At 73.5% G+C, this 56013-nt stretch carries 52 protein-coding genes and 1 pseudogene (1 of these 53 only partly in view); 22 read left to right on the top strand and 31 right to left on the bottom strand.

Translation table 11 applies throughout. The features are described from left to right. Positions 1-128 precede the first annotated feature (128 nt). From ACIGNX_RS26595 to ACIGNX_RS26620, 6 genes are read right to left on the bottom strand one after another with little or no spacing between them, the layout of a single operon-like run. Positions 129-1541: a GH1 family beta-glucosidase gene (locus ACIGNX_RS26595; protein ID WP_396543426.1), complete on the bottom strand. Its 1413-nt coding sequence runs from the start codon at positions 1539-1541 to the stop codon at positions 129-131. A 46-nt stretch (positions 1542-1587) separates the two neighbouring features. Continuing rightward, a complete protein-coding gene (locus tag ACIGNX_RS26600; protein ID WP_396543427.1) occupies positions 1588-2598 on the bottom strand; it encodes an ABC transporter ATP-binding protein in 1011 nt (336 codons plus the stop codon). Next, positions 2595-3587: an ABC transporter permease gene (locus ACIGNX_RS26605; protein WP_396543428.1), complete on the bottom strand. Its 993-nt coding sequence runs from the start codon at positions 3585-3587 to the stop codon at positions 2595-2597. The genes ACIGNX_RS26600 and ACIGNX_RS26605 overlap by 4 nt, the downstream gene beginning before the upstream one ends. A 3-nt stretch (positions 3588-3590) precedes the next feature. Next, entirely contained in the window at positions 3591-4571 is a 981-nt protein-coding gene (locus ACIGNX_RS26610; RefSeq protein ID WP_396543429.1) for an ABC transporter permease, read from the bottom strand. After that, complete coding sequence (locus ACIGNX_RS26615; RefSeq protein WP_396543430.1) at positions 4568-5650, bottom strand: ABC transporter ATP-binding protein; 1083 nt, start codon at positions 5648-5650, stop codon at positions 4568-4570. The genes ACIGNX_RS26610 and ACIGNX_RS26615 overlap by 4 nt, the downstream gene beginning before the upstream one ends. Continuing rightward, on the bottom strand, positions 5647-7305 hold the full coding sequence (locus ACIGNX_RS26620) for an ABC transporter substrate-binding protein (protein WP_396543431.1): 1659 nt from the start codon (positions 7303-7305) through the stop codon (positions 5647-5649). The genes ACIGNX_RS26615 and ACIGNX_RS26620 overlap by 4 nt, the downstream gene beginning before the upstream one ends. Positions 7306-7491: 186 nt before the next feature. Here ACIGNX_RS26620 and ACIGNX_RS26625 point away from each other — a divergent pair, with 186 nt between their 5' ends. From ACIGNX_RS26625 to ACIGNX_RS26640, 4 genes are all read left to right on the top strand, one after another. Beyond that, the gene (locus ACIGNX_RS26625; protein ID WP_396543432.1) at positions 7492-8718 is read left to right on the top strand and encodes an ROK family protein; all 1227 of its coding nucleotides are present in this window, start codon (positions 7492-7494) and stop codon (positions 8716-8718) included. 195 nt (positions 8719-8913) lie between these two features. Then, the gene (locus tag ACIGNX_RS26630; protein ID WP_396543433.1) at positions 8914-11295 is read left to right on the top strand and encodes a glycoside hydrolase family 3 C-terminal domain-containing protein; all 2382 of its coding nucleotides are present in this window, start codon (positions 8914-8916) and stop codon (positions 11293-11295) included. A 4-nt stretch (positions 11296-11299) separates the two neighbouring features. Next, on the top strand, positions 11300-12343 hold the full coding sequence (locus ACIGNX_RS26635) for a LacI family DNA-binding transcriptional regulator (RefSeq protein WP_396543434.1): 1044 nt from the start codon (positions 11300-11302) through the stop codon (positions 12341-12343). A 124-nt stretch (positions 12344-12467) separates the two neighbouring features. Beyond that, positions 12468-14669, top strand: a complete 2202-nt coding sequence (locus ACIGNX_RS26640) for a discoidin domain-containing protein (protein WP_396543435.1) — start codon at positions 12468-12470, stop codon at positions 14667-14669. Between the two features lie 100 nt (positions 14670-14769). Here the strand turns inward: ACIGNX_RS26640 and ACIGNX_RS26645 are convergent, their stop codons facing one another. Next, positions 14770-15639, bottom strand: a complete 870-nt coding sequence (locus ACIGNX_RS26645) for a maleylpyruvate isomerase N-terminal domain-containing protein (protein WP_396543436.1) — start codon at positions 15637-15639, stop codon at positions 14770-14772. A gap of 197 nt (positions 15640-15836) precedes the next feature. Between ACIGNX_RS26645 and urtA the strand changes: the two genes are divergently transcribed. From urtA to urtE, 5 genes are read left to right on the top strand one after another with little or no spacing between them, the layout of a single operon-like run. Beyond that, a complete protein-coding gene (gene urtA / locus ACIGNX_RS26650; RefSeq protein ID WP_396543437.1) occupies positions 15837-17054 on the top strand; it encodes an urea ABC transporter substrate-binding protein in 1218 nt (405 codons plus the stop codon). A 1-nt stretch (position 17055) separates the two neighbouring features. Next, positions 17056-17931, top strand: a complete 876-nt coding sequence (urtB, locus tag ACIGNX_RS26655) for an urea ABC transporter permease subunit UrtB (RefSeq protein WP_396543438.1) — start codon at positions 17056-17058, stop codon at positions 17929-17931. Next, positions 17928-18974 carry an urea ABC transporter permease subunit UrtC gene (urtC, locus tag ACIGNX_RS26660; RefSeq protein WP_396543439.1) on the top strand — a complete coding sequence of 349 codons (1047 nt, stop codon included), beginning with the start codon at positions 17928-17930 and terminating at the stop codon, positions 18972-18974. The genes urtB and urtC overlap by 4 nt, the downstream gene beginning before the upstream one ends. Next, the gene (gene urtD, locus ACIGNX_RS26665) at positions 18971-19720 is read left to right on the top strand and encodes an urea ABC transporter ATP-binding protein UrtD (protein WP_396543440.1); all 750 of its coding nucleotides are present in this window, start codon (positions 18971-18973) and stop codon (positions 19718-19720) included. Before urtC ends, urtD begins: the two co-directional genes overlap by 4 nt. Then, complete coding sequence (urtE, locus tag ACIGNX_RS26670) at positions 19720-20415, top strand: urea ABC transporter ATP-binding subunit UrtE (RefSeq protein ID WP_396543441.1); 696 nt, start codon at positions 19720-19722, stop codon at positions 20413-20415. The genes urtD and urtE overlap by 1 nt, the downstream gene beginning before the upstream one ends. Positions 20416-20542: 127 nt before the next feature. Here urtE and ACIGNX_RS26675 read toward each other — a convergent pair whose 3' ends face one another. From ACIGNX_RS26675 to ACIGNX_RS26690, 4 genes are all read right to left on the bottom strand, one after another. Next, positions 20543-21829 carry a hypothetical protein gene (locus tag ACIGNX_RS26675; RefSeq protein ID WP_396543442.1) on the bottom strand — a complete coding sequence of 429 codons (1287 nt, stop codon included), beginning with the start codon at positions 21827-21829 and terminating at the stop codon, positions 20543-20545. Continuing rightward, positions 21826-22584, bottom strand: coding sequence for a hypothetical protein (locus tag ACIGNX_RS26680; RefSeq protein ID WP_396543443.1), 759 nt, complete (start codon positions 22582-22584; stop codon positions 21826-21828). The genes ACIGNX_RS26675 and ACIGNX_RS26680 overlap by 4 nt, the downstream gene beginning before the upstream one ends. Positions 22585-22883: 299 nt before the next feature. After that, positions 22884-24182, bottom strand: a complete 1299-nt coding sequence (locus tag ACIGNX_RS26685) for an FAD-dependent oxidoreductase (protein ID WP_396543444.1) — start codon at positions 24180-24182, stop codon at positions 22884-22886. Between the two features lie 34 nt (positions 24183-24216). Continuing rightward, entirely contained in the window at positions 24217-24921 is a 705-nt protein-coding gene (locus tag ACIGNX_RS26690) for a TetR/AcrR family transcriptional regulator (protein WP_396543445.1), read from the bottom strand. 135 nt (positions 24922-25056) lie between these two features. Between ACIGNX_RS26690 and ACIGNX_RS26695 the strand changes: the two genes are divergently transcribed. Then, entirely contained in the window at positions 25057-25632 is a 576-nt protein-coding gene (locus ACIGNX_RS26695) for a hypothetical protein (protein ID WP_396543446.1), read from the top strand. Between the two features lie 51 nt (positions 25633-25683). Here ACIGNX_RS26695 and ACIGNX_RS26700 read toward each other — a convergent pair whose 3' ends face one another. From ACIGNX_RS26700 to ACIGNX_RS26710, 3 genes and pseudogenes are all read right to left on the bottom strand, one after another. Continuing rightward, complete coding sequence (locus ACIGNX_RS26700; protein ID WP_396543655.1) at positions 25684-26001, bottom strand: proprotein convertase P-domain-containing protein; 318 nt, start codon at positions 25999-26001, stop codon at positions 25684-25686. Between the two features lie 48 nt (positions 26002-26049). Beyond that, positions 26050-26850 (bottom strand): annotated as a pseudogene (locus ACIGNX_RS26705) (S1 family peptidase); the annotation flags it as partial. A 151-nt stretch (positions 26851-27001) separates the two neighbouring features. Continuing rightward, complete coding sequence (locus ACIGNX_RS26710; RefSeq protein WP_396543447.1) at positions 27002-28165, bottom strand: hypothetical protein; 1164 nt, start codon at positions 28163-28165, stop codon at positions 27002-27004. A 68-nt stretch (positions 28166-28233) separates the two neighbouring features. Between ACIGNX_RS26710 and ACIGNX_RS26715 the strand changes: the two genes are divergently transcribed. Continuing rightward, the gene (locus ACIGNX_RS26715) at positions 28234-28806 is read left to right on the top strand and encodes a TetR/AcrR family transcriptional regulator (protein ID WP_396543448.1); all 573 of its coding nucleotides are present in this window, start codon (positions 28234-28236) and stop codon (positions 28804-28806) included. Positions 28807-28920: 114 nt separating this feature from the next. On the opposite strand, the gene ACIGNX_RS26720 is transcribed toward ACIGNX_RS26715, so the two are convergent. The 9 genes from ACIGNX_RS26720 to ACIGNX_RS26760 all read right to left on the bottom strand — a co-directional run bounded on the left by ACIGNX_RS26720 (position 28921) and on the right by ACIGNX_RS26760 (position 39448). Further along, positions 28921-30390 (bottom strand): hypothetical protein, encoded by a 1470-nt coding sequence (locus ACIGNX_RS26720; protein WP_396543449.1) that lies wholly within the window; start codon positions 30388-30390, stop codon positions 28921-28923. A gap of 84 nt (positions 30391-30474) precedes the next feature. Then, on the bottom strand, positions 30475-31287 hold the full coding sequence (locus ACIGNX_RS26725) for a nitroreductase/quinone reductase family protein (protein ID WP_396543450.1): 813 nt from the start codon (positions 31285-31287) through the stop codon (positions 30475-30477). A 415-nt stretch (positions 31288-31702) separates the two neighbouring features. Continuing rightward, entirely contained in the window at positions 31703-33013 is a 1311-nt protein-coding gene (locus tag ACIGNX_RS26730; RefSeq protein WP_396543451.1) for an ABC transporter permease, read from the bottom strand. Beyond that, positions 33010-33714 carry an ABC transporter ATP-binding protein gene (locus ACIGNX_RS26735; protein ID WP_396543657.1) on the bottom strand — a complete coding sequence of 235 codons (705 nt, stop codon included), beginning with the start codon at positions 33712-33714 and terminating at the stop codon, positions 33010-33012. Before ACIGNX_RS26735 ends, ACIGNX_RS26730 begins: the two co-directional genes overlap by 4 nt. Before the next feature lie 62 nt (positions 33715-33776). Continuing rightward, complete coding sequence (locus ACIGNX_RS26740) at positions 33777-34766, bottom strand: efflux RND transporter periplasmic adaptor subunit (protein WP_396543452.1); 990 nt, start codon at positions 34764-34766, stop codon at positions 33777-33779. 133 nt (positions 34767-34899) lie between these two features. Continuing rightward, positions 34900-35931, bottom strand: a complete 1032-nt coding sequence (locus ACIGNX_RS26745; protein WP_396543453.1) for a GDSL-type esterase/lipase family protein — start codon at positions 35929-35931, stop codon at positions 34900-34902. Between the two features lie 186 nt (positions 35932-36117). Then, positions 36118-37092 carry a sporulation protein gene (locus ACIGNX_RS26750; protein WP_396543454.1) on the bottom strand — a complete coding sequence of 325 codons (975 nt, stop codon included), beginning with the start codon at positions 37090-37092 and terminating at the stop codon, positions 36118-36120. A 26-nt stretch (positions 37093-37118) separates the two neighbouring features. Further along, entirely contained in the window at positions 37119-38156 is a 1038-nt protein-coding gene (locus ACIGNX_RS26755; protein ID WP_396543455.1) for a hemolysin family protein, read from the bottom strand. Next, on the bottom strand, positions 38153-39448 hold the full coding sequence (locus tag ACIGNX_RS26760) for a hemolysin family protein (RefSeq protein WP_396543456.1): 1296 nt from the start codon (positions 39446-39448) through the stop codon (positions 38153-38155). Before ACIGNX_RS26760 ends, ACIGNX_RS26755 begins: the two co-directional genes overlap by 4 nt. Positions 39449-39546: 98 nt before the next feature. Between ACIGNX_RS26760 and ACIGNX_RS26765 the strand changes: the two genes are divergently transcribed. The 4 genes from ACIGNX_RS26765 (at position 39547) to ACIGNX_RS26780 (ending at position 42502) form a co-directional block, all read left to right on the top strand. Beyond that, complete coding sequence (locus tag ACIGNX_RS26765) at positions 39547-39936, top strand: MerR family transcriptional regulator (RefSeq protein ID WP_396543457.1); 390 nt, start codon at positions 39547-39549, stop codon at positions 39934-39936. A gap of 329 nt (positions 39937-40265) precedes the next feature. Continuing rightward, complete coding sequence (locus tag ACIGNX_RS26770; RefSeq protein WP_366202624.1) at positions 40266-40445, top strand: hypothetical protein; 180 nt, start codon at positions 40266-40268, stop codon at positions 40443-40445. Positions 40446-40772: 327 nt separating this feature from the next. Beyond that, entirely contained in the window at positions 40773-41933 is a 1161-nt protein-coding gene (locus tag ACIGNX_RS26775; RefSeq protein WP_396543458.1) for an L-histidine N(alpha)-methyltransferase, read from the top strand. Between the two features lie 5 nt (positions 41934-41938). Then, entirely contained in the window at positions 41939-42502 is a 564-nt protein-coding gene (locus ACIGNX_RS26780) for a hypothetical protein (RefSeq protein WP_396543459.1), read from the top strand. Here the strand turns inward: ACIGNX_RS26780 and ACIGNX_RS26785 are convergent. The 5 genes from ACIGNX_RS26785 to ACIGNX_RS26805 all read right to left on the bottom strand — a co-directional run bounded on the left by ACIGNX_RS26785 (position 42499) and on the right by ACIGNX_RS26805 (position 46723). Next, the gene (locus ACIGNX_RS26785; protein WP_396543460.1) at positions 42499-42855 is read right to left on the bottom strand and encodes a DUF6292 family protein; all 357 of its coding nucleotides are present in this window, start codon (positions 42853-42855) and stop codon (positions 42499-42501) included. The genes ACIGNX_RS26780 and ACIGNX_RS26785 overlap by 4 nt on opposite strands. A 108-nt stretch (positions 42856-42963) precedes the next feature. Next, positions 42964-43494: a hypothetical protein gene (locus ACIGNX_RS26790; RefSeq protein WP_396543461.1), complete on the bottom strand. Its 531-nt coding sequence runs from the start codon at positions 43492-43494 to the stop codon at positions 42964-42966. A gap of 631 nt (positions 43495-44125) precedes the next feature. Next, the gene (locus ACIGNX_RS26795) at positions 44126-44983 is read right to left on the bottom strand and encodes an NAD(P)-dependent oxidoreductase (protein WP_396543462.1); all 858 of its coding nucleotides are present in this window, start codon (positions 44981-44983) and stop codon (positions 44126-44128) included. Positions 44984-45017: 34 nt separating this feature from the next. Then, complete coding sequence (locus ACIGNX_RS26800; RefSeq protein WP_396543463.1) at positions 45018-46517, bottom strand: amidase; 1500 nt, start codon at positions 46515-46517, stop codon at positions 45018-45020. Positions 46518-46573: 56 nt separating this feature from the next. Beyond that, a complete protein-coding gene (locus ACIGNX_RS26805; protein WP_396543464.1) occupies positions 46574-46723 on the bottom strand; it encodes a hypothetical protein in 150 nt (49 codons plus the stop codon). A gap of 17 nt (positions 46724-46740) precedes the next feature. On the opposite strand from ACIGNX_RS26805, the gene ACIGNX_RS26810 reads away from it, so the two are divergent. Then, positions 46741-47373, top strand: a complete 633-nt coding sequence (locus tag ACIGNX_RS26810) for a hypothetical protein (RefSeq protein WP_396543465.1) — start codon at positions 46741-46743, stop codon at positions 47371-47373. Positions 47374-47377: 4 nt separating this feature from the next. Here the strand turns inward: ACIGNX_RS26810 and ACIGNX_RS26815 are convergent, their stop codons facing one another. From ACIGNX_RS26815 to ACIGNX_RS26825, 3 genes are read right to left on the bottom strand one after another with little or no spacing between them, the layout of a single operon-like run. After that, a complete protein-coding gene (locus ACIGNX_RS26815; RefSeq protein WP_396543466.1) occupies positions 47378-48025 on the bottom strand; it encodes a response regulator in 648 nt (215 codons plus the stop codon). After that, positions 48022-49053, bottom strand: a complete 1032-nt coding sequence (locus tag ACIGNX_RS26820; protein WP_396543467.1) for a sensor histidine kinase — start codon at positions 49051-49053, stop codon at positions 48022-48024. The genes ACIGNX_RS26815 and ACIGNX_RS26820 overlap by 4 nt, the downstream gene beginning before the upstream one ends. 26 nt (positions 49054-49079) lie before the next feature. Further along, on the bottom strand, positions 49080-50486 hold the full coding sequence (locus ACIGNX_RS26825; protein WP_396543468.1) for a serine hydrolase domain-containing protein: 1407 nt from the start codon (positions 50484-50486) through the stop codon (positions 49080-49082). A 112-nt stretch (positions 50487-50598) separates the two neighbouring features. On the opposite strand from ACIGNX_RS26825, the gene ACIGNX_RS26830 reads away from it, so the two are divergent. From ACIGNX_RS26830 to ACIGNX_RS26855, 6 genes are all read left to right on the top strand, one after another. Next, on the top strand, positions 50599-51663 hold the full coding sequence (locus tag ACIGNX_RS26830; protein WP_396543469.1) for a sensor histidine kinase: 1065 nt from the start codon (positions 50599-50601) through the stop codon (positions 51661-51663). Further along, positions 51656-52834, top strand: a complete 1179-nt coding sequence (locus ACIGNX_RS26835) for a hypothetical protein (RefSeq protein WP_396543470.1) — start codon at positions 51656-51658, stop codon at positions 52832-52834. Before ACIGNX_RS26830 ends, ACIGNX_RS26835 begins: the two co-directional genes overlap by 8 nt. Then, the gene (locus ACIGNX_RS26840) at positions 52819-53469 is read left to right on the top strand and encodes a response regulator (RefSeq protein WP_396543471.1); all 651 of its coding nucleotides are present in this window, start codon (positions 52819-52821) and stop codon (positions 53467-53469) included. The genes ACIGNX_RS26835 and ACIGNX_RS26840 overlap by 16 nt, the downstream gene beginning before the upstream one ends. A gap of 163 nt (positions 53470-53632) precedes the next feature. Continuing rightward, positions 53633-54145 carry a hypothetical protein gene (locus ACIGNX_RS26845; protein ID WP_396543472.1) on the top strand — a complete coding sequence of 171 codons (513 nt, stop codon included), beginning with the start codon at positions 53633-53635 and terminating at the stop codon, positions 54143-54145. Between the two features lie 52 nt (positions 54146-54197). Further along, positions 54198-54686 (top strand): MarR family winged helix-turn-helix transcriptional regulator, encoded by a 489-nt coding sequence (locus tag ACIGNX_RS26850; protein WP_396543473.1) that lies wholly within the window; start codon positions 54198-54200, stop codon positions 54684-54686. A 73-nt stretch (positions 54687-54759) separates the two neighbouring features. After that, on the top strand, positions 54760-56013 hold the 5' portion of the coding sequence (locus ACIGNX_RS26855) for a DHA2 family efflux MFS transporter permease subunit (protein ID WP_396543474.1). Its footprint extends 174 nt past the window's final position; the window shows 1254 of its 1428 coding nt (coding positions 1-1254); it begins with the start codon at positions 54760-54762; its stop codon lies beyond the right edge, outside the window.

The following is a 56013-nucleotide window of genomic DNA, read 5'->3' on the forward strand; positions in this document are numbered from 1 at the left end:
CCTCCTTCTCGGCGTCCCCCAGCCGAAGCTGATCGTCACACACGTTCCCCAGGGCCGGCGCGGCGGGGGGGGGGGGGGGGGGGGCCCCCCCCCCCCCCCCCCCCCCCCCCCCCCCCTCGCCCCTTTGGTCAGTCGCCGCGAACGCGACGGATCGTGTCCCGGTACCACAGCGCGCTGCTCTTGGGGGTCCGCACCTGCGTGTCGTAGTCGACGTGCACGAGCCCGAACCGCTTGTCGTAGCCGTAGGACCACTCGAAGTTGTCCATCAGGGACCACGCGAAGTACCCGCGCACGTCCGCGCCCGCCGTGCGCGCCTTGGCCACGGCCGCGATGTGCGACTCCAGGTAGGCGGTGCGGTCGTCGTCGCGCACGAACCCGGACTCGTCGGCCTCGTCGTCGAACGCGGCCCCGTTCTCCGTGATGACCATCGGCACGCCGGGGTACTCCTCGCCGATCTGCACGAGCAGGTCGGTGAAGCCCTCGGGCACGATCTCCCAGTCCATCGCGGTCACCGGGCGGCCGTAGCGGACCTCCCGGCACACCGGCACGCCGTCGGCGTCCTCGGTGTTGCCCGCCTCGTCCACGCCGGAGAACTTCGAGCTGGAGTAGTAGTTCACGCCCAGCACGTCGATCGGCTGCCGGATGATCTCCAGGTCGCCCGGCTCCTCGGGGATCTTCACGCCCCGCGCGGCCAGGTCGGCCACCACGTCGGCCGGGTAGTGGCCGCGCACCAGCGGGTCGAGGTAGATCCGGCGCGACAGGCCGTCCGCGCGGCGGGCCGCGTCGTGGTCGGCCGGGCTGTCCGTGGCGGGGCCGGCGTGGCTCATGTTCAGCGTGATGCCGAACTCCGCAGGCGCGGTGGCCGCCTCGCGCATCCGCTGCGTGGCCAGGCCGTGGCCGAGCAGCAGGTGGTGCACGGCGTGGATGGCGGCCTCGAAGTCCTGCCTGCCCGGGGCCTGGCGGCCCTCGTAGTAGCCCAGCATGGCCGAGCACCACGGCTCGTTCAGCGTGGTCCAGTGGCGCACCCGGTCCGACAGCGCGTCGAAGACGAGCATGGAGTAGTCGGCGAACCGGTAGGCGGTGTCGCGGACCGGCCAGCCGCCCGCGTCCTCCAGCTCCTGCGGCAGGTCCCAGTGGTAGAGCGTGACCCACGGGGTGATGCCCTTGCCGAGCAGCTCGTCGACCAGCCGGTCGTAGAACGCGAGGCCGGCCGCGTTGGCCGGGCCCTTGCCGCCGGGCTGCACGCGCGGCCAGGCGACGGAGAACCGGTAGGTGTCCACGCCGAGCGAGCCGATCAGCGCGACGTCCTCGGGCATGCGGTGGTAGTGGTCGCACGCGACGTCGCCGTTGTCGCCGTTGTGCACCATGCCGGGCGTGCGGCAGTAGGTGTCCCAGATGGACGGTCCGCGACCGTCCTCGTCGTGCGCCCCCTCGATCTGGTACGCGGAGGTCGCCACGCCCCAGCGGAACGAGGCGGGCAGGGTGTCGATCGCGGGGTCGAGCCCGACGGTCGGCGCCGTGGTGTCGGTGTAACTCTCCACTTGGGGAAACTCCTCTGGAGGTCGGAACCCGTCGTCGTGGACGGGGTCAGAGCCCGTCGTCGTGAACGGGGTGCAGCCAGCAGGCCACGGTGCGGTCGCCGCGCCCCTCCCGGTCGGAGGGGACGCCGAGCACCGGGACCTCCACACCGCAGCGCTCCATCGCGTGCGGACAGCGTGGGTGGAACGAGCAGCCGGGGGGCATCGACCGCAGGTCCGGCGGGGAGCCGGGGATGCCGGTCAGCTCGCGCTTCGGCCCCCGCAGCGCGGGGAACGAGTTGAGCAGGCCGTGGCTGTAGGGGTGCAGCGGGTCGCGGTAGAGGTCGGCGGAGTCCGCCTGCTCCACGATGCGCCCGCCGTACATGATCGCGATCCGGTCGGAGAACTCGACCAGCAGGGACAGGTCGTGGGTGATGAACACGACCGAGAACCCGAGCCGCTCGCGCAGCTCGACGAGCTGGCGCAGGATCTGCCGCTGCACCACCACGTCCAGCGCGGTGGTCGGCTCGTCCATGATGACGACCTTCGGCTCCAGCGCCAGCGCCATGCCGATCATCACGCGCTGGCGCATGCCGCCGGAGAGCTGGTGCGGGTAGCTGTCGAGCCGGTCGGCGGAGATGCCGACCAGGCGCAGCAGCTCGCGGGCGCGGGCCAGCCGGGAGGCGCCGGAGCCGCGCGGGTCGTGCGCCTTGATCACGTCGGTGAGCTGGGTGGAGATCCGGTGCACCGGGTTGAGCGAGTTCATCGCGCCCTGGAACACGATCGCGGTCTCGGCCCAGCGGAACCGCCGCAGCGCGGCGTGGTCCATCCGGAGCACGTCGACCGGGTCGCCGCCGTCGGGGTGGTAGAGCACCTCGCCGCCCGAGATGACGCCGGGCGGTGGCAGGAGCCTGGTCAGGCCGTAGGCCAGGGTGGACTTGCCGCTGCCGCTCTCCCCGGCGAGGCCGAGCACCTCGCCGCGGTAGAGGGTGAGGTTCACGTCGCGGACGGCGTGCACGGCCTCGTCGCCCAGGCCGTAGTCCACGTTCAGGCCGCGGATCTCCAGCACCGCGTCGGTCACGGCCTCTCCCTTCCCTCGGGCCCGGTCCCCGCCGCGAGCACCGGCGTGAAGCCGACGCGCATCCGGACGGTGTGGCCGTCGGCGGTCTTGACGTTGGTCTTGCCGCCGCCGCGCAGCCGCGGGCTGACGAACTCGTCGATGCCGAAGTTCACCAGCGACAGCGCGGTGCCCAGCAGGGCGATGGCCAGGCCCGCGGGCACGAACCACCACCAGGCGCCCTGGGCGAGGGCCTGCTGGCTCTGCGCCCAGTACAGGACCGTGCCCCAGTTCCAGTCGCCGCCCGCGCCGATGCCGATGAACGCCAGCGTGATCTCCAGCGTCACCGCGAAGATGACCGTGCCGACGAAGCCGGAGGCGATGACGGCGGTGAGGTTGGGCAGGATCTCGAACAGGATGATCCGCCAGGTCTTCTCGCCGGTCGCCCGCGCGGCCTCCACGTAGTCCCGCCCGCGCAGCGAAAGCGTTTGCGCGCGCAGCACCCGCGCGCCCCACGCCCACGACGTGAGGCCGATGACCAGGGCGATGGTGAGCGTGCCGGTCTCGGGCAGGGTCGAGGTGATGATGATCATCAGCGGCAACGCCGGGAGCACCAGGAACACGTTGGACAGCGCGGACAGCACCTCGCTGCCCGCGCCCGCCAGGTAGCCGGACGTGACGCCGACCAGGATCGACAGGATCGTCGCCACGACGCCCGCGACGAACCCGACGACGATCACGCTGCGGGTGCCGACCACCACCTGGCTGAAGATGTCCTGGCCGAGGTGGGTGGTGCCGAACCAGTGCGCCGCCGACGGCGCCTGGAGCAGGTCGTTGCCGCGCCCGGACGGGTCGTACGGCGCGATCCACGGCCCGACGACCGCGAGCAGGGCGAAGAAGCCGAGGACGACCAGGCCGGTGGTGGCCTTGGGGTTGGCCACGAACCGCAGCCTGCGGCGCTTCACGGGCGCCGCGGCGGGTGTCGCTGCGGCGGTGGTGGGTACGACGGTCACTGCTCAGCCCTCCCGTCGGGTGCGCGGGTCGAGCGCGAGGTAGGCCACGTCGGCGAGGAAGTTCGCCAGCAGCACGGACAGCGTGATGATGAGGAAGATGCCCTGCATGAGCGGGTAGTCCTTGGCGCCGACGGCCTGGAACAGCTGCAGGCCCAGGCCCGGGTAGGAGAACACGATCTCCACCAGCAGCGTGCCGCCGACGATGAAGCCCAGCGACAGCGCGAACCCGGAGACGTTGGGCAGCAGCGCGTTGCGGGCCGCGTAGGACACCATCACGCGCCGGTCGGACAGGCCCTTGGCGTGCGCGACCGTCACGTAGTCCTCGGAGGCCACCGTCACCATCATGTTGCGCATGGACAGGACCCAGCCCGCCATGGACGAGATCAGGATGGTGAACGCGGGCAGGATGCCGTGCCGCAGCACGCTGCCGATGAACTCCAGGTCCGGGTTGGGCACCAGGCCGTTGTCGTACGCGCCGGAGGCCGGGAAGAAGCTGTCCGGCCCGGTCAGCAGCGCGATCGCGATCAGGCCCAGCCAGAAGTACGGGATGGACGACACGAACGTGGTCACCGGGATCAGCGCGTCGGCCCACGAGCCGCGCCGCCAGCCGATGCCCGTGCCCAGCGCCGTGCCGACGAGGAAGCCGAGCACGGTCGTGATGCCGACCAGGCCCAGCGTCCACGGCAGGCCGTCGGCGAGCACCTGCGACACCGGTGACGGGAAGTAGGTGAACGACAGGCCGAGGTCGCCGCGCAGCAGTTGGCCGAGGTAGGTGAAGTACTGCTCGACGAGGCTCGCGTCCTTGTCCAGCCCGAACAGCACGTACAGCGACTGCACGGCGTCGGTGGTCATCTGGCCGCGCGACCGGGTGATCAGCGCCTGCACCGGGTCGCCGGGGATGGCGCGGGGGATGAAGAAGTTGATGGTGATCGCGGCCCACGCGGTGAACACGTAGAACGCGATCCGCTTGAGGAGGTAGCTCACGTCGCCTCCTCGGCCCGCAGCTTCACCCGGTCGTCGTCGCCCAGGTCCTCGCCGTAGAGCCAGCACGCGGCGAAGTGGGCGGGGCCGTCGCCGATGGCGAACCGCGGCGGCACCTCCTCGGCGCACACCCGCATCGCGTGCGGGCAGCGCGGGTTGAAGCGGCAGCCCCGCGGCGGGTTGATCAGCGACGGGGGCTCGCCCGTCCCGCCGTCCTTCTCCTGCGCGGCGGGCCGGTCCGGGTCCGGCGCGGAGTCGATCAGCAGCTGGGTGTACGGGTGCGCGGGCCGCTGCGTCACGGTCTCGCTGTCGCCGCCCTCGACCACGCCACCCGCGTACATCACGAACGTCTCGTCGGCGAAGTAGCGGGCCGAGGCGATGTCGTGGGTGATGTAGAGGATCGCCAGGTGCAGCCGCTCCTTGAGGTCGCGCAGCAGGTTCAGCACGCCCAGGCGGATCGAGACGTCCAGCATGGACACCGGCTCGTCGGCCAGCAGCACCTCCGGGTCGGCGCCGAGCGCGCGGGCGATGGCCACGCGCTGGCGCTGACCGCCCGACAGCTCGTGCGGGAACTTGTCCACGTACCGCTCGGGCGGGGTGAGCTGGACCCGGGTGAGCAGGTTGGCCAGGGCCTCCTCCAGCTCCTGCGGCGTGCGGCCCGCGTTGCCGTGGATCTTCAGCGCCCGGGTCAGGTGGTAGCGCACGGTGTGCACGGGGTTCAGCGAGGCGAACGGGTCCTGGAAGATCATCTGGACCCGCTTGCTGTAGGCCCGGAACAGCTTGCCGCCCCTGGTCCGCACGGGCTCGCCGTGCAGCCGGATCGAGCCGGAGGTCTGGGGGTACAGCTGCGCCAGGAGCCGGGCCACCGTCGACTTGCCCGAACCGGACTCGCCGACCAGCGCGGTGACCCGCCCGCGGTGCAGCCGGAGCGTCACGTCCTCGACCGCGCGCACCGAGCGCGTGGCCCTGGACAGCAGCTCTCGCCCGCGCTTGCGGACCGGGAAGTGCTTGGTCAGGCCGTCGGCCTCCAGGACCACCACTTCGGTGGTCCCGGAGGCCGACGGTGCGGTGCTCGTCGTCATGCGGCCGGCTTCAGGTGCATGACGACGTCGAGCGCGTTCTCCAGCGTGGGCTGGACGGGCGCGTACGGGTTGGCCTGGTCCGGCCAGCCCACCCAGTTCTTCGTGCTGTACTGGCCGCCCGCGTTGGCCGCGGAGGTGATGGCGACCGGCATGTCCCGCACGTGGATCTGCTGGAGCTTGTGCAGGGCGGCGTTGCGGGCCGCATCGTCGGCGGCGTTGGCGTACTCGTTGAGCAGCGCGGTCGCCTCGGGGTTCTCGTAACGGCCGTAGTTGCCGTTGATGCCGCCCTCGCCGATCGGCTTGTACAGCGCGCCGTTCATGATGTTCTCGTAGATGTCGTACGGCGTCGGGCCGTTGTTGGTCCAGTGCAGCGCGGCCTGGAAGTCACCGGTGTCCAGCGCCTTGCTCCACGCGTCGGCGTTGGGCAGGTCGACGGTGGCGTCGATGCCGATCTTGGACACGTTGTCCTTGATGATCTCCAGGTTCGTCACGTAGTCCGACCAGCCGGACGGCACGGTCATCTTCAGCGTGACGGGCTGGCCCGACGGGTCCTTCAGCTTGTCGCCGTCGAAGGTGAAGCCGGCGGCGGTCAGCTCCCGCTTCGCGCCCTCGACGTCGACCTTGACGACCTTGTCCTTGAACTCGGGCGCGATGTAGGAGTCACCGGCGGGGGTCGGGATGCCGGTGATGTTGTCGACCTTCGGGTAGAAGTAGCCCGCCTCGCCCTGGGTGAAGATGTCGTCGCGGTTGATCACCGTGTTGACCGCGCGGCGCAGGGCGGGGTTGTCCCACGGCTTGACCTTGGTGTTGAACCACAGGCCGTGGATGCCGAGCACCGGCGGGAAGTACAGCTTGTAGTGCTCGGGGTCCTTCGAGGTGTAGACGGCCTCGTAGTTCGGGATGAACACGAAGCTCCACTCGGCCGCGCCGGTCGCCAGGGCCGTGGTCTGCGCGTTGTTGTCGCTGTAGGAGGTGTAGCGGACCTCCTTGACCTTCGGCAGCTCCTGCCAGTACGAGTCGCGCACGGTCAGCGTCACGGTCTGGGGCGTGAACGACTTGAGCGTGTACGGCCCGCTGCCGACCGGGGTCTTGGCCGTCTCCGTGTTCGGGTCGGTGACCGCGGACCAGATGTGCTTGGGGACGATCAGCTGCTCGAGGATCTTCTTCTGGTTGACGAACTGCGACCTGGGGAAGCCGACGTCCACCTTGTTGCCCGACGACGAGATCACGTCGTAGGGCACGGAGTCGACGTTCAGGCCGGGGTTCTTCTTCAGCAGCTCGAAGGTGAACGCCACGTCCTCGGCGGTCAGCGGCTTGCCGTCCGACCACGTCGCGCCGTCGCGGATGGTCAGGCTCAGCTTGCTGTAGTTGTCCGACCACTCCCACTCCGTGGCCAGCCACGGCTTGGGCTTCTCCGTGGGGTTGGTCTCGTTGACCATCGCCAGCGGCTCGAAGATCAGCCGGCGGTAGCCGAGCGAGCTGGCCGCGGACGTGTTCAGGAACGGGTTGTTGTTCTCGGTCTGCGGGCCGTTGGGCATGCCGACGTTCAGCACGCCCTCGTTCGTCTTGTTCGCACCGGGGTTCGAGGTGGAGCAGGCGGCCGAGAACAGCAGTGCTGCCGCGACGGCGAGTGCGGACGTTCGCCTGAGTCGCATGGGTTCTCCTTGTCGGGCGGGGGAAGGGCGAGCGCTCGTTGGTGCGGGCCGCGTGTGCCATCGCGGCTGGGACGCCGGGGGCGTCCTCGTGTCGTTGCAGACTCAACCCCGGTGAGCCAAGTCACGTCAATAACGAACAGGTTACAAACTTAGTCTAATTTTAAGTCGCAAACTAAGGTCCGTGGCGTGGCCCCGAAGCGCACCACCGTCCGCGACCTGCGTCGGCAGAACCGGTCGACGCTGCTGTCGACGCTGTTCTTCGACGGGCCGCTGAGCAGGTACGAGCTGTCCCGGTTGTCCGGGCTGTCGGCCGCGACGGTGTCCAACGTGACCGGGGAGCTGGTCGACGACGGGCTCGTGGTCGAGGCGGGCTCCGTGGACTCCGACGGCGGTCGGCCGCGCGTGCTGCTGCGCGTCAACCCCGCGTTCGGGCACGTCGTCGGGGTGGACGTGGGCGAGACCGGGATCAAGGTCGAGCTGTTCGACCTGGCGCTCACCCAGTTGGCCGCGTCGGACCACCCGCTGTCGCCCTCCTCCCCCGCCGCCGTGGCGTCGTTGATCGCCTCGGCGGTCCGGGACGTCGTCGCCTCGGCGGGCGTCCCGGCGTCGACCGTGCTCGGCGTCGGCATCGGCGTCCCCGGGACGGTGGAGCAGGGCGCGACCGCCGTCGTGCACGCGCCGACCATCGGGTGGGACGGCGTGCGGCTGGAGGAGCTGGTCGCCTCGGCTTCGGAGTCGGCGTGGCCGCTGTACGTGGAGAACGGGGCGAAGACGCAGGGCCAGGCCGAGATGTGGTTCGGCGCGGGGCGCGGGGCGCGGCACGTCGTCATAGCCCTCATCGGCTCCGGTGTCGGCGCGGCGGTCGTGACCGACGGCGGGGTGTACCGGGGCGCGACCAGCTCGGCCGGCGAGTGGGGGCACACGACGATCGTGTACGGCGGGCGTCCGTGCCGGTGCGGGGCGCTGGGGTGCCTGGAGGCGTACGTCGGCGCGGAGGGCATCGTCGACCGCTACCGCAAGGCGCGGGGGCGCGACCTGCCGTCCGGCGACGAGCAGTCCACCGTGGCCGCGTTGATCGACGCGGCGGCCACGTCCAGGACGGCGGCGCGCGTGCTGGAGGAGACGGCCGGGTTCCTCGGCGCGGGCATCGCGAACCTGGTGAACCTGTTCAACCCGGAGCGGATCGTGCTCGGCGGGTGGGCCGGGCTCGCGCTGGGCGCGCACCAGCTCGACCGGATCGAGGCGGCCACCCGGGCGCACGCGTTGCGGCACCCGTACGAGCAGATCTCGATCGAGCTGGGCCGGCTGGGCCCGGACGCCGTCGCCGTGGGCGCGGCCACCCTCCCCGTCGCCGCCCTGCTCGACCGGGCCGCCGACCCGCGCAAACCGGCCCCGCGCGCCGACATCGCCTGACCCGAACGTTCAACTCACCGACTCCGAACGTAGGACTCTCGCGCGTTGGACGTAGGACTCTCGCGAGAGTCCTACGTCCAGGGCCCGAGAGTCCTACGTTCGGGTACCCCGAGTTCAACGTTCGGGTGGTTGACAGCGGGGGTGGTGGGGGCTGAGGCTGGGTCGGAGAGCGCTCTCCGAGGCAAGGGGTGTGGTGTGGGCGAGCCGGAGTTCGGGTTGCTGGTCGGCAAGTTGGACGTGACGCGCAAGGTTCGGCTGCTGACCGGCGCCACGGGGTGGCGCACGCACGGCGAACCGGACATCGGGCTGCGGTCCATCGTGGTGTCGGACGGGCCGATCGGCGTACGCGGCCAGGGCTGGGACGAGCGCAGCACGTCGCTCGCCCTGCCCTCCCCGACCGCCCTGGCCGCCACCTGGGACGTCGACCTGGTGCGCCGGCTGGGCGTGCTGCTGGCCGCCGAGGCCCGCCGCAAGGGCGTCGACGTGCTGCTCGCGCCCACGCTCAACCTGCACCGGTCGCCGCTGGCCGGGCGGCACTTCGAGTGCTACTCCGAGGACCCCGTGCTCACCGCCCGCATCGGCGCGGCCTACATCACGGGCGTCCAGAGCGGCGGGGTCGCCGCGACCGCCAAGCACTACGTCGCCAACGACTCCGAGACCGAGCGCATGACCCTGGACGCCGACGTCGACGACCGCACGCTGCACGAGGTCTACCTGGTCCCCTTCGAGGCCGCCGTCGAAGCCGGCGTGTGGGTGGTGATGTCGGCCTACAACGGCGTCAACGGCACCACCATGTCCGAGAGCCCCCTGCTGGACGAGCCGCTCAAGGGCTCCTGGGGCTTCGACGGCCTGGTCGTCTCCGACTGGGGCGCGGTCCGCTCCACCGCGCCGTCCGCGAACGCCGCCCAGGACCTCGCCATGCCCGGCCCGGACAGCCCGTGGAACGACCTGGCCGCCGCCGTCGACCGGGGCGAGGTGCCGGAGAGCGCCCTGGACCTCAAGCTCGAACGGCTCCTGCGCCTGGCCGCACGGGTCGGCGCGCTCAACGACGCGACGCCCGCGAAGCCCGAGGTCGCCGCACCGCACGAGCTGCTGCGCGAGGCCGTCGCCGCGAGCACCGTGCTGCTGCGCAACGACGGCACCCTCCCGCTGCCCCCCGGCGCGAAGGTCGCCGTCCTCGGCCCGAACGCCGCCACCGCCCGCATCCAGGGCGGCGGCAGCGCGGGCGTCTACCCGGAGTCCGTGGTGTCCTTCGTGGACGGTCTGGCCGAGGTCGCGGAGGTCGTGCACACCGAGGGCGTCCGGCTGCACCACCGGCCCACGCCCCTGGGCACGGCCAACACCCGCGACCCGCGCGACGGCGAGCCGGGCGTGCTGGTCCGGGTGCTCGACGCCGGCGGCGCGGAGCTGTCCGCCGAGCACCGGCTGCTCGGCCGCGTCCTGGAGGTGCCGCTGCCCGAGGGGGCGCGCGCGATCGAGGTCAGCGGCACGCTCACGCCCGACGTCACGGGCGACTGGACGCTGTCGGTCTCCGGCTTCGGCCGCCTCACGCTCGACGTGGCCGGCGAGCGCCTGGTGGACGAGGACGTGCCGCTGGACACCGACGACCCGGCCGTCATCCACCTGACCCCACCGCACCGGCGGGCCACCGCACGCCTCGAAGCGGGCACGCCGGTGCACGTCGTCGCCCGCCGGGAGCTGCCGGAGCACACCGGCACGGCCACGGTCCTGGCCGCCGACCCGCCGCGCCGCGGCGAGGCCGAGGAGCTGGCCCTGGCCGTCGAGCTGGCCCGCACGAGCGACGTCGCCGTGGTCGTCGTCGGCACCACCGACGAGATCGAGAGCGAGGGCTTCGACCGCACGTCGCTGGCCCTGCCCGGGCGGCAGGACGAGCTGGTGCGCGCGGTCCGGGCGGTGAACCCGCGCACGGTGGTCGTGGTCAACTCCGGCGGTCCGGTCGAGCTGCCGTGGCGCGACGAGGTGGCCGCGGTGCTGCTGACCTGGTTCCCGGGCCAGGAGGCCGGGCACGGGCTGGCCGACGTGCTGTTCGGCGTGCGCGAGCCGGGCGGCAGGCTGCCCACGACCTGGGCCGCCGACCAGCGCGACCTGCCGGTGTCGAACGTCGCGCCCGAGCACGGGAAGCTGCGCTACGACGAGGGCCTGCACCTCGGCTACCGCGCCTGGCACCGGGTCGACGCCTCGCCCGCCTACTGGTTCGGCCACGGCCTGGGTTACACGTCGTGGGCGTACGAGGAGGTCACCGCCACCGCGGCGGGAGTCCGGGTGCGGGTGCGCAACACCGGCGAGCGGGCCGGGCGCGAGGTGGTGCAGGTGTACGTGACGCGGCCGGACAGCGCCGTCGAGCGGCCGGAGCGCTGGTTGGGCGGCTGGGCCGTGGCCACCGCCGCACCCGGCGAGGCCGTCGAGGTGGACGTCGACCTGCCCGAACGGGCCTACCGCCACTGGACGCCGGACGGCTGGGCGGTCGAGCCGGGCGCGTTCACGCTGCTGGTCGGCCGTTCGGCGGGCGACACCCCGCTGAGCCTGGGAGAGCGCTCTCCAAGCGTGGCAGAATAGGCGCATGAGCAGACCGCCGACGGCCCCGCCGACGTTGGAGGACGTGGCGCGGGTCGCCGGCGTGTCCCGCGCGACCGTCTCGCGGGTCATCAACGGCACGCGCAACGTCGACCGCCGCATCCAGGAGGTCGTGCGCGCCGCCATCGACCAGACCGGGTACGCGCCCAACCGCGCGGCCCGCTCGCTGGTGACCAAGCGGGCCGGGACGATCGCGCTGGTCGTGTCCGGCGCGGGCGACCCGGGCGAGGAGGACGCGTTCGCCACGCGGGTGTTCTCGGACCCGTTCTTCGGCCGGGTGGCCAGCGGGGTGCTGGGCTTCCTGCGCACGCGGGGCGTGCACCCGGTGCTGATGGTGGCCGACACGGAGGCCGCGCGGGACGACGTGCTGGCGTTCCTGCGGCAGGGCAGCGCGGACGGCGCGCTGCTGGTCTCGACGCACGCGGAGGACCCGCTGCCCTCCCGCCTCGTGGAGGCGGAGCTGCCCGCCGTGCTGTTCGCGCGCCCCGCGCGGCCGGTGCCGATCAGCTACGTCGACCTCGACCACCAGGCCGGGGCGAAGCTCGCCGCCGACCACCTCGTGCGGCGCGGCTGCGCGCAGGTCGCCACGATCGCCGGCCCGCTGGACGTGCCCGCGTCGCAGGACCGGCTCACCGGGTTCCGCGACGCCATGGCGCGGCACGGCTTCCCGTACGTGCCGATCGCCGAGGGCGGGTTCACCTCCGGCAGCGGCGAGGCGGCGATGGAGCGGCTGCTGGCCGAGCACCCGGGGCTGGACGGCGTGTTCGCGGCCAACGACCTGATGGCGCAGGGCGCGTTGCTGGTGCTGCAGAAGCACGGCCGCCGGGTGCCGGAGGACGTGGCGCTGGTCGGGTTCGACGACAGCAGCCCGGCGCTGTCCTGCCGGCCCCGGCTGACCACGGTGCGGCAGCCGGTGGAGGACATGGCGGCCGGGATGTCCCGGTTGCTGCTGGAGCACGTCGAGGAACCGGGACTGCGCCCGAGATCGGTCATCTTCGAGCCGTCGCTGGTCGTGCGGGACTCCGCCTGAACCGTCGTTGACGTGTTCGCAACATCGGCGTTACGCTCCCGAGAGAGCGCTCTCTCAGCGCCTCCGGTGCCACGGAGGCACAGCTCCGGGCCTTCTCGCGCCCCTTACCTCGTCAGGTAGGACCATGAGCTCTCCCCGTTCCCTGTCACGGGTCCTGACCGCCGCGCTGGCACTCGGCGTCGCCGCGGTGCTCAGCCCCGTGACCACCCAGTCCGCGCAGGCCGCCGAGTGCGGCACGACCAACGCCGCGCTGAACCGGCCGGCGACCGCCTCGTCCGTCGAGAACGGCGGCACCCCTGCCACCGCCGCGGTCGACGGCAACACCGGCACGCGCTGGTCCAGCGCGTTCTCCGACCCCCAGTGGTTGCAGGTCGACCTCGGCTCCACGCAGCAGGTGTGCCGCGTGACGCTGACCTGGGAGGCCGCGTACGGCCGGGCGTTCCAGGTGCAGCTGTCCGACAACGCGTCCACTTGGAACACCGTCTACTCGACCACCACGGGCACCGGCGGCACGCAGGCCCTCACCGTCACGGGCTCCGGCCGGTACGTGCGGGTCTACGGCACCGCCCGCTCGACGGGCTACGGCTACTCGTTGTGGGAGCTCGCCGTCAACACCGAGACCACCGGCGGGGTCGTCATCCCTCCGACCGACCCGCGCAACCCGGACTTCGGCCCGAACGTGCTCGTCTACGGCCCCGGCTACGACCGGGCCGCGATGCAGTCGCGGTTGGACCAGATCTCCGCGCAGATGAAGACCAACCAGTTCGGCCCCGAGCGGTACGCGGTGCTGTACAAGCCGGGCGTGTACGACGCGGACGTCAACCTCCGCTTCTACACCCAGGTCGCGGGCCTCGGCCTGCGCCCGGACGACGTGCGGCTCAACGGCCACGTGCGCGTCGAGGCGGACTGGTTGCAGCAGGGCGACAACCCGAACAACCTGGGCAACGCCACGCAGAACTTCTGGCGCCAGGCGGAGAACCTGTTCGTCAACCTGCCCGCCGGCCAGATCGAGCGGTGGGCGGTGTCGCAGGCCGCGTCGTACCGGCGCATGCACCTCAGCGGCCAGGTCCAGCTGTGGAACGGCGGCGACGGCTGGGCGTCCGGCGGCCTGATCGTCGACAGCAAGATCGACGGCGTGACGGTGTCCGGCTCGCAGCAGCAGTTCCTCACCCGCAACAGCAACCTCGCGGGCGGCTGGAACGGCTCGGTGTGGAACATGGTGTTCGTCGGCTCGCCCGGCTCGCCCGCGCAGCACTTCCCGAACCCGTCGCACACCACCGTCGACACCACGCCGGTCGTGCGCGAGAAGCCGTTCCTGTACTTCGAGAACGGCGAGTACAAGGTGTTCGTCCCGGCGCTGCGGCAGAACTCGCGCGGCACGAGCTGGGAGGCGGGCGCGCCCGCCGGCCAGTCGATCTCGCTGGCCGACTTCTTCATCGTCAAGCCCGGCACCCCGGTGGCGACGACGAACGCGGCGCTGGCGCAGGGCAAGCACCTGCTGCTGACGCCGGGTGTGCACCACCTCAACGACACGATCAACGTGACGCGGCCGAACACGGTGGTGCTGGGCCTGGGCCTGGCGACCCTCTCGCCCGACACGGGCAAGGCGGCGCTGGCGGTGTCCGACGTGGACGGCGTGAAGCTGGCCGGGTTCCTGGTGGACGCGGGCGTCACGAGCTCCCCGGTGCTGCTCCAGGTCGGCCCGACCGGCTCGTCGGCCTCGCACGCGACCAACCCGACCTCGCTGCACGACGTGTACCTGCGCGTCGGCGGGTCGCAGGCGGGCAAGGCCACGGTGTCGCTGGAGGTCAACAGCGACGACGTGATCGTGGACCACACGTGGGTGTGGCGCGCCGACCACGGCGCGGGCGTCGGCTGGAACGTCAACACCGGGCGCAACGGCGTGGTCGTCAACGGCGACAACGTGACGGCGTACGGGTTGTTCGTCGAGCACTACCAGCAGTACAACGTGCTGTGGAACGGCAACGGCGGCCGCACGTACTTCTTCCAGAACGAACTGCCCTACGACCCGCCGAACCAGGCCGCGTGGATGAACGGCTCCCAGCTCGGCTGGGCCGGGTACAAGGTGGCGGACAGCGTCACCACGCACGAGGGCTGGGGCCTGGGCGTGTACTCGTTCAACCAGGCCGACCCGAGCATCCACACGGCCAACGGCTTCGAGGTGCCGAACCGGTCGGGCGTGCGGCTGCACGACCTCGTGACGGTCTCGTTGGGCGGCGTCGGCACGATCGACAACGTCGTGAACGGCACCGGGGGCGCGGCGAACACTGCCACGCAGCAGCGGTACGTCGTCAACTACCCGTGACGGCGGTGTCGGGCACGTGATCGCTTGACGAGCCGCCCCGCCCGGACCCCCGTCCGGGCGGGGCGGCTCCCTTCGGTCGGAGCCAGGCGGGCCGGCGGGGTCAGTTGCCCGACAGCGGCTTGGCGTTCGTCGGCAGCCGCACGGTCCGCAGGAACTCCGGCAGCAGCCACGGCCGGGGGCCGCCGACCCGCAGCTTGCCCGTCAGCACCGCCCGCACCCGGCTCACCCGGCCGAACAGGACCAGGTTCAGCACGGCCGGGTCGAAGGACAGGCGCACGTCGACCGGCCCGCCCGGCTCCTCCACCGACACCCGGCCGCGGTGCAGGACCAGCGTCACCGGGGTGGTGTGGCGGGAGCGGAAGGCGACGGCGACGCGCCGGTCACCCGGCGGTCGCCCGCCGTCGAGCACCACGCCGGTGTCGTTGCGCATCATGCCGACGATGAACAGCTCGAAGAACAGCGCGGCTTCCCGCGGCGGGGTCGACCACGGCGCACCGACCCCGAGGGCGATGTCCCGCCCGTGCACGAGCAGTTCGTTGACCAGGTGCGCGAGCACGCCCGCGACGGGCACGCGGGACGCGCCCAACCAGGGCACCGTCCGCTCCGGGTCGGTCCCCTCCGTCACGTCGAGCACCGTCGCCACCAGCGACCGCAGCATCGCGGCCAGCCTGACCGGGTCGCGCTCGGTGAAGTGCCGCAGCGCCAGGTCGTTCAGGTCGGCCACGGTGTCGACGGTGACGGTCGGGATCACCGCGGCCAGGGCCGGGTTGGTCACGCCGCCGCCGTCGGGCGCGAGCAGCGTGGTGTAGATCGAGGCGATGGCGACGACGTGCGCCGCCGTGTCCGCCACCGTCCAGTCGGGCGTGGCGAGCGCGCTCGCGTCGGACGCGGCCACCAGGTCCGCGAACCGCCCGGTCACGTCGGACAGCACGGCCCGCACCACGGGCCACTGCTCGGAAACGTCCCTCACGGCCACCCCCAGGTCCCCGGTCGACGGTACCAGCGACCGCCCGGGCGTCGACCCGTCGCGGTGCGGTCCCGAAGCGGACCGGCAAGGTCACAACTCCGTACCGTGAGCACTTGGCCACAGGAACGTAACCGGGCGCGTCCGGCACGCAACACGCGGTTCATAGCTTCTCGGTTCCACCTGCTCGAGAGGAGCCGCCGGTGCGTCCCAGAACCCTCAGCCGCGGTCTGACCGCCCTGCTGCTGCCCGCCCTGCTCGCGACGGCCTGCGTCGACGAGCCGGGCGGCGGCGCGGGCGCGTCCGGAGACGAGATCAAGGTCGGCGTCCTGCACTCGTTGAGCGGCACGATGGCCATCAGCGAGGTGACCGTGCGCGACGCGGAGCTGCTGGCCGTCGAGGAGATCAACGCCAAGGGCGGGGTGCTGGGCAAGAAGCTCGTCCCGGTCACCGAGGACGGCGCGTCCGACTGGCCCACGTTCGCCGAGAAGGCCCAGAAGCTGATCTCGCAGGACAAGGTGGCGGCGGTGTTCGGCGGCTGGACCTCCGCCAGCCGCAAGGCGATGCTGCCGGTGTTCGAGCGCAACAAGGCGCTGCTGTGGTACCCCGTGCAGTACGAGGGCCTGGAGAGCTCGCCGTACATCTTCTACACCGGCGCGACGACGAACCAGCAGATCGTGCCCGCGCTGGACTACCTGGTCGGGCAGGGCCGGAAGCGGCTGTTCCTGGTGGGCAGCGACTACGTGTTCCCGCGCACCGCCAACAAGATCATCAAGGCGTACGCCGCCGCGAAGGGCGTCGAGGTGCTCGGCGAGGAGTACACCCCGCTGGGCCACACCGAGTACAGCACGCTGGTGAACAAGATCGCCGAGGCGAAGCCCGACGCGGTGTTCAACACCCTCAACGGCGACAGCAACGTGGCCTTCTTCAAGCAGCTGCGCGGTTCCGGCGTCACGCCGCAGAGCACGCCGGTGGTGTCGGTGAGCGTGGCCGAGGAGGAGGTCAGGGGCATCGGGCCGGAGAACGTCGCCGGGCACCTGGTGGCGTGGAACTACTACCAGACCACCACCACGGCCGCGAACGACTCGTTCGTCAAGGCGTTCAAGGACAGGTACGGCGCGGACAAGGTGACGTCCGACCCGATGGAGGCCGGCTACAACGCGGTGCACCTGTGGGCCGAGGCGGTCCGGAAGGCGGGCACGACGGAGGTCGAGGCCGTGCGCAAGGCCGCCGGCGGGATCACCACCGAGGCGCCCGAGGGCACCACCACCATCGACGGCGACAACCAGCACGTGGCCAAGACCGCGCGCATCGGCCTGGTGCAGCCGGACGGCCAGATCAAGGAGGTGTGGTCCTCCCCCGGTCCGATCAAGCCGGACCCCTACCTCAAGTCCTACGACTGGGCGGGCGGGTTGAGCTGACGTGGGCGCACTGGCCAACCAACTGCCCATCGGGCTGAGCATCGCCGCCGTGCTGCTGCTCATCGCCCTCGGCCTGACGTTCACGTTCGGGCAGATGGGCGTGATCAACATGGCGCACGGCGAGTTCATCATGGCCGGCGCGTACACCGCGTACCTGGTGCAGGGGTTCACCGGCCAGTCGTTCCTCATCGCGCTGCCGGTGGCGTTCGCCGTGGCGGGTGCCATGGGGCTGCTGCTGGAGTGGGCGTTGATCCGGCGGTTCTACGGGCGGCCGCTGGACACGCTGCTGCTGACCTGGGGCGTGAGCCTGGTGCTGCAACAACTGGCGCGCGACGTCTTCGGCGCGCCCAACGTGCAGGTGACCGCCCCCGGCTGGTTGGTGGGCGGTGTCGACCTGCTCGGCGTCCGCCTGCCCCACAACCGGGCCTTCATCATCGCCTTGGCGGCGGTGTGCGTGGTCGGGGTGTGGCTGTACCTGACCAGGCTGCCCGCCGGCCGCCGGGTGCGGGCGGTGGTGCAGAACCGGGAGCTGGCCGCGATCAGCGGCATCGCGACCGGTCGGGTGGACCGGGTCACGTTCCTGCTCGGCTCGGGGCTGGCCGGGGTGGCGGGCGTCGCGCTGACGCTCGTCGGCCCGGTCGGCCCGGGCCTGGGCACCTTCTACATCGTGGACGCGTTCCTGGTCGTGGTCGCGGGCGGGCTCGGCCAGTTGCGCGGCGCGGTGCTGGCGGCGGTCGCCCTCGGGTTCCTCAACGGCTACCTGGAGTTCTGGACGGACGCGAGCCTGGCGAAGGTGCTGGTGTTCGTGGCGATCATCGCGTTCCTCCAGGTCCGGCCGCAGGGCATGTTCGTGCTGAAGGGCAGGGCGCTGGTATGACCGCGGGTCGGGTCTCCCTGGTGGTGTGCGTGGTGCTGCTGGCGGTGGCGCCGCTGGTGCTGTCGCCGTTCCGCCTCGGGCTGCTGGCGAAGTACCTGTGCTTCGCGATCGTGGCGGTCGGCATCGCGCTGGCGTGGGGTCGGGGCGGGATGCTGACGCTCGGGCAGGGCGTGTTCTTCGGCCTGGGCGGCTACGCGATGGCGATGCACCTGAAGCTGGCCGAGGCCGGGTCGGCCGGGTTGCCGGACTTCATGGTGTGGAGCGGCGTCGAGGAGCTGCCCACGCTGTGGCGGCCGTTCGGCAACCCGGTGTTCGCGCTGGCGGCGGTGGTGCTGCTGCCCGGCCTGGTGGCGTTCGCGCTCGGGTTGCTGGTGTTCCGGCAACGGGTGCGCGGCGCGTACTTCGCGATCCTGTCCCAGGCGTTGGCGGCGGCGTTCGCGATCCTGCTCGTCGGGCAGCAGGGGCTCACCGGCGGCACCAACGGGATGACGAACTTCACCCGGTTTTTCGGGATCGACCTCACCGACCCGAACGGGCAGCGGGCCGTGTACGCGATCACCGCCGCGGTGCTCGGGCTGGTGTTCCTGGTGGCGAAGCTGCTGGTGCGCAGCCGGTTCGGGCGGCTGCTGGTGGCCGTGCGCGACGGCGAGGACCGGGTGCGGTTCCTCGGCTACGACCCGGCGGTGGTGAAGACGATCGCGTTCACCGCCTCGGCGGTGATGGCGGGGTTGGCGGGCGCGCTGTTCGTGCCCGTCGTCGGCATCATCTCCCCCGCGCTGCTCGGCATCGTGCCGTCGTTGGAACTGCTCGTCGGCGTGGCGGTCGGCGGCCGGTTCGCCCTGGCGGGCGCGATCGCCGGCGCGATCGCGGTCAACTACGCCAAGACGCTGTTCAGCGAGGACTTCGCCGAGGGCTGGCTGTACCTGCAGGGAGGGCTGTTCGTGCTCGTGCTGGTGTTCGCGCCGAAGGGCCTGGCGGGCGTGGTGGAGTCGGCGCGCGAGCGGTGGGCGGCGCGGCGGCGTCCGGCGGGGGTGCCGGCGTGAGCGCGCTGCTGGAGGTGCGCGGGCTGCGCGTGGTGTTCGACGGGTTCGCGGCGGTCGACGGGCTGGACCTCACCGTCGAGGAGGGCGAGCTGCGGTTCCTGATCGGGCCCAACGGCGCGGGCAAGACCACGTTGATCGACGTGGTGACGGGCCTGACCAGGCCGGCGGCGGGCAGCGTGCGGTTCGCCGGCCGGGAGCTGGTCGGGCGGCGGGAGCACCAGGTCGTGCGGCTGGGCGTCGGCCGGACGTTCCAGAACGCCACCGTGTTCGAGGAGCTGACCGTGGTCGAGAACCTCGACCTGGCGGAGGGCTTCCGGTCGCCGCTGCGGTCGTTGCTGCGGCGGCGGCGCGGGGTGTCCGACGCGGTGGCCTCGGCGTTGGAGGCGGCGGAGCTGACGGCGGTGGCGGACCGGCCGGCCGGGGTGCTCTCGCACGGGCAGCGGCAGTGGTTGGAGATCGGGATGCTGCTGGTGCAGCGGCCGAAGCTGCTGCTGCTGGACGAGCCGGTGGCGGGGATGAGCCGGGCGGAGCGGGAGCGCACCGGCGAGCTGCTGCACCGGATCGCCTCCACCCACACGGTGGTCGTGGTGGAGCACGACATGGAGTTCCTGCGCCGGTACGCGCGCACGGTCACCGTGCTGCACCAGGGCCGCGTGCTGCGCGAGGGCTCGGTGGCCGAGGTGCAGGACGACCCGCGGGTGCGCGAGGTGTACCTGGGGCGTGCCAGGGGGAAGGCGGTGACGTGATGCTGTCGGTGTCCGGTCTGGACGTGGCCTACGGGCGGGCGCGGGTGCTGTTCGGCGTGGGGTTGGAGGTGCCGGCCGGGTCGTTGGTGTGCGTGATGGGGCGCAACGGGGTGGGCAAGACGACGTTGCTCAGGGCCCTGATGGGCGTGCTCACGCCGACGGCCGGTCGGGTCGTGTTCGACGGGGAGGACGTCACGCGGCTGCCGACCCACCTGCGGGTGCGCGCGGGCATGGCGTACGTGCCGCAGGGCCACGTCTCGTTCCCGCAGTTGACGGCGTGGGAGAACCTGCGCGTGACGCTGGAGGCGACCACCCACCGCGACCCGGTGGCGGTGGACGAGGCGCTCGACGTGTTCCCCGCGCTGCGGGGGCTGCTCAAGCGGCCGGCGGGGTTCCTGTCCGGTGGGCAGCGGCAGCAGTTGGCGATCGCCCGGGCGCTGGTCGCGCGGCCCCGGTTGCTGCTGCTGGACGAGCCGACGGAGGGCGTCCAGCCGTCGGTGATCGACGAGATCGAGGCGGCGGTGGAGCGGCTGCACCGGGAGGTCGGGTTGACCGTGCTGCTGGTCGAGCAGTACCTGGACTTCGCGCTGCGGCTGGCGGACCGGTACGTGGTGGTGGACGCGGGTGAGGTCGTGCGGGCGGGTGCGGCGGAGGAGCTGCACGACGAGGAGGTGCGCCGCCTGCTGGCGGTCTGACGCACCGCGGGTCCCGCCACCGCCGAGGGCCACGGGCCGGGTGACCCGACTCGTGGGCGGGCACCGGTCGGGGTGGTGCGGCACCGGTCGGGGCGGCACCGCTCGGGGCGGTGCGGCACCGCTCGGGCTACCTGCGCCTGCTCGCGGCCTGGCGGGCCAGGGCTCCCGCGCCCACGATCAGCAGCAGGGCGACCAGGCCCCAGCGGCGCTGGTCGCGGATCGCGTTGTTGGTCGGTGCCAGCGTCTGCACCTCGCGGTCCGGGATCTTCAGGTCCGCCCGCGGCGGGGGTGGCAGCGCCGGTGGCGGGAGCGGGGACTCCTGCGGCGGGTTGTCCGGCTCCGGCTCCGGCTGCGGCTCCGGCTGCGGTGGCGGTTCGAACGGTGGCGGTTCGAACGGTGGTGGGGGCGGTTCGACCGGCGGCGGTGGCGGGGGGTTCGGGCGCGGTGGGACCGCGGGTGCCGGGCCGATCGTGGTGACGACCGGCGGCGGGGTGGTCGTCGTCGTCGTGCGCGGGACCGTGGTGGTGGTCGTCGGCTGCGGCGGGGCGGTGGTCGTGGTGGTGGGTGGGGTGGTCGTGGTGGTGGGTGGGGTCGTGGTCGGAGTGGTCGTTGTCGTTGTGGTCGTTGTCGTTGTCGGGGTGGTCGTTGTCGTGGTGGTGGTGGTCGTGGTCGGGGTGGTCGTCGGCGGCGGAGCGGGCAGGCAGCCCGTCGCGTCGATCGTGTGCCGCGGCGGCCCCGAGCTGATCTCCGTGACCACGCCCGAGCCGTCCAGCGCCACCCGCCACAACGAGCTGCGGCCGTCCCGCTGCCGGTTGTTCGTCGCGTACAGCGAGCCGTCCCGGGCCACGGTCACCGCGCCGTAGCTCGTCCCGCCGGGCAGCTGCCCGACCCCCGGCACGGCCCTCGTCCGACCGGTCCGCGGGTCGATGCTGACCACGATGCCGTTGTGCTGGTGGGTGGCGACCCCGTACAGCAGGCCGTCGGCCGGGTTGAGGTCGAAGTCGTCGACCGTCATCCCCTCCAGCGGCGACAGCCACGTCTCCTGCACGACCTGCCCGAACGTCGGGCTCGCCGGGTCGATGTCGATCGACTCCAGCCGCGGCCCGGCCCGCACGACCAGCCGCTCGCCCACCACCGCGCCCGCCGTCGCCTGCCGCAGCAGGTGCGAGGGCCGCGTCGGCTGCCCGACCACCCGGCCCCGGCGGTCGAGGGCCACCAGCCTGCCGTCGTCGTCCAGGCCGTAGACGAGGTCCTGCCGGGCCGAGTACCCGATGGCGTTCAGCCGCACGTCCAGCGCGTTCACCGAGGTCGCCTCACCGGAGGGCAACCGCACCTCGAAGACCGTCGACGGGCCGTGCGCCCCGGCCTCCACCTGGATGACGGTGCACACGACCTGCGCGAACGCTTCGATCATCCGAACCGCTCCACCGCGGCCTGGAACGCGTCCGGCTGCACCCCGGCACCGCCGCCGAACGGGTTCTGGAGCTGGTAGGTCGCGTACAGCAGCAGCGTGATGGTCGCGGCGAGGGTCGCCACGATGAGCACGTGCGTGCGGATGCGCGGACCGCCGAACAGCAGGGGCAGGCAGACGGCCAGCACGCTGCCCGCGATGAGCACGAACCACATGACCGACGTGACACCGCCGCCGGCGGCCTCCAGCCGCTCCTGCCGGGCCTGGTACACCTGCCAGAGCTGGTTCGCGGCCTCGGTCTTGCGGTCGATCTGCCAGTCGTCGTTCGCGGGCGTGTCGGACACGACCTTGCGGAGCTGGTCGAGCTGCGCCCAGCCGCTCGACGTGAACGACGTGCCGGCGGCCATGCCGGGCCACTCGTCGTCGATGACGGTCCTGGCGTACTGCCGGGCCAGCCCGCGCACCTGGTCCCCGACCTCCGGGGACAGCGCGTCGCTCGCCCACGTGGCGGCGACGAGCCCGTCCGCCTCGCGGTAGGAGGCGTCGCTCGCCTGGTTCACGGCGTCGAACAGGGCGATGAGCACGAACGCCACCAGGACCGCGTGCAGGCCGCCCACGATCGTGAACACCTGGCCCGCGGCCTCGTTGTTCGCCGAACGGCCTTCCAGCTCGCCGTACTTGCGGATCAAGTACGCCATGACGGCGGCCACGACGGCTGCTCCGGCGACCCACAGCAGACCTGTGAGGTAAATGCCCATCGACGTCCTTTCGCCTCTCGGGATGAATTCCACAGATCCGCCGATTCACTCCCACGAAAACTAGTGATCGACCCGATCCGGTGAGAAGAACGTTCATCCGTGTGCCGAGGAACGCCAGGCTGTCAGGTGACCGGCCGACCCGGTACCAACGTCAGGACCAGTCACAGCCCGCCGGAATGCGGGCAAATGAAGCCTATCGAGCTAATTGACTAGCCCGATCGAGCAGTTTGCCTCATAACCGAACGTGCTCAACGGTGACAAATGCGAAGTTCCTCCCGCGAACAACCGGAGGGTGGGGCTCAGCCGCAGCGGACGCCGCCCACCACCACCCGGGCCAGCACGTCCGGGCGCAGGATGGACGTCGGCGGTTGCAGCAGGCCGATCGTGCGGATGAACGCGCGCGCCGCCACCGGGTCGTGCGTCGCCACGCGCTGCAGCCGGGCGACGTAGCGGTTGAGCGCCTTGGTGGACGGCGACCGGTGGCCGGGGATCTCCGGCAGGGCCAGGTCGCCCAGGGCGTTCAGCTGCCACACCGGGTCGATGATCCGGCCCGCGGCGCGGAAGAAGCGCCGGGCCAGGTCGGCCCCGCCGTCCTCCAGGCACCGGCGCAGCGCTTCGGACTCCAGCGCGGCGACCGTCATGCCCTGGCCGTAGATGGGGTTGAAGCTGCACATCGCGTCACCGAAGACCAGCAGGCCCGGCGGGAACCCCCGCAGCCGCTCGTACCGGCGGCGCAGGCTGGCCGGGAACCGGTGCGTCCGGATCGCGGTGAGGGGTTCGGCCGCGGCCACGGCGTCCTGCACGTCCGGCGGCGCGGACCGCTTGAGGAACGCGAGGAACTCCGCCTCGTCGGTCGGCGGGTGGTCGCCCGCCATGCCGACCTGCGTGACCATCCACAGCCCGTCCTCCTGCGCGGCGAACGCGAACCCGGTCGGCCGGCCCGGCACCGGGCCCACGAGCACGAGCTTGTCGGGGAACGGCTCGGCCGGCCGCACCAACCGGCTCGCGTAGACCATGTTGACGTCGATGCGCTCCTCGGCGGGCGTCGGCAACCCCCACGACGCCAGCCACGACCGCGCCCGCCCGGACCGGCCCATCGCGTCGATCACGAGGTCCGCGGCCAGCTCCTCCTCGACGCCGCCGCGCACGACCCGCACCCCGGTCACCCGACCGTTCGACAGCACGGGCCCGACCACGTCGCACTCCGGCAGGAGCCGCACCCCGGGCTGGTCGGCGACCCGCGCCCGGACCGCGCCCTCCAGCACCGGCCGGGTCACCTGGACGTCGGCCGCGCCGGTGTCCACCCGCACCATGGGGTGGCCCGCGAGCACGAACCGCGCGTCGACGTTGAAGCCGACCGGGAGCGCGCCCTTGGCCAGCAGCTCCTCGGTGAAGCCCGGGAACATCCCGTTCAACGCCTGCTCGCCGCGCAGCAGGATGGTGTGGAAGTGCCGGGCCTGCGGCACACCGCGCCGGTGCCCGGCATCCTCGGGCAGCGGGTCGCGGTCGACCACCGTGATCCGGTCGTAGAAGCCCACCAGCGCGCGTGCCGCCAGCAGACCGCCCATGCTCGCGCCCAACACCACCGCATGCGTCATCCGGCGACTGTGGCAGCTACCGGGGGGCGGGCGCTTATCCGGATTTGCGGACCTTCCCCGACCGCAGGCCGAGGAGGTCGGCCAACGTCCCGAGCTGGTGCTCGAAGTGGGCGGCGCGGTCGGTGACGCTGCCCCGGTACTGGCCGAACAGCTCGAAGCTGATCAGGCCGAACAGCGCGGTGAACGCCAGGAACCCGCGCGCCAGCAGGTCGTCGCCGATGGCGAGCCCCAGGTCGTCGCGCAGCGCGGCGAGGTCCGCGCCGAGCGGCCCGCCCAGCGCCGGCCGCTCCTCCTGCTCGCGCTGCGCCTCCACCAGGAGCGCCAGCAACAGGAACGACACCCGGGAGCCCGGGGCGCCGGTCCGCTCCGGCGGCGCCTGGTAGCCGGGCACCGGGCTGCCGTAGACCAGGGCGTACTCGGCGGGCCGCTCGACGGCCCACGCCCGGGCCGCCCTGCCGATCGCGAGCCACCGGCCGCGCAGGTCGTCGCGGGCGCACGCGCGCTCGGCCGCCTCGACGGCCTCGCCGAGCGAGTCGTAGGCGTCCACGATCAGCGTGGTCAGCAGCTCGTCGCGGCTGGGCACGTACCGGTACACCGCGGACGACACGATGCCCAGTTCGCGCGCGATCGCCCGCAGCGACAGCGCGGCGCCGCCCTCGCGGGCCAGCTGCTCGCGGGCGATGCGCTTGATGTCCTCGATCGCCTGGGCCCGTGCCCGCTGCCTCGGTGTGCCGGTCATGGCGGTGATGATCGCGCATCACGAGAGCGGGAGCAACAAAAGAGAGCAGTGCTCTTGACAGCGCCCGCGCACTGCCGCAGGATTCCGACTGCGAGAGCAGTGCTCTCTAAAACGACTAGCGCTCACGGAGACGTCATGGACAAGCACGGGACAGCCGCCGCCGCGTTCGGCCTCGCCGGCGCGTCCTTCCTGCTCTACCCGGTGCTGCGGCCGTACTCGGACGAGGCGGTGGTCGAGGGCCTGCGCGTCATGGGCACGTCCGCGTGGGTCGTCGCGCACCTCTTCGCCGTGGGCGGCTTCCTGCTGGTGGGCCTCGGCCTGCTGGCGGTGGCGAGATCACGGGCCGCCGCGGTGACGCTCACGGGGGCGCTCCTGACGTCCGTCTACTACGGCGCGGAGACGTTCGGCCTGCACGCGATCGGTTCGCGCGCGGCCGACGACCCCGACCCGGCGCTGCTCGACCTGGTGGACGCGATCCGCTACCAGCCCGCCGCGATCACGATCTTCGCCGTCGGCCTGCTCGCGCTCGCCGCGGGCGCGGTGCTGGCCGCCGCGCAGCTGCGCAGCCGGGCCGCGATCCCGTACGCGCTGGGCTTCGCCCTCTTCCTGCCGCAGTTCTTCACCGCGCCGCCGGTGCGGGTGGCGCACGGCGCGCTGCTGCTCGTGGGCTGCTGGCTCGTCGCCCGCGAGCTGTGGCGGCGACGGGGTTGAGCGCACGGTGGACGGACCGCGCGCCGGGTCCCCGGCGCGCGGTCCACCGCGTCAGAACGTGAGGCGCCAGGCGTCCACGTAGCCGGTGTCCTGGCTGTAGACGTCCTGCACCTTGAGCCGCCACGTGCCGTTGGCGACCTCGGAGGAGGCGTTGACGGTGTAGGTGGTGACCAGGTTGGGGGTGCTGGAGCTGCTGGAGTTCTTCAGCCGGTAGGCGGAACCGTCCGGCGCGACCAGGTCCACGACCAGGTCACCGCTCCACGTGTGCTTGATGTCCACGCCGACCTGCAGGGTGGACGGCGCGTTGCCCGTCACGCCGGAGACGGTCACGTTGCTGTAGACGGCCGCGCCCGCGTCGGGGATGGCCACGTCGGTCAGGTTCTCGAAGACCTTGCCGGGCGGCTGCGGCGTGCCGCCGAGGTTGGCCGCCGCCTGGTTGATGGCCGCGGCGAACGTGCTGACCTCCGTGTAGACACCGGGGTTGCTCGCCCGCGCGCACCCGTTGCCGTGGCTGACGATGCCGACCTGGACCCACGCGCCGTTGTTGTCGCGGCGGAACATCGGGCCGCCCGAGTCGCCCTGGCAGGTGTCCACACCGCCCGCGAGCTTGCCCGCGCACAGCTCCGCGGCCGGGATCAGGTCCGCGTAGTACGGGTCGGAGTTCTTGCACGTGGTGTCGTCGATGTAGTCGACGTTCGCCTTGAGCAGGTAGCGGGACTGCGCGCCGTTCTCGCGCGTGGCGCCCCAACCGGCCACGGTGAACACACCGGTGTTGTAGGCCGCCGTGGTGGCGATGGGCAGCAGCGCCGCACCGGTGATCGGGCTCGCCAGCTTGATGATCGCCCAGTCGCCGCCGGTGGCGGTGTCGTAGGTCGCCGACCGGTGCACGTAGGTGGACGTGCGCGTGGTGCGCGAGGTGTCCTGGAGGTCCGCCACGCCGTAGGTGGCGGTGATGGAGGTGTTGTTGCCGGTGCGGGTGACGCAGTGCGCCGCCGTCAGCACCAACTGGTCGGTCAGCATCGAGCCGCCGCAGCCCATGGACAGGCGGACCATCCAGGGGAACTCGCCTTTCGCGGCCTGGGTGCCGCCGACGACCATCGGCGTCGGGTTGCCGGTGTCCGGCGCCGGCGGGGCGGCGACCGCCTGGCCCGCGAAGGCGGCCAGGACGGCGACGATGCCCGCCCCGAGGGCGAGCGTCTTTCTCACGGTGTCGCGCACGGTTTTCCTTCCCGCGCCCGGCCGGGGTCGTGCTCGCAGGGTGGCCGGACGTCGAGATCGCAGGGAACTGCCCAGCCGGCCCCTCTGCCGGCGACTCATCGTCTGCGGTCGGGAAGCCGCTCACAATCCTTCGATCGACGGGAGTTCGGTACTAGCGGATCGTCGATGCGGTGACGGTCGGCGGCGCCGCGCCGAGGAAGAAGATGCCCTTGAAGCCGGGCGTCTCGAAGCCGGCGCTCGGGTTGCGGCGCAGGGTGGACGACTCCACGACCATCGTGCCGGTGCGGTCGTTGCTGACGAAGAACACCGCGCCGCCGCCCTCGTTCGCCTTGTTGTCCTCCAGGAGGCTGCCGGCGATGCGGACCGTGAACGCGTTGCCGTCGGCGTAGATCGCGCCGCCGCTGCCGCCGCCCGGGGTGCCCGCGCGGGCCGGGTTCGCGCCGCTGCCGATCGCGGAGTTGTTGCGCAGCACGCTGTTCAGCACGACCCACGACACGCCGATGCCGCTCAACGCACCGCCGTTGGCGCACGCGCCGCCGTCGAACGTGCTGCCGACCACGAACACCGGCCGCCCCGCCGACTGGCTGAGCACCCGCATCGCCGCGCCGCCGAGGTCCGGTCCCGTCGCGCCGCACCGGTTGCGCAGGAACGTCGAGTTCACCACCTTGACCCGACCGCCCCGCACGAACACCGCGCCGCCGCCCTCGGCCGCGCCCGCCGCGTTGCCGTCCGCCAGCGTGAGGTTCTGGATGGTCAGCCGCGGGTGGTCCTGGTCCTGGCAGTGGGACGTGGTGATGCCCAGCGCCTCGTCGCACGTGTTCTGGTAGAGGATGCGGCGCTGGCCCGCGCCGCTGAGGGTGACCAGTCCCCCGCCGTCGAGCACGACGTCCGGCGCGCCGTCGTTGCGGACCTGGGCGGTCACCGTCATGGTGATCGTGACCGGGTCCGGGCCGCAGTCGAACGTGGTGGTCCCGCCCGCCGCGACCGCCGCGACGACGGCCTGGGCCGTGCAGCCGGCCGGCGTGCCGTCGCCGATCACCCTGGTCGGGTGGGACGTGTCCGCGGCGGCGGCCTCCGGTGGCACGCGCGCCGCGCCGTCCGGGTTGCCCGCCGGCCGGGGCGAGGGTCGGGTGGTCGGCGGTGACGCGCTCGTGGCGGCGGTCGTCGGCACGCCGGTGGTCGACGCGCCGGTGGTCGGCGCAATCGTCGTCGGTGTGGTCGTCGACGTGGCCGGGGTGCTCGGCCCGGTGGCGAACGGCGGCGCCGGCGTGCACGCGGCCAGCAGCAGGAGGAGCACCAGCGCACCACGGGACATGGCGGCGACCTTATCGCCCGGTCGTGGGCCGGCTTGACTTCCGAGGGTGTGAGTGGTTGCTTACACCCGTGTCCGCCGCATCGAGCGACCGCCGGCTGTCGACCGCCGAGGAACGTCGCGGGACGGTCCTGCGCACCGCGCTCGGCGCGTTCGCCGCCCGCGGCTACTACGGCACCACCACGGGCGAGGTCGCGAAGTCGGCCGGCATCTCGCAGGCGTACGTGTACCGGCTGTTCCCCGACAAGGAAACCCTGTTCCTGGCCGTGGTGGAGCACTGCTTCGCGCGGATCAGGGAGAGCCTGGCCGACGGGGTGGCGCGGGCCCGCGGCAGCACGCCGGAGGCGGTGCTGGACGCGATGGGCGAGGCCTACGCCCGGTTGATCGCCGAGGAGGACGTGCTGCTCCTGGTCCAGATGCACGCCCAGTGCGCGGCGATCTCCGAACCGGCCGTGCGCGAGGTCGTCCGGGACGGCTACGCCAGGACGGTCGAGTACGTGCGGGGCGTGTCCGGCGGCGACGAGGACCAGGTGCAGGGCTTCTTCGCCAGGGGCATGCTGTGCCACCTGGTCACGGCGGTGGGCGCGGACGCGGTCGACGCGCCGTGGGCGCGCACGCTGGCGAAGGGCATCCGCCACTACTGACCCGCCCGGCGGGCCACGCGGCCGTCGCTTCGGTCGCCCGAGGTGAGTGACCGACCAGTCATCGGGTCCGGCACGACCGCCCTCGCGCGAGAGGCGGTCGTGCCGGCGTCCCCGTCAGCCGTTCGGCGTGGTGATCACCGAGAACGTCGACCGCAGGCTCGCGTAGCGGGTGTGGATGTCGTTCAGGATGGTGTCGATCGGCACGTAGTTGTTCAGCTCACCGGCGAAGCAAGGGCCCCGCCGGTCCTGCTGGCTGCCCTCCAGGATGCCGAGCGCGGTGTGGTCGACCTGGCTGAACAGCGGGCCGCCGCTGTCGCCCCGGCGGGCGCAGAGGTCGGTGTTGATGCCGACGTCCGTGGACAGCACGCGACCGCAGCGGGTGCCCACGAGGTACCCCGCGCCGGCTCCCGTGTCGATCGCACCCGGGTAGTCCGCGGTGTTCGACCCGGACCCGGAGGCGCACACCACCCAGCCCGCCTTGACCTCGGCCAGGCCGTGCACGCCGGTGATGTACTCGTCCACCGACGTGGCCTGCTGGCCGCACGGGGTGTCGGCGTTGCTGTCCGCGCCGCCGTTGCGGCAGTACTTGAGCACCCGGTTGCGGCCCGGCTGGCTCTCCAGCCACGTCTGCCGGGTCGGGGTGTCGACGTACAGCAGCGCCGCGTAGTCGTACGGGTAGGAGTTCTTCTCGATGCCGTGCTGCTGCAGCACGGGCACGCCGTTGTGCCGCGTCGGCGTGTTGTTGGTCTTGCCCGCCATGCAGTGCCCGGCGGTCAGCACCCAGCCCTTGCCGGGGTGGCCGCCACCGGTCGAGCGCAGGTTGAACCCGGCCGTGCAGCCGCCCCACGTGCCGTCGTCCCGCTGCAGGTCCAGCCGCAGCCCGCCGCGCATCGGGCCGCGGCCCGCGCACGACAGCGGGTGGCAGAAACCCTGGTCGGGGTAGGTGGCCGCCTTCGGCCGCGGCTGGGCCAGGACCCTGGCCCGCACGGTCAGCCCGGGTTCCTCGGCGACGGCCCGACGTGCCGCGTCGGCCTCGCGCGCCGGCTCGCCACCCCGGGCCGCCTTCTCGTCCGCGACCCACGAGCGCTCCCACAGGACCACCTCGTTGTCGCGCTCGCTGACCGCCGGCAGGTACACCGCGTCGGCGCCCGCCCCGACCTTGGCGGCGATCCGGTCCCTGACCGCGGTCAGGTCGGCCAACGAGGTCCGCACCGCCCGCGTGCGGACCCGCGCCCGGTCGGGCAGGTCCCGCAGGCGCGGTTCGGCGGCGGCCGGGTCGGTCATGGCCACCACCAGCTCGCCGGCGTCCTGGTCCAGCCACATGCCGCCGTACTCGCCCGGGTTCTCGGCGCGCAGCACGCGGTCCAGGCGCACGGCGTCGTCCTGCAGTTGGAGCCGGCGCAGCGCCTCCCGCTCGCTGACGCCGTAGTTCTCCACGAGGTACCGCACGGACTCCGCGACCGCCGCCGGGTTCAGCGAGGTGCGGGTCGGTGGCGCCGCGGCGGCTCCCCCGGTCGCGCTCAGCACGGTCGCCGTGACGACCAGCGAGACGGCCAGGGCCCCCAAGCCCCTTGCTCTGCCCACTGACATCTCCTTGTTCGGTGATTCCGGAACACGGGCATTCAACCCGGCGCGCCCCGGTGCCGGGGGCGTTGCGCCGAAGAAGGCTCACACGTCGAGGAACGGGATCAGCTGCTCCTCCTCGTAGGTCAGGTGCGCCTCCAGCTCGCCGACCAGCTCGTCGACGTCGGCGAGCAGGGTCGCCGCGTCACCGCGTTCGAGCGTCCGCCGGAGCCGCTCCAGCAGTTCCGCGAGCCGCTGGTGCTCCCGGTCGAGGCGGTCGACGGTCGGCGCGAGTTCCGGGAACCGCTCGCGCAGCGCCGGGAACACGCCGCCGTCCTCGGCCGTGTGGTGGAACCGCAGGCCCTGGCACGCGGTCAGGCAGTTGACCTTGAGCTGCGCGCCGAGGGTGGGCTTGGACTCGGCGACCTCGCGGCGGATGGTCGCCAGCTCGCGGCGGAACGCGTCGTGCACGAGCTTGAGCGCCGCGCCCGGGCTGGAGGCGTTCGGCGGGCCGGGGGCGATGCGCGTCAGCGCCACCACGGGGATGCGCCGCGACGTCTTGGCCTGGTACGCCGCCCAGCCGGGCTCGGCTTCGACGGCCCGCTCCCAGAGCCCGTCGCGCTCCGGTCCGGTGAGGACGGTGGCCCGGGCGTCGTAGGTGAAGACCCCGTCCTCGACCTGGACGACCGGGTTGGCCACCAGGTTGTGGTACCAGTCGGGGTGCCGGGGCGCGCCGCCCGCGGAGGCGAGCACGACGATCCGGTCGCCGTCGGGCAGGTAGCCGAGGGGGTTGGTGTGCCGGGCGCCGGTCCGGGCGCCGGTGGTCGTCAGCAGGATGAGCCTGCCCCCTTCGAACGGCCCGCCGACGCGGCCCGCGTTGGCGCGGAACTCGTCGATGACCTGTCGGTTGAAATCCACGTGCGGTTCTCTTCCTATTTTGGGCATGACCGGTCGACCACGGGCGAATTCGGCCGTGGTTTTTCGGTGAAGGTTTTGTGGAGGCGCGCGGGCGCGGTTCGACCGCGTCCCGCGGCGGGACGTGCCGGTGGCAACGCGTGGTGGTGGTGCTCGCGGGCGCATCGCGCGGACGTGCGCGGAAACCCGGGATCGAGGCGGGCCCCTGGCCCACCCGGCGGTCAAACCCCGGCCGGGTGACTCTCTCGCTCGTGGCCCACGTGGGCCGACCCGGCAGTCACGGGCGGAGCCTATCCCGGGAATGCGCGGCGGCACAACTCCCGAATTGCGCGCGACGATCGGGAGGTGCGCCCGTCACCATTCCGCCGTTGTTCGCGGTGTTGTCCGCCGCGACCGCCGCGGACCGCCGTCGCGACCGTCAGGCGCGCATGACCGCGGCGATCGGGATGCGGGCCGCACGCAGCGCGGGGACGAGGCCGCCGAGCACCCCGGCCACCAGTCCCGCGACCACCCCGGCCACGCCCGCCTGCCACGGGAACGCCGTGCCCTCCAGCGCCGGGTACCGGGAGCCGAACGCCGCGAGCGCGAGCTGGAGCCCCACCACGCCGACGCCGATCGCCAGGGCCGCCGTCAGCAGGCCGGTCAGCAGCGTCTCCGCCAGCACGATGCCGGCCAGCAGCAGCCGCGGCGTGCCGACGGCGCGGCGCAGCGCGAACTCCTCGACGCGCTCGCCGACGGTGGCCAGGCCGACGTTGAGGATGCCCGCCACGCCGATCAGCAGCACGAGCGCGGCCATGCCGAGGAAGATCCAGCGCAGCAGGGCCAGCTCGGTGGACCGGCGCTCCACCGTGGAGACGGTGTTGACGTGGATGCTGTCCGCGGGCGTGCCGGCCGCGACGAGCCTGGCCCGCAGGGTGTGCTCGACCTCGTCGGCCGTCGGCGCCAGGAGCACCTGCAGGCCCGGGCCCGAGGCGTCGCCGCCGACGCGGGCGACGGGCACCCAGTTCATCAGCTCGTCGGCGCGCACGTAAGCGGTGGGCTGGTAGCCCCCGTCGTCCACCACGCCGACGAACCGCGGCGTCGGGTTGGCGGTCGCGCCGTCCACCCGCATCTCGGCGGGCACGTGGTAGCGGGTGAACGCCTCGGCGGCGTGCTGGTTCAGCACGAGCCGCGGCGCGAGCGACGGCTCGCCGGTGAAGTCGAGCCACCCGCCCCGCGCCGGGCGGAACGGCCGGAACGGTCGGATGTCGCCGGTCAGCCCCACGAGCTGCAGCTCGATCGCCTGGCCCGGCGGCGCGCCCGCGGTGCCGTCGTCGACCTCGTGACAGCCGCTCCGGTCGCACGTCATGCGCGGCCCGCTGTAGCCGCCCACCTCGTCCACCGGGCCGCCGCCCTCGTTGACCGGCTTCACGCCCGGCTCGCCGATCACGGCCCGCACGCTGGTCACGGCGACCGCGTCGGCGCGGCCTCCCACCACGTCCAGCGCCACGGGCACGTTGCGCCCCTCGGGCGACAGGTAGATCTGCCGGGTGCCGTCCTTGCCCTGGGACAGCTCGACGTCGGCGAGCACGGCCCGGTTCGCGACCTCCGCGCCCGCCTGCACGACGACCACCGCCAGCACGCCGAGGAACAGGCTGACCATCGACAGGAACGTGCGCAGCTTGCGGGCCCTGATGCCCTGGCCGCCGATGACCAGCGCCGCCCGGAGCCTGCCCGACAGCCCGATCACGCGACCACCCGCGGCCCGGCCGGGCGCAGCACGCCGTCGGACAGGTGCAGCACCCGGTCCATCTTCGCCGCGTGGTCGTGGTCGTGGGTGACCAGCACCAGCCCGCACCCCTGCTCGGTGGCCCGGCGCAGGACCTCGACCACGAGGGTGCCGGTCTCGGTGTCCAGCGCGCCGGTCGGCTCGTCGGCCAGCAGCACGCGCGGTTCGCGCACGAGGGCGCGGGCGATCGCGACGCGTTGCTGCTCACCGCCCGACAGGCGGGGCGGCTTGTGCTTGGCCAGGTGGCCCACGCCGACGCGGTCCAGCGCGGCCAGCACCTTCGCCCGGCGCTTGCGGCGCGGCAGCCAGCCCTGGCCGTTGACCAGCGCCATGGCCACGTTCTGCGCCGCGGTGAGGTGCTTGAGCAGGAAGAAGCGCTGGAACACGAACCCGAACTCGGCGCTGCGCAGGGCGGCGGCGCGGCGCTCGGGCACGCGGGTGATGTCCCGGTCGCCCAGCAGGTACTGCCCCCCGTCGGGCCGGTCGAACAGGCCGATCAGGCTGAGCAGCGTGCTCTTGCCCGAGCCGGAGCGGCCGAGGATGGCGACGCTGTCGCCGGGGTGCACGGTCAGGTCGACGCCCGCGAGGATGGCGCGGGGCTCGTCCTGGCCCTTCAGGGTCTTGGTGATGCCGGTGAGCCGGAGCAGCGGCTGCGGCGGCACGGCGAGCGGCGGCGCGGCGAGCGGCGGTGTGGTCAGGGGCGGTGTGGTCAGGGGTGGCGTGGTCACTTGCCCGCTCCCGGCTCGCCCTGGCCGGTGGGCGCGGCCGGTGGCAGGTCCGGTCCGGGCACGGCGAGCGTCTCCTCGCCCGTCAGGCCGGACCTGACCTCCACGACCTTGCCGTCGGTGAGGCCGAGCTCCACGTCGACGGTCCGCTTCGCGCCGTCGGCGGCGACCACGTCGACCTTGCCCCGGCCCTGGCCGCCGGCGACCGCCTCGACCGGCACGACCAGCGCGTCCCGCACCGACGCGGTGACCAGTTCGAGGGTGGCGGCGGCACCGTTGACCATCTTGACGTCGGCGGGCGCGGTGCACACCAGGCGCAGGCCGGTCGGCTCGGAGGAGGTGTCGGGCTGCTGCCGCCGGTTCGGCGCCCGGTCACCGTCGGCCGGGGTGTCGTCGGGCTCCTGGGCGGGCGGCGCCGCGGGCGCGGTGCCCGCGGGCAGCGCGGCGATCGTGCCGAGCAGCGCGCACGGGAACGGGCCGGGTCCGTTCTTGATCTGCGCCCGCACGGTGCCCTGCACCGCGTCGGCGACCTGGTAGGCCTGGGCGCCGTCGAGCTCGGCGACGATGCCGTAGCCCGCGAGCTTCGCCGAGACGACGGGCATGCCCGCGGTCACCCGGGCCCGGTCGTCGACCAGGCGACCGCCGAACGTGGCACCGGCGGGGATGTCGACGTTGTTGGGCTTGCCGTCCTGCCACACCGTGGCGACCCGGGTGGGCTTGGTCGGCGTGCCGGTCTGCTCGGTGGTGGTCCAGTAGCGGACCTCGCCGTCGACCGGGGCCGCGACGCCGAACACCGGGTTCATCGTGACCTCGCCCGTGAGCGAGACCTTGTTCGACAGGTCCTGCCTGGTCGGCTTGGCCGTGGTCTGCACGGTGCCGCGCGGCGCCAGCCCCGGGTCGAGCGGTTCGGCTCCCGTCGACGTGCACGCGGCCGCGGTCAGCGCCACTGCGGCCAGTCCGCACGCGCGGACGAAGGCGTTCTTCGACACCGGTCCCCCCACAGCCGTTCCCCGATCCGGTCGCCAACCTACCGATATGACGCCGCTGGGCCGAGCGGGGTTGCCCGCCCGCGCGCAACCGCCCCCACCCGGTCCGGGTGGGGGCGGTTGCGACTGCTCGGGATTACGCGACCGCGTGCAGGTTGCCGTCCGCGCCGGCGAGGCAGCGGGCCGAGGACGCGCCGCCGTTGACGAACTCGGTGATGCACCGGCCGAGCTGCGCGTGGGCGGCGGCGTTCGGGTGGAACGACTGCTGGGCCAGGTGGATGCCGATGGCGTCCAGGCCGCCGGTCACCAGCGCGTACGGGTCGACGGTCAGCCGGCGCTGCCACTCGCCCGTCGAGCTCTCGCCCTGGCTGCACGCCTCGCGGTTCTCCGTGGCGCGGGAGAAGTCGAGGAACTTCACGCCGGCCCGGGAGGCGACGCCGCGCAGCGCCTCGGACAGCTGCGGCACGGCGACCGTGCGGCCGTAGGCGGCGTCGGGCAGGCGCAAGGGGCAGCCCTGCGGGCCGTGCAGCAGGCGGTCCATCTTCTCGGTCACCGGGGAGGCGTACGAGGTGAGGACCAGGTTGTAGGAGGAGGCGGCGTAGCCGGCCTGGCTCATCGCCGAGCGCACGTCGCGCAGGGCGTTCTCGACCTTCGGTGCCATCGCGGCGAGCCTGCCCGGCCACTCGCGCTCCAGCGTGGAGCGGCAGCTCGGGCCGAACGGGTTCACCCACGCGGCGACGCAGTCGACCATCGTGTCGGCGAAGCGCACGTCGTCGTTCGCGCCGACCTGCACGACGACGGTCGTGACGCGGTACTGGCGGGCGACGTCGATCAGCCGCCGGGCCTGGGAGCCCTCGGTGTAGTGCACGGTGTCGGCCAGCGACACGTTGGCCGAGTCCGCGCCCGAGCAGGCCAGGTTGACCGTGCGGTCGGCCAGCTGGGTGCGGTGGACCATGGCCTGGGTGGAGCGGTGGCACCAGTTGCCGTTCTCCCCCTCGGTGCCCGCCTCGTAGGACCCGGCGCCCTCACCCGAGATCGCGCTGTCGCCCAGCGACACGACGGCGGTGGGCCGGTCGTCCGCCGCGCCGGCCGCGCCGGGCGCGACGAGGAAGGCGGAGCCGGTGAGCAAGAGCGCGCCGACGACGGCGCCAACCTGTTTGCGCGACACCACAGCCTCCAAGGGTGGGCCGTCGATCGGACGTGATCCGACCGTAGGGTGCGCGTAACGCGCGGGCAACGTCCGATCGGCTGCTTCGCCGGGACCTTCGGCTGTCCGCAGGCTGTCCACAGTGGAGCGCCCGAGCCGAGGGCGCGGCGCGGTGGGGCGGGTACCGCCCCACCGCGCCGGGTGGGACTACTCCTCGTCGAAACCGCCGAAGTCGTCGCCACCGAAGTCGTCGCCCTCGTCGAACACCTCGTCCACGACCTCGCCCAGCACCATGCCGCCGACCACGCCCGCCGCGACGCCACCGACGACCGCGCCCATGCCCGGCCCGCGGTGGTCGCCGTAGTGCCCGTGCTCGCCGTAGTGCCCGTGGTCGCCGTACGCCGCGTGGCCGCCGCGCTGGGCGACCTGCGCCAGCCACTGGTTGATCGCGCCCGCCCAGTCGGTGCGCAGCGCGTCGGCGTGCGAGGCGTGGAACCGGCCGAAGGCGTCGGAGCCCGACGAGAACAACCCGCCCCGCTTGTCGGCCTCCAGCACGACGACCAGCTCGTGCGGGCTGGTCACGAAGGTCAGCTCCACCTGGTTGACCGCTCCCGCGAACTGCGCCGGCGGGTAGAACTCGATCTCCTGGTAGAAACCCAGCTCCTGGTGGACGCCGTGGATGCGGCCCGCTTCGACGTCGGTCGAGCGGAACTGGAAGCCGAGCCGGCCGAACGCCTCCAGCACCTGGTCCTGCGCCGGCAGCGGCCCGACGAGCACCGGGTCCAGGTCGCCCTTGTCGGGCGCGCCGGAGATCACCAGCTCGGTCCGCACGCCCACCGTCACCCCGGGCAGCGGCTGACCGCCGACGGCCGTGATCGGCGTTTCCCAGGGCAGCGGCAGCTGGAACGGCACGGTCACCGGCTGACCGGCCGCGACCCGCACGTCCCGCGCCACGTCCAGGCGCAGGAACTCGGCCGTGCCGCCGAACTCGTGGTCGCCGTGCTCCACCTCGACCCTGGTGACCAGCGAGAGCACGATCCGGTCGAGGTGGGCGTCGGCGCTGCCGCCCTGGATGCGGACCTGCCCGGTGATCACCTGGCCGGGCTGGGCGTGCGGCGTGTCGAGGACGGTGTCGACGGACGGTCCGCCGACGCCGAAGGCGCTGAGCATCCGCTTGAACATGGGGTGGGGTCCCTCCGGGGGATCTGCTATCTCGGTTGGTCGGTCTCGTCCTCGAAGTCGCCGATCAGCTCTTCGAGGAGGTCTTCGAGCGCGGCGATGCCGACCACGCGGCCGCCCGCGTCCGCCACCAGGGCCAGCTGCGCCCGTTCGGCGCGCATCCGGGTCACCGCGCCCGCCACCGGCAGGTCGGCGGCCAGCGTCACCGGCGTCGTCATCAGGTCGCGGGCCGGGGTGTCGGCGCCGGCGGCGGTCGCCCGCACCGCCTCGCGGACGTGCACCAGGCCGACGAACCGCCCGTCGGCGCCGGTCACCGGGAACCGGGAGCGCCCGCTCTCGCGGCTGCGGCCCTCGATCGCCCGCGCGCCGGTGTGCTCGGCGACGGCCACGGCGTCCTCGACCGGCACCATCACCTGCGCGAGGGTGGTCTGCTGGAGCTGGAGCATCCTGGTCAGCAGCCGGCGCTGGCCCTCGGGGATCAGGCCGTGCTCGGCGGACTGCCGCACGAGCATCCGCACGTCGTCCGGGTGGTGCTCGCGGGTCAGCTCGTCCTTCGGCTGGACCTTGACCAGGAGCAGCAGCGCGTTCGTGGTCGCGTTGAGCGCGCCGAGCAGCCCGCGCACGGCGCGCGCGAACGCCCGGAACGGCAGGGCGAGCAGCAGCGCCGACCGCTCGGGGTGGGTGATCGCCCACGACTTCGGCGCCATCTCGCCGACCACCATGTGCAGGAACACCACCAGCACCAGGCTGATCGCGAACGCGATCGCGTACGACAGCCCGGACGGCAGGCCGACCGCGAGGAGCAGCGGGTCGAGCAGGTCGGCCACCGCGGGCTTGGCCAGCGCGCCGAGGCCGAGCGTGCACAGCGTGATGCCGAGCTGCGCGCCCGCGAGCATCAGCGACAGCTCGCGCACGCCCGCCAGCGCGGCCCGCGCCGCCCGGCTCCCCTCGGCCGCCTCCTCCAGGCGGTGCCGCTTCGCGGCCATCAGGGCGAACTCCGCGGCGACGAAGAACGCGTTGGCCGCCAACAGGAACAGGGACAGCAGCAACGACCAGGTGGTGCTCATCGCCGCACCCCCGTGGTGAGCAGCACGCGGCTGGGCACGTGCCGGGCCACGGCCGTCACCCGCACGCGGACCGAGCCGGTGTCGACCTCGTCGCCGACGTCGGGCGTGCGGCCCAGCCGGTGCAGCACCAGGCCGGACACGGTGTCGTAGCTGTCGTGCGCGGGCAGCTCGACGCCGGTGGCGTCGGCGATCTCGTCGATCCGCAGCCGGCCGGGCACCTCCCACCCGTCGGCGCGCCGCTCCACGGTGTCGCGCACCACGTCGTCCTCGTCGTGGATCTCGCCGACCAGCTCCTCGGCCAGGTCCTCCAGCGACACCACGCCCGCGAAGCCGCCGAACTCGTCCACGACGCAGGCGAGCTGGCGGCGTTCCGCGCGCAGCCGTTCGAGCACCGCGGGCAGCGGCAGCGTGGCGGGGACCACGAGGGCCGGGGACGCCACGTCGCCGACCGGGGTCGTGGCCCGGTCCTCGGGCGGCACGGTCAGCGCCTCGGCCAGCCCGACGACGCCCCGCAGGTCGTCCAGGCCGTCGCCGACGACGGGGAAGCGGGAGTGGCCGGTGTCCAGCAGGTCGACCACGCGCAGGACGGGTTCGTCGGCGCGGACGACGTGCACGGACACGCGCGGCGTCATGGCCTGCTCGGCGACGAGGCCGCGGAAGTCCAGGCCGCGGTCGAGCAGGCGGGACAGCTCGGGGTCGAGGTGGCCCCGCTCGTGCGCCTCGCCGATGATCCGGCGCAGGTCGTCGGGCGTCGCGCCCTGCGGCAGCTCCTCGACGGGCTCGATGCCGACCGCGCGCAGCAGCCGGTTCGCCGCCGCGTCGAACAGGCGGATCACCGGGCCCGCGAGCTTGAGGTAGACGAGGGTGGACGCGCTCAGCGCCTTCGCCAGGCGTTCCGGTTCGGCGATGGCGAGGTTCTTCGGGAACAGCTCGCCGAGCACCATCTGCACGGCCGTGGCGAACGTCAGCGCGAGCGCCATGGACAGCGTCACGGTCACCGTCCGGGACAGGCCGGTGTGCCCGAGCAGGGCGGCCGTGCCCTCGCCCAGGAGGGGTTCGGCGACGTACCCGGCGAGCAGCGCGGTCACCGTGATGCCGAACTGGGCGCCGGAGAGCATGAAGGAGAGGCGCTGCGTGACGCGGTAGGCGCGGTCGGCGGCCTTGTCGCCGTGCTCGGCCTGGGCGCGCAGGCGGCCCCGGTCCACGGCCAGGTAGGCGAACTCCTGGGCCACGAAGTAGCCGGTGGCGGTGGTGAGCAGCACGATCGCGAGCGTGCCGGTGAGGATCAACATGGTGCGGTGCCGGTGCGCCGGGCCTGGCCCGGCCGGCTACTGCCGTCTTCTGCCATACTTCACACTAGCACGTGGCACTGTACGGTTGAGGAGGTCCGGTGGCGGAGGCGCTGCTCAAGATCGGCGAGCTGGCCGCGCGGGCCGGCGTCAGCATCCGCACCGTCGACTACTACACGAGCCTGGGGCTGATCGCGCCGGCGCAGCGCACGGCGGGCGGCTACCGGCTCTACGCGCACGGCGACGTCGAGCGCATCCACCTCGTGCAGCGGCTGGAGGTGCAGGGCGTGTCGCTGGACGAGATCACCGCGGCGTTCCGCACGCGGCAGGCCGACGTCGGCCCGATCCTGGACCGGATCGACGAAGGGCTGCGGGCGTTGCAGGCGGCGGCGGAGTCGGCGTCGCCGGAAGCGCACGGCGTGCTGGCGGCGATCGCGAACCGGGTGCACTCGCTGATCACGCTGGCGCTGGAGATGCCGACCCTGCCGTGACCCGTCAGGCCGGTTCGACGCCCCGGTCGCCTGCTTGGCCGAACGCGAAGCGCGCCGGCAGCGGTGAGTCAGCGCCCGGCCGAGCTCCGCCTCGCCGACGGAAGCACGAATTCCCTTGCGCCACAGGCACTTCCGCCGTCGATCACGCCCGCTCGGCCTCCCGGCCGCGGGCAACGCGCCGCACACACGGGCACTGAGCGCATTTCACCCTTACGTAGCAGCGCGACGGGCATATCAGTGCAGCTCATCGGGTATTCGAAGGTCCCCACCCGGTTCGACGAGGAGCGGATCATGGGCACCTCAACCTCTTACCCCGTCGGGAGGTCGTGATGGCACAGTCGAAGGACCTGATCGACATCCGCAGCGGGGACCTCTTCCACCAACCCGTCCCCTACGGCCTGGTGTACCCGACCTGCACGGCCGACGGCGAAGCGCCGCCGAGCCAGCGCGGCCGCACCTGGGAACACCTGACCGCCTCCGGTCGCGTCCTGCAACCGGTATCGCGGTGAAGCGCGGTAGTTATCCCCCAACGGGGTCGCGGGCACTCGCCTGCGACCCCGTTCCCTTCCGCGGACGAGGAACCCCGGCGACAGCGGTGTGATCGACGACGGGCACGACGGCACACTCGCTCCACAGTGGACAGTGCGAGGCCCGCGCGACGACGAGGTCGCCGGCTCGACCGGGGTGGTGCCGCCGGCGCTCGGCCCGCCGGGCGACGCGTCGGGGTTCGCCGCCCGCCCGGCCCGGCGACCGCCTCACCCACCGTGGCGAAAAGCACGCTCCGCGTCAGCGTGATCGGTAGGCTGCGCGGTGGGGACGCAGCGGAGGAGGCCCGAGTGACGGCGAGCGACGGGCGGTTGGTCGGCGACCTGGCCAGGGCCATCGACGAGTCGGACTTCGCCTGGTCGCTCGTGCTCGTCGGCGAGGACCAGCGGGACAAGCTGGCCGCCCTGACCGGCGACCTGCTGGGCAAGCCGTCGGCCGACGGCGACGGCAAGCAGATCACCTCCGGTTACGCCTACTGGGGCATCGGCCCGACGATCGCCTGGGCGCACGCCTGCGCCGACCCGTTCTACCTGGTGATGAAGCAGAGCCTGGACTCGTTCACCCGCCGCTGGGGCCGGGTGCGCGGCCGGATCGGCGAGGGCTTCCACCACGTCAGCTTCGGCGTCGGCACCGGCCACAAGGACCGGCTCATCCTGGAGCACCTGCTGGAGCGCAACCCCGGCCTGCTCTACGTGCCGGTGGACATGAGCTCGGAGATGCTGCGGCTGGGCACGCAGGAGGCCACGCACCGGGTCGGCCTGCGCGGCCACCGGGTGGTCCCGGTGCAGCTCGACTTCGCCATCAAGGACAACCTGACCGAGCTGCGCGAGCTGGTCCACCGGCTGGTGGGCGACGAACCGGTGCTGTACTCGCTGCTGGGCAACACGCTGGCGAACTTCGACCAGGACGACGAGCTGCTGGCCAACCTGACCGCGCTGGCCCGGCCGCAGGACCTGTTCCTGCTGGAGGTCGCCACCACGGAGGCGTTGAGCGAGGACCTGGCGCACGACGCCGTCGAGGAGTACGCGCGCAGCCGCGCCTACCGCGAGTTCGTGACCAGCGCCCTGCTGCACAACACGGACCTGACGATCAACGTGGACGCGGTGCAGTTCCGCGGCTCGGTCGAGGGTGACCGGGCGCTGCGGGTCAAGGTGGTCTACCAGAACCAGACCGGCGAGGACATCCTGATGATGCTGCCCGACCGGACCAGGGTGGCGTTCCCCGATCGGGACACCATCCGCCTCTACCTGACCCGCAAGTACGCGCGCAAGGCGTTGGACCCGATCGTGCGGGCGGCCGGGATGCGCAAGGTCACCGGCACGCACTCCGACTTCGCGGTGCCGCGCTCGGCGCAGGGCTTCGGCATGGACCTGCTGCTGCTCGCGCCCGGCGAGCCGGTGCCCGCGCCCCGGCCGGACGACGACGTGGCCCGCGTCATCTGGGAGAACTGACGCCGATGACCCGCGTCGTGATCACGGTGCTCACGTTCGGCGCGCTCGCGGTCGCCACGGTGCTGGGCGTGGCGTGGTTCTTCGTCTCGCCGCCCGGCGACCGGTGGGAACCGGCGGTGAACTCGCTGGCGCTGCTCGCGGGCATCACCGGCATCTTCGCCGAGCGGTGGGCGGCGCAGCGCGAGCAGCGCGACCAGGCGCTCGACTCGATCCGGCTGGAGCTGGCCCGCAACGGGGAGACCCTGGACGGCGAGGCGTTCCGCGCGTCCGGCTCGCGCGGCAGGCGGGTGTACCCGCGGCTGGTGCAGTCGGCGGTGGACGCCGCGCTGTCCACGGGCGCGCTCAGCCCGCACCGGGACGCGGAGCTGATCGACCTGCTGCACCGGTGGCGCACGGCGGTCGCGTCGGTCAACCGCCGGCTGGAGCTGACCGAGATGCTGCTGTTCACCAGCGCCTCGGAGGAGAAGGCCGAGCAGTTCCACGCGGCCCTGCACAGCGCGAGCAGCTTCTTCCAGGGCGTCCGCGCGCTCCTGGACGAGGCGCGGGCCTACGTCGACCGGCGGCGTTAGCTCGCGGCCAGCAGTTCCCGCTCGTCCGGGACGAGCCGCAGCCGCTCCACCCAGCGGGCCACGACCGCGGGCTCCGGGCGCACCGGGCCGCGCAGCCTGGCCAGCACGAACGGCGGCTCGGAGCTGTCGCTCTCCACCGCGATCGACCAGCCGCGACCCTCGTCCCACAGCAGCGCCACGTCGCGGTCGGCGAAGCCCGGCAGGTGTCCGTCCAACGCCAGGTAGGCGCCCAACCCCGCTCCCCCGGACTGCGCGTACGAGCACTCGCCGCTCAACCCGAGCGCCCGCGTCACGTCCGAGACGTACGCGAGCAGCGCGCGTACGGCGCTTTCGTCATCGATCTCCCAGTCCATCACGCACCACCGTTCCCCGCCCCCGAGCACACGGTCCGCGCCGACCACTCGACGCGATCCGGGGTAGCCCGCCGGAGGGTTTCCAAAACCCGGCCGTTCCGACTTTTGTCACGGACGGGGCGTGCGCACGGCCACAGCGGCGATGTCGTCCAGGTACTCGGCGGTGAACCCGCCGGCGACGTTCTCCGCCTCGGCGATCACCACGGTCACCCCGTCGACCACGTCCGAGTCGTAGTTGAGCGCCGTGAACGGCACGTCCGCGACCTGCAACAACGAGCCGGACAGGGGCACGACGTCGCCCGTGCCGTGCACGTCCTCGAGCCGCTTGAACTCCCGTGCCCGGTCGGGGTCGGCGAACTCGACCCACGCGACGAACACGACGGCGGTGCCGCCCTTGTCGTCGGTCACGGTGAACAGCATCCGGTCGAGCCCGACGCAGGGTGAGGTCCGCAGCAGCTCCTGCACCTGGCCGAACGAGTGGGGCACGCAGTCGCCGTCGGCCCGGGCCGCCCGGTCCACCACGCGCAGCCCGCTGTCGCGCCACATCTCGTCCACGTCCGCGGGCGCGGCCAGGCCACTGGCCCCGGCGGCGACCACGCCGACCACCGCCGCGGCCGCGATCACACCACCCGACCCCACCCCGCCACCTCCCGCACCCGGTACCCGACCCACTGGTACCCGGTTCGACGGTAGCTCCCACCTGCCGCCGCCGAACAGGGCGACGCCGCCGGGCCGGGAAGGTCCCCACCGGGTGATCCGCGGCGGCGCGCGGGTCGTCGTGCCCCGGCGCCCGCCGCCTCCCCGGTGGGTTCGGCGGTCGTGGTCGCTGATCGCGCAACCGGACGCGGCTCGCGGCGACGGGCCGCGGCCGGGCGGCCGTGAGCACGCCCCGACGACCGCGGGACCGGCGCGGCCCGGGCCGGGACTGGTGGGTGGGTCCGCGCGAGCGGGCGTCGCCGGAGCCGTCGCCGGGCGGCGCGCGGCAGGCCGTGGAGTTCGCCCCGGCGCCGGGGCACCGGATGCCGCAGGTCGGCTTCGGGACCCCCGCCGTGGAGCCGCTCGTCCTCGCCGGGTCACCGAAGATCCGGGTGCCGGCCACCGCGGTCCTGATCACCGGCATCACCGGTGGGCGATCTCGTGGCGTGCGGTGCCGGTGGGCGTCACCGCGCCCGTCACCGGCCCTGCCGCACGACCGGTCGACCCGGCAGGGCGGGCTCCGTCCACTCGCGACCGATGACGGTGGTCGCCGGTCGCCGACCACCCGATCCGGTCAACGGGGGTCGAACGCGACCACCACCGACGCCATGTCCGCCTTCTCGCCGACCCGCTCCGCGGCGGCCCGGTAGTGCTCGCGCAGCACCCGCATCAACCGGTCGTCGGTGCCCGCCGCCGCCATCGCGGCCACGATCAGCTCGGCGTCCTTGACCGCGCCGTCGACCCCGAACGACGGCGGGAACTCGCCGTCGATCATCGTGCGCCCCTTGACCTGCGCGTAGGTGCTGTCGACCGGTCCGCCCGCGATGACTTCGAGGAACGCGTCGGGGTCCAGCCCGAGGCCCCGGGTCAGCGCCACCGCCTGTGCGGTCGCGGCCGTGATCGACAGGACCCACGAGTTGGCGGCCAGCTTCAACCGCTGCCCGTCACCGGCCCGCTCCCCCGCCCACACCGTGCGCAGGGCGACGGCGTCGAACACCGGCGCGACCACCTCGCGCAGCTCGACCGGCGCGGCGGCGAGCACCGTGAGCTTGCCCTGCTCCGCGGGCGCACGGGTGCCCAGCACCGGCGCGTCGACGAACGGCACGCCGTGCTTCGCGGCCAGTTCCGCCAGGTGCGCCACGCCGTCCAGGCCCACGGTGCCGCACTGGACCCACACCCCGCCGTCCTTGACCGCCGGCAGCGCCTCGGCCATCACCGCCGCGGTCGACTCGGCGTCGAACAGCATCGTGATCACGACGTCCGCGCCGACGACCGCGCTCTTCGGGTCGTCGGCGACCACCGCGCCGTCGTCGGCCAGCGGACGCGCCTTGGCCGCGCTGCGGTTCCACACGACCACGTCGAGCTTGGCCCGCAGCAGGCTCCGCGCCATCCCGGCGCCCATCAGACCGGTTCCCAACACCACCACGCGCATGGGCCAAGATTCCCCCACGGGCCGCGAACCCGCATCACGAGGGCAGCGCGGGCAGGTACGCCGGGGCGCGGCGGGCGTGGGCGGCCCGCTCGAACGCGGCGGCGAACCGCAGCACGGTCGCGTCCGCCCGGTTGCCCGCCATGAAGGACACCCCGATGGGCAGCGGCCCGGCGAACCCCGCCGGGACCGAGGCGTTCGGGTAGCCCGAGACGGCCGCCGGCGTCGAGGACCCCAGCACGTAGGCGTCACCGCTGCCGTAGGTGGTGCGCCACGCCGGCGCATTCGTGGGCGCCATGATCACGTCCAGCCGGTGCGCGGCCAGCACCTCGTCGATCGAGCGGCGCGCCAGCGTCGTCGCGGTGCGGCGCTGCTCGACGTACGCCGGGTCGGTAAGCGGGGGCGCCCCGGCCGCCTCGGCGAACAGCTCCTGGCCGAACCGGCTCAGCTCCACCGGGTCCGCCTCGTTGAACGCGATCAGCTCCCGCAGCGTGCGCGGCGCGCCCGGCCGCGTCGCCAGGTACCGCTCCAGGTCGTGCTTGAACTCCGCGATCAGCGCCGGGAACTCGGCCGCCTCGACCTGCGGCTGGTAGGGCAGCTCGACGTCGACCACCTCCGCGCCGGACCGCCGCAGCACGTCCACCGCCTCCCTCACGACCCGGTCCACCCCGGCGTCGCGGCCGGCGAGCCGCCACACGCCGACCCGCTTGCCGCGCAACGTCGCCGAACCCAGCCCGGCCGCGTAGTCGAACCGACCGCCCTCCAGCGCGGACATCAGGATCGCCGCGTCGACCACGTGCCGCGCCATCGGCCCCGCGGTGTCCTGCCGCGAGGAGATCGGCACGACGCCGTCGCCGCTGACCCGGCCGAGCGTGGGCTTGAGGCCCACCACGCCGTTCTGCCCGGAGGGGCACACGATCGACCCGTCGGTCTCCGTGCCGACGGCGACCTGCGCCAACGACGCCGCCACCGCCGCGCCCGACCCGGACGACGAGCCGCACGGGTTGTGGTCGAGCACGTGGGGGTTGTTGGTCTGGCCGCCCACCCCGGACCACCCGGACGTGGCGGAGGTGGAGCGGAAGTTCGCCCACTCGGACAGGTTCGTCTTGCCCAGCACCACCGCGCCCGCGTCACGCAGGCGGCGCACCAGCTCGGCGTCGTCGCGCGGCGGCACGCGCAGGGCGCGGGAACCGGCCGTGCTGCCCAGGGCCCTGGTGTCGATGTTGTCCTTCAGCAGGACCGGGATGCCGTCCATCGGTCCCCTGGCCCGGCCCTGGCGCCGGCGGCGGTCGCTCTCCGCGGCCTGGCCGAGCGCGTCGGGGTTGACCGCGATCACCGAGCGGACCCGGCCGTCGACGGTCTCCACGCGGCGCAGGTAGGCGCGGGTCAGGTCGACGGAGGTGAGCGTGCCCGCGTCCATCCGGTGGACCAGTTGCGGGATCGTGGCCGCGTCGAGGTTCTCGACCGGGCGGGTGTCGGCTTCGGCCGGCGGCGCGACGACGAGCACGCACAGCAGGGCCGCGAGCAGTGATCGCATGGTCGTAGCCCAGACCCGGCGGCGCGTCCGGTCAACCCGCCGAAGGTCTGGACCGCTCAGTCGCCCTTGGTGACGCGCGCGTGCAGGCGCTCCCGGATCTCGTCGGGCGTGTAGGCGCGGCGCTTGCGCTCCGCGCGGGCGATCACCACGCCGGTCGCCGCGACACCCGCGACACCGGCCAGGCCGAGCAGCTTCCACCAGCGCATCTGCCTAGGCTACCGGGATGGCTGGAACGAAGATCGGTCTGGACGAGGCGGTCGAACTCACCCGAACCGGCGACGTGTGGTTGTTCCGGGGCCGCTCGGCGGCCGACCGCGCGATCCGCGTGACGACGAACAGCCCGGTCAACCACGTGGGCATGACCGTGGCGGTGGAGGACCTGCCGCCGCTGATGTGGCACGCCGAGCTGGGCCGCTCGCTGCCGGACGTGTGGACCGGCACGCACCACCGCGGCGTGCAGCTGCACGACCTGCGCGACGCCGTGCTGGTGTGGGCGCGCAGGTACGGGCAGCGGGCGTGGCTGCGGCAGCTCGACCACTCCCCGGGCCGGGACGAGGAGGACGCCGTGCTGCGGACGGTGGCCCGGTTGAACGGCACGCCGTTCCCGTCGACGGCGCGGCTGGCGACCAGGTGGTTGCGCGGCAGGTTGCCGAACCCGCGCAAGTCCTCGGAGGCCACCCTGGAGACCGCCTACTGCGCGGAGGTCGTCGCCGTGACGTACGAGGCGATGGGCCTGCTGCCGTCGGGTCGGCGGGCGAACTGGTACGACCCGGGGCGGTTCTGGAGCGGGGACGAGCTGGAGCTGTCCGGCGGCGCGCGGTTGGGTGAGGAGATCGCGGTGGAGATCCCGGTCTGACGGGTCAGGTCAGCCCGGCCTCGTGGGCGAGGATGGCCGCCTGGACGCGGTTGGTCACGTCCAGGCGTTGCAGGATGGCGCTGACGTGCGCCTTCACCGTGCCTTCGGTGACGGCGAGGCGGCGGGCGATGTCCTGGTTGGCCAGGCCCCGCCCCACCAGCGCGAGCACCTCCCGCTCGCGCCCGGTGAGGGTGGCGACGAGCCCGCGGGCCCGGTCGGTGCGGCCGAGCCGCCCACCGCGCAGGTCGGTGACCAGGCGGTGGGCGATCCTGGGTGACAGGTAGGCCGCGCCCTCGGCGGCGGCGCGGACGCCGAGCAGCAGCTCCCTCGGGTCGGCGGCCTTGAGCAGGAAGCCGTTGGCCCCGCCGGTCAACGCGCGGGCCACGTGCTCGTCCTCGTCGAAGGTGGTCAGCACGACCACCGCCACCCCCGGCGCGGCCCGCCGCAGGTCGGCGAGGGCGGCCAGGCCGTCGAGGCGGGGCATCCGGATGTCGAGCAGGACCACGTCCGGCCGGTGGGCGGCGGCCGCCCGCACCGCCTCGTGCCCGTCGGCGGCCTCGGCGACCACCTCGATGCCGGGGTCGGTGGCGAGGATCGCCCGCACCCCGGCCCGGACCATCGCCTCGTCGTCGGCGACCACCACGCGGATCACCCGTCCTCCCGCGGCAACCGCGCGGTGACCACGAACCGGCCGTCGACCACCCCGGACCGGAGGGTCCCGCCGACCAACCGGACCCGTTCGGCCAACCCCACGAGCCCGCTGCCCCCGTTCTCGGGCACCTGCCCGACCCGACCGGTCGCGTCACCGCCCGGCCGCGCGGCCGGCTGGTCCGCCCGATCACGTCGACCGGTCGGGTCGGGGTTCGACGTCCGCCCCGGCGGGGTGGTCGGGTTGGTCACCGTGATCCGGGCCTCCGCGGCGGTCACCGCCAGGTCCACCGCGACCGGTGCGCCCGGGGCGTGGCGGGCCGCGTTGGTCAGGGCCTCCTGCACCACCCGGTGGGCGGCGCGGGCCACCAGGGGTGGCAGGGCGGCGCCATCACCGGTCCGGCTGAACGTCACCGGCAGGCCCGCCCCGACCGCCCGCGCCACCAGCGCCTCCACGCCCTCGTCCGGCGGCTCCACCGCGGTCGCGCCCTCGCGCAGCACCCCGACCGCGCGCCGCAACCGATCGGTCGCGGTGACCGCCGACTCGCGCAAGCCGGCCGCCGCGCGCCGGGTCGGCTCGGCGTCGGCGGTCAGCTCCAGCGCACCCGCCCGCAGCGCGATCAACGCCAGCTCGTGGCCGAGCGAGTCGTGCACGTCCGCCGCGATCCGCGCCCGCTCCCGCAACCGCGCCCGGTCGGCGACCAGCTCCCGCGCCTGTTCCAGCCGCGCGATCAGCTCCGCCTGCTGCCGCCGGAACAGCCCCGCCAGCCACGGCAGCACCACGCACAACCCCAGGCTCGCCACCGCGCCGACGCCCTCCCACACCCGCACCGCCCCGACGACGACCCCGGCCGCCGCCACCGCGCCCACCACCAGCCCGCCCCGCCGCACCGGCAACCACCGGCCGACGAGGTAGGCCGACACCGCCAGCACGGGGTACAGCAGTTGCCGCCACGCGGGCAGCGCGTCGCTCGCCATCCCGTTGACCAGCCCCGCGAGCGCGATCACCGCCAGCACCGTGCCGTTGCGCATGGTCCGGACCCTACCCAGCGCCCTCCTCAGTGGACCGTCGCGCGCAGCCGCACCAGCCGCGCGACCGCCGTCGCCGCGCCGGCCAGGGCCGCCACCACGATGGTGATCGTCAGCGGCACGGCGAAGTAGGTCAGCTGCGCCCAGGTGACGGCCCGCCCGTTCATCAGCACCGACACCAGGTCCGGGTACGCCGCCAGGACCACCGCCGGCGCCAGCACCGGCACGAACCGCGGCGCCACGCGCCACGCCGGCGTGCCCGCGCGCCGCCGCGCCCAGCCCCGCGACCGCCGCACGCCGAGCACGCCCAACCCCGCGGCCACCAGCGCGACCAACCCCAGGACCAGCTCGAACACCTGCCGCCCACCGCCCGCGGGCGCCGGGTCGCGGCCCTGGGCGACCGCGATCAGCCCGTTGAGGATGTCGTAGGTGTCGTCCTGCAACGCCGCGCTGTTGGCGAGCACGGCGAACCCCTGCCCGGTGCTCGGCACGACCGCCTGCACGGCCGTGTAGGTGAACAGGTTGCCGGGGTGCACCAGCAGCGGCACGCCGCCGGGCCCGTCCTCGGGGATCCAGCCCATCGCGTAGTCGGCCACGGCGGACGAGGTGTGCGTGGTGCGCAGCCCCTCGGGTGAGAGCAGTCGCGTGCCGTGGCCGGTCTGGCTGATCAGCCACCGGCCCAGGTCGGCGGCCGTGGTGATGACGCCGCCGGCGCCGCTGGAGTCGAGGAAGCCGGGCAGCTCCGGCCTGCTCACCCACGCGCCGAACACGGAGTTGTAGCCGTCGGCCGGTCGCACGTCGGCCGCCGACACGGCGCTGCGGGTCATGCCGAGCGGGCCGAACACGTGCCGCGCCAGGTAGTCCCCGAACGCCTCCCCGCTCGCCACCTCGACCAGCCGGGCCGCCAGGTCGTAGTTGGCGTTGCAGTACTCGTAGCGCGTGCCGGGGTCGGCCGCCAGCGACGCGGGCGCCAACCCGGCGGTGTGGTCGGCGAGGGAGCCGGCGGACTCCAGCCCGGTCACGTCGATCGTGGTGTCGGAGAAGCCGGACGTCTGGTTGAGCAGGTGGCGCACCGTCACGCCGGTGAACCGCGGGTCGGCCATGGTGAAGCCGGGCACCTGGTCGGCGACCGGCTCGTCCAGCGCGATCCGACCGTCCTCCACGAGCGTCATCACGGCCGTCGCGGTGAACGACTTGCTCACCGAGGCGATCCGCATCGGCGTGTCGGCGGTGACGGGCGCGCCCTCGGAGTCCGAGCCGTACCCGGCGGCGTGCACCACCCGGTCGCCCTCGGTGACCACGACGGCCAGGCCCGGCAGCCCGGTGTCGTGCATGACCCGGGCGAGGTAGTCGTCGAAGGAGGTAGTGGTGGGCGCGGCGGACGCGGCCGGGCCCAGGAGGATGGCGGCGACGAGGCCGATCAGCGTGGCTTTCACGCCGCCGAACGTAGGAACGGCGGGCCTGCCCGGGCATCGGACCGCGGTAGGGCGGCCACCCCCGACGAAAGTCGGGGGTCGGCCCGGCACGGCGTGCGGCTAGGGTCGCCGCATGCCGGGGCAGGTCGAGACCGAACTGCTGACCGCCGTGGCGCGGTTCGGAGGGCCGGTCCGCGCGGTCGTCGTCACGGTGATCAGCGCGTTCGGCGTGCTGTCCGTGCCGACCGAGGCCCTGCCGCTGGGCCTGGGGCTGTTCGGCCTGGTCCTGGTCGGCGCGGTGGCGGACTTCGGGTCGCCGCGCGCGGCGCTGGTGCTGGCCGTGGTCCGGGTGGTGGCGCTGTGCGCGGCGCAGGACCAGCTCGGCGGCACGGGCCAGTGGACGGTGAACGTGCTCACCACCACGGCGATCACGGTGCAGTGGGAGTGGTCGCCCGGGGTCGCCGTGCCGACGACGGCCGCCTTGCTGGTCGCGCACGGCGTCCTCGTGGGGTGGGACGGCGCGACCGTGCTGCGGGTCGTGGTGGAGTGCGTGCTGGCGCGGTCGGCGTTCCGGCTGCTGCGCCGGTCCTCGCGGCGGGTGGACGAGCTGCGCACGCGGCGGGCCGCGCTGGAACGGGCCGAGGCGGTGGCGTTGGAGCGGCGCGCGCGGGAGCGGGAGTACCTGGCGCTGCTGCACGACACGGCGTCGGCGACGTTCCTGGTGGTGGCGGTGAACGGGCGGGAGGCCGACCCGGCGGAGGTCGCCGGGTTCGCGCGCCGCGACCTGGAGCTGCTCACCGGCACCTCGGGGGTGCGCCGGGACAGCTCCGTGGACGTCGGCTCGGCGCTGCGGGCGGTGGTGGAGCGCAGCCCGCTGGACGTGGACGTGCGGTCCGAGCCCGTCCTGGTGCCCGCCTCGGTGGCGCTGGCGCTGGTGCGGGCGGTGCGGGAGGCGTTGGTGAACGTCGAGCGGCACTCGGGCGCGCGGGCGGCGCGGGTGCGGGTGCGCGCGGTCGGGGACGGGGTCCAGGTGCTGGTCGCCGACGAGGGGCGCGGGTTCGACGTGGCCGCGGTCTCCGCCCACCGCCGGGGCATCCGCGGGTCGGTGGTGGAGCGGGTGGCGGCGGTGGGCGGCCGGGCCGCGATCACGTCCCGGCCGGGTCGGACGACGGTGCGGCTGGAGTGGCCGGGTGGCTGACCGCGACCGGGGTGCGTACCCCGGGCACCCCGACGACAGCCGGCCCAACAACAGCCGCACCGACGACAGCCGCACCGACGACAGCCGCACCGACGACAGCGGCGAGGCCGAGGCGCACGTGTTCGCCGGCCTGCGGCTGGTCCTGCTCGGCGTCACGGCCGTGATCCAGCCCAGCCTGGGCGTCGGGCCGCTCCTGGCGCTGAACCCGCACCCGGCGGCGCGGGTCGCGTTCGCGGTGCCCGCGCTGGTCACGCTGCTGTGCGCGGTGTGGGTGGTGCGGCGGCGGGCGTTGCCTCGGGTCGTCGCGTTCGGCGGCGCGGCGGCGGTGCTGGCGGCGTCCGCGGTCGCCACGGCGACGCTGCCGCCGGACGCCCACTTCGGGCCGGCGCACTGGTCGTACGGGTTGGTCGGGTGGCACCTGCTGCTGTTGCTGCTGGACCGGGTCCCGGTGCTGCTCGCCGCCCAGGCCGCGCACCTCGTGCTCAGCCTGGGCCAGTGGTTGCTCGCGGGCGTCCCGGACCGGGCCGAGGTCGGCGCCGCCGGTGTCGTGGTGCTCAGCGTGACGAGCTTCCAGCTCGCGGTCGTGGTGATGTCGAGGTTCATGCTGCGCACGGCCCGGCAGGCCGCCGAGGTCGCCGCCGAGCGGGAGCGCGCCGCGACCCGGGCCGCGCTGGCGGAGCAGTGGGAGCAGGACCTGCGCGCCGGGTTCGCCGGGCACCTCGGCGCGACGCTGCCGCTGCTCGCCGACCTCGCCGACGGCGTGCTCGACCCGCGGGACGAGGACACGAGGCGGCGGTGCGCGCTCGCCGCCACCCAGTTGCGCCGCCTGTTCGCCGAGAACGACGACGTGCCCGACCCGCTGGTGCACGAGGTCACGGCGTGCGTGCACGTCGCGGAGCGGCGCGGGGTGGCGGTGTCGCTCGCGGTCAGCGGCGCGCCGGTGCCCGTGCCGACCGACGTGCGCCGGGAGCTGACCGGGCCGCTGGCGGAGGCGTTGTCGGCGGCCCGGGAGCGGGCGCGGGTGAGCCTGCTGCGCACCGGCTCCGAGGTGCGGGTGGCGGTGGTCGCCGACGCCGGTGTCGAGCTGGGAACCGCGACGGGCCGCGTGGAGGTCGAATGCGGCACGTACGGTCGGCACACGCGGATGGAGGCCCGATGGCGGACGAGCTGAGCGCGGTGGTGGTCGACGACCACCCGGCGGTGCGCGCGGGCGTCGCCTACTGGCTGTCGTCGGGCACGCCGCCGATCCGGGTGGTGGCGAGCGGGGAGGACGTGCGCTCGGCGTGGCTCGGCGAGGGCGCGCGGGCCGACGTGGTGATCCTCGACCTGCACCTGGGCGGTCCGACGCCGGTGCTCGGCGACCTGCGCCGGCTCGTGGAGGCGGGCAGGCGGGTGGTCGTGTACTCGATGCGCGCCGACGACGACATCGCGTTGCAGTGCCTCGAACTGGGCGCGTTGTGCTACCTGACCAAGGCGGAGGGCGCGGAGCACCTGGTGCAGGCGACCCGCGCGGCGGCGGAGGGCCGGCCGTACACGCCGCCGTCGCTGGCGGGCGCGTTGGCGGGCGACCGGTCCGACCACCGGCCCGCGCTGTCGGCGCGCGAGGTCGAGGTGCTGGTCGAGTGGTTCCAGTCGGAGTCCAAGGAGTTCGTGGCGCAGCGCCTGGGCATCTCGCTGAGCACGGTGAACTCGCACCTGGAGCGCATCCGGGTCAAGTACGCCCTGATCGGGCGGGAGGCGCCGACGAAGGCCGCGCTGGTGGCGCGGGCGATCCAGGACGGGCTGATCGGCGTGGACGACCTGTAGCGATCACCGATCGTGGCCGTGCGGTCACGGTGCGGTGAGGGGACACCGCCTCCTTCACATCGCTGTGATCACCGGAGGTGGCAGCCCATGAGGTCCCTCCCCCGCGCTGACCGCGTTCGCGTTCGCCGCGGGGCTCGCCGTCGCCACCCCGGCCGGCGCCGGCGTGGTCCCGCACTCCTCGCCGCACCTGGACAACCCGTACGCCGGGGCCCGCCCCCGCGTGAACCCGGAGCGGTCCGCCCACGCCGACGCCGAACCGGGCGGCGCGGGCCACCCCACCGGGGTGTGGCTCGACCGGATAGCCGCCGTCGCGGGCCTGCGCACCCACCTCGACCGGGCGGTGCGCCAGGGCGCGAACCCGGTCCGGCTCGTCCTGCGGAACCTGCCCGGCCGCGACCGCGGACGGCTCGCCGCGCCGCGGCCGAACGTCGACGCGTACGCGTGGATGAAGCCGCTCGGCGAGTCCGACGGCGCGAGCACCCCGTCGCCCGCCGGGGACCGGGACCGGATGTGCGGCCCCGACCACACCGGCCGGCCCGACGCGAGTCCCGACCACACCGGCCGGCCCGACGCGAGCCCGGAACCGAGCGGGGCGTGGCGGGACGCGGCACCGGCCGGGCAGTGGCACCCGGCGCAGTCCCAGGAGCTGCTGCGCAACGCCCACCCGCCCCGGTAGACCGGTTTCTCGCGGACGATCCGCCGCGGTCCGGATAGCTAGACTCGGGGCCATGTCCGCCATGGCCCCGACCCGCACCGAGTCCGACCTGTCGTTCCTGCTGGACCACACCGGTCACGTGCTGCGCACCCGCATCGCGGCGGCCCTGGCCGAGGTCGGCCTCACCGCCCGCATGCACTGCGTGCTCGTGCACGCCCTCCAGGAGGAGCGCACGCAGATCCAGCTGGCGGAGCTGGGCGACATGGACAAGACCACGATGGTGGTCACCGTCGACGCGCTGGAGAAGGCGGGCCTCGCCGAGCGCCGTCAGTCCGGCACCGACCGGCGGGCCCGGATCATCGCCGTCACCGAGAAGGGCGCGGAGCTGGCCCAGCGCAGCCAGCGGATCGTCGACGACGTGCACCGGGCGGCGCTCGACTCGCTGCCCGGCAAGGACCGCGAAGCGCTGCTGCACGCGCTGAACCTGCTGGTCAACGGCCACCTGGCCACCCCGGTCCCGGCACCGCAGACGGCCCGGCGGGCCCGGGAGACCACCAGATGAGCCCGAACCAGATTGTCTACTAAAAAACTATCCGCTACGGTCCCTCCTGTCGTCACCGAACCAGGAGAGCCCCATGTCGTCCTCGCTCGACGCCCCGCTCGGCGCGCCCCGGACCAACCGCCGGTCGGCGCTCGTCGTGCTGTCCGCCGCGATGCTCATGACCGTCCTCGACGGCAGCATCGTCACGGTCGCCCTGCCCGCCATCCAGCGTGACCTGGGCTTCTCCCCCGCCGGCCTGAGCTGGACCGTCAACGCCTACCTGATCGCGTTCGGCGGCCTGCTGCTGCTCGCAGGCCGGCTCGGCGACCTGGTCGGCCGCAAGGCGCTGTTCCTGGTCGGGAACGCCGTGTTCACCGTCGCCTCGCTGCTGGCGGGCGCGGCCACCACGCCCGGCCTGCTGGTCGCGGCCCGGTTCCTGCAGGGCGTGGGCAGCGCGATGGCGTCCGCGGTCGTGCTCGGCATCCTCGTCACCCTGTTCACCGACCCCGCCGAGCGGGCCGGGGCGATCGGCGTGTTCAGCTTCACCGGCGCGGCGGGCGCGTCCGTCGGCCAGGTGCTCGGCGGCGTGCTGACCGACGCGCTGAGCTGGCACTGGATCTTCCTCGTCAACCTGCCGATCGGCCTGGCGACCGTGCTGGTGGCGATCCGCGTGCTGCCGGCCGACCGGGGCGCGGGCCTGGCGGCGGGCGCGGACGTGCTCGGCGCGGCGCTGGTCACCGGCGGCCTGATGCTCGGCATCTACACCGTCGTGCAGGTCGAGGAGCACGGCTGGGCGTCGGCGCGCACGCTGGTCCTCGGCGCGGTGTCGGTCGCCTCGCTGGTCGCGTTCACCGTGCGGCAGGCGCGGGCGCGCACACCGTTGATGCCGCTGCGGATCCTGCGCTCCCGCAACGTGGTCGGGGCCAACCTCGCGCAGGTCCTCACCCTCTCGGCGATGTTCGCGTTCCAGGTCCTCGTCGCGCTGTTCATGCAGCGGGTGCTGGCCTACGGCGCCCTGGCCACCGGGCTCGCGATGCTGCCGGCGGCGGTCGTGATCGGCGGTGTGTCGCTGTTCGCCTCCGCCCGGCTGAACACCCGCTTCGGGGAACGGGCCGTGCTGCTGGTGGGCCTGGCCCTGCTGGCCGCCGCGATGGTGGAGCTGTCCACCGTCCCGGTCGACGCGGACTACGCCACCGACCTGCTGCCGGTCATGCTGCTGGTCACCGGGGCAGGGCTGGTGCTGCCCGCGCTCGCGTCGCTGGGCATGTCCGACGCGAAGCCCGACGAGGCGGGCCTGGTGTCGGGCCTGTTCAACACCACCCAGCAGGTCGGCATGGCGGTCGGCGTG

Source organism: Actinosynnema sp. NPDC053489 (assembly GCF_044544865.1).
Classification (GTDB): Bacteria; Actinomycetota; Actinomycetes; order Mycobacteriales; family Pseudonocardiaceae; genus Actinosynnema.

Excerpts from the sequence above, each read along its gene's own strand:
- ACIGNX_RS26615 (WP_396543430.1), bottom strand. The coding sequence starts at position 5,650 with ATGACGACGAGCACCGCACCGTCGGCCTCCGGGACCACCGAAGTGGTG.
- ACIGNX_RS26620 (WP_396543431.1), bottom strand. The coding sequence starts at position 7,305 with ATGCGACTCAGGCGAACGTCCGCACTCGCCGTCGCGGCAGCACTGCTG.
- ACIGNX_RS26635 (WP_396543434.1), top strand. The coding sequence starts at position 11,300 with ATGAGCAGACCGCCGACGGCCCCGCCGACGTTGGAGGACGTGGCGCGG.
- ACIGNX_RS26640 (WP_396543435.1), top strand. The coding sequence starts at position 12,468 with ATGAGCTCTCCCCGTTCCCTGTCACGGGTCCTGACCGCCGCGCTGGCA.
- urtC (WP_396543439.1), top strand. The coding sequence starts at position 17,928 with ATGACCGCGGGTCGGGTCTCCCTGGTGGTGTGCGTGGTGCTGCTGGCG.
- urtE (WP_396543441.1), top strand. The coding sequence starts at position 19,720 with ATGCTGTCGGTGTCCGGTCTGGACGTGGCCTACGGGCGGGCGCGGGTG.
- ACIGNX_RS26675 (WP_396543442.1), bottom strand. The coding sequence starts at position 21,829 with ATGATCGAAGCGTTCGCGCAGGTCGTGTGCACCGTCATCCAGGTGGAG.
- ACIGNX_RS26680 (WP_396543443.1), bottom strand. The coding sequence starts at position 22,584 with ATGGGCATTTACCTCACAGGTCTGCTGTGGGTCGCCGGAGCAGCCGTC.
- ACIGNX_RS26685 (WP_396543444.1), bottom strand. The coding sequence starts at position 24,182 with ATGACGCATGCGGTGGTGTTGGGCGCGAGCATGGGCGGTCTGCTGGCG.
- ACIGNX_RS26690 (WP_396543445.1), bottom strand. The coding sequence starts at position 24,921 with ATGACCGGCACACCGAGGCAGCGGGCACGGGCCCAGGCGATCGAGGAC.
- ACIGNX_RS26695 (WP_396543446.1), top strand. The coding sequence starts at position 25,057 with ATGGACAAGCACGGGACAGCCGCCGCCGCGTTCGGCCTCGCCGGCGCG.
- ACIGNX_RS26710 (WP_396543447.1), bottom strand. The coding sequence starts at position 28,165 with ATGTCCCGTGGTGCGCTGGTGCTCCTCCTGCTGCTGGCCGCGTGCACG.
- ACIGNX_RS26750 (WP_396543454.1), bottom strand. The coding sequence starts at position 37,092 with ATGTTCAAGCGGATGCTCAGCGCCTTCGGCGTCGGCGGACCGTCCGTC.
- ACIGNX_RS26755 (WP_396543455.1), bottom strand. The coding sequence starts at position 38,156 with ATGAGCACCACCTGGTCGTTGCTGCTGTCCCTGTTCCTGTTGGCGGCC.
- ACIGNX_RS26760 (WP_396543456.1), bottom strand. The coding sequence starts at position 39,448 with ATGTTGATCCTCACCGGCACGCTCGCGATCGTGCTGCTCACCACCGCC.
- ACIGNX_RS26770 (WP_366202624.1), top strand. The coding sequence starts at position 40,266 with ATGGCACAGTCGAAGGACCTGATCGACATCCGCAGCGGGGACCTCTTC.
- ACIGNX_RS26780 (WP_396543459.1), top strand. The coding sequence starts at position 41,939 with ATGACCCGCGTCGTGATCACGGTGCTCACGTTCGGCGCGCTCGCGGTC.
- ACIGNX_RS26785 (WP_396543460.1), bottom strand. The coding sequence starts at position 42,855 with ATGGACTGGGAGATCGATGACGAAAGCGCCGTACGCGCGCTGCTCGCG.
- ACIGNX_RS26795 (WP_396543462.1), bottom strand. The coding sequence starts at position 44,983 with ATGCGCGTGGTGGTGTTGGGAACCGGTCTGATGGGCGCCGGGATGGCG.
- ACIGNX_RS26800 (WP_396543463.1), bottom strand. The coding sequence starts at position 46,517 with ATGCGATCACTGCTCGCGGCCCTGCTGTGCGTGCTCGTCGTCGCGCCG.
- ACIGNX_RS26805 (WP_396543464.1), bottom strand. The coding sequence starts at position 46,723 with ATGCGCTGGTGGAAGCTGCTCGGCCTGGCCGGTGTCGCGGGTGTCGCG.
- ACIGNX_RS26810 (WP_396543465.1), top strand. The coding sequence starts at position 46,741 with ATGGCTGGAACGAAGATCGGTCTGGACGAGGCGGTCGAACTCACCCGA.
- ACIGNX_RS26820 (WP_396543467.1), bottom strand. The coding sequence starts at position 49,053 with ATGCGCAACGGCACGGTGCTGGCGGTGATCGCGCTCGCGGGGCTGGTC.
- ACIGNX_RS26830 (WP_396543469.1), top strand. The coding sequence starts at position 50,599 with ATGCCGGGGCAGGTCGAGACCGAACTGCTGACCGCCGTGGCGCGGTTC.
- ACIGNX_RS26840 (WP_396543471.1), top strand. The coding sequence starts at position 52,819 with ATGGCGGACGAGCTGAGCGCGGTGGTGGTCGACGACCACCCGGCGGTG.
- ACIGNX_RS26850 (WP_396543473.1), top strand. The coding sequence starts at position 54,198 with ATGTCCGCCATGGCCCCGACCCGCACCGAGTCCGACCTGTCGTTCCTG.